Origin of the sequence: Micromonospora sp. DT53 (assembly GCF_049841535.1) — a bacterium.
Lineage (GTDB): Bacteria > Actinomycetota > Actinomycetes > Mycobacteriales > Micromonosporaceae > Micromonospora.
The window spans coordinates 345836-400650 of record NZ_JBNCKM010000007.1 but is presented as its reverse complement, the minus strand read 5'-3'; the positions used below and the strand labels follow the sequence as shown (position 1 = coordinate 400650).

General features: G+C 71.2%; 58 protein-coding genes, 1 pseudogene and 1 riboswitch (2 of these 60 running past the window's edge). Of the genes and pseudogenes, 28 read left to right on the top strand and 31 right to left on the bottom strand.

Going from position 1 to position 54815, the window contains the following annotated elements:
• Nucleotides 1-110, bottom strand: the beginning of a protein-coding gene (locus ACLQ3B_RS23675; protein ID WP_425782875.1) for a helix-turn-helix domain-containing protein. The gene continues 778 nt to the left of window position 1, outside the view; only the first 110 of its 888 coding nucleotides appear in the window; its start codon is at nt 108-110; its stop codon lies off the left edge, out of view.
• A gap of 143 nt (nt 111-253) precedes the next feature.
• Nucleotides 254-493, bottom strand: a complete 240-nt coding sequence (locus ACLQ3B_RS23670) for a DUF397 domain-containing protein (RefSeq protein ID WP_425782874.1) — start codon at nt 491-493, stop codon at nt 254-256.
• Nucleotides 494-756: 263 nt separating this feature from the next.
• Between ACLQ3B_RS23670 and ACLQ3B_RS23665 the strand changes: the two genes are divergently transcribed.
• Complete coding sequence (locus ACLQ3B_RS23665; RefSeq protein ID WP_425782873.1) at nt 757-1407, top strand: GGDEF domain-containing protein; 651 nt, start codon at nt 757-759, stop codon at nt 1405-1407.
• Nucleotides 1408-1412: 5 nt separating this feature from the next.
• Here ACLQ3B_RS23665 and rox read toward each other — a convergent pair whose 3' ends face one another.
• Nucleotides 1413-2840, bottom strand: coding sequence for a rifampin monooxygenase (gene rox / locus ACLQ3B_RS23660; protein WP_425782872.1), 1428 nt, complete (start codon nt 2838-2840; stop codon nt 1413-1415).
• 161 nt (nt 2841-3001) lie between these two features.
• Nucleotides 3002-4024 carry a phosphotransferase enzyme family protein gene (locus tag ACLQ3B_RS23655; RefSeq protein ID WP_425782871.1) on the bottom strand — a complete coding sequence of 341 codons (1023 nt, stop codon included), beginning with the start codon at nt 4022-4024 and terminating at the stop codon, nt 3002-3004.
• Nucleotides 4025-4124: 100 nt separating this feature from the next.
• On the opposite strand from ACLQ3B_RS23655, the gene ACLQ3B_RS23650 reads away from it, so the two are divergent.
• Entirely contained in the window at nt 4125-4610 is a 486-nt protein-coding gene (locus tag ACLQ3B_RS23650) for a flavodoxin family protein (protein WP_425782870.1), read from the top strand.
• A 60-nt stretch (nt 4611-4670) separates the two neighbouring features.
• Here ACLQ3B_RS23650 and ACLQ3B_RS23645 read toward each other — a convergent pair whose 3' ends face one another.
• Complete coding sequence (locus ACLQ3B_RS23645; protein WP_030336385.1) at nt 4671-5162, bottom strand: type II toxin-antitoxin system PemK/MazF family toxin; 492 nt, start codon at nt 5160-5162, stop codon at nt 4671-4673.
• A 50-nt stretch (nt 5163-5212) separates the two neighbouring features.
• Here ACLQ3B_RS23645 and ACLQ3B_RS23640 point away from each other — a divergent pair, with 50 nt between their 5' ends.
• A complete protein-coding gene (locus ACLQ3B_RS23640; protein ID WP_425782869.1) occupies nt 5213-5728 on the top strand; it encodes an NUDIX hydrolase in 516 nt (171 codons plus the stop codon).
• A 26-nt stretch (nt 5729-5754) separates the two neighbouring features.
• Nucleotides 5755-7026, top strand: a complete 1272-nt coding sequence (locus ACLQ3B_RS23635) for a hypothetical protein (RefSeq protein ID WP_425782868.1) — start codon at nt 5755-5757, stop codon at nt 7024-7026.
• A 38-nt stretch (nt 7027-7064) separates the two neighbouring features.
• Here the strand turns inward: ACLQ3B_RS23635 and ACLQ3B_RS23630 are convergent, their stop codons facing one another.
• The 5 genes from ACLQ3B_RS23630 to ACLQ3B_RS23610 are packed head-to-tail and all read right to left on the bottom strand — an operon-like array spanning nt 7065 to nt 11258.
• Nucleotides 7065-7538, bottom strand: coding sequence for a DUF2267 domain-containing protein (locus ACLQ3B_RS23630; RefSeq protein ID WP_425782867.1), 474 nt, complete (start codon nt 7536-7538; stop codon nt 7065-7067).
• Between the two features lie 40 nt (nt 7539-7578).
• Nucleotides 7579-7977 carry an NUDIX hydrolase gene (locus ACLQ3B_RS23625; protein ID WP_425782866.1) on the bottom strand — a complete coding sequence of 133 codons (399 nt, stop codon included), beginning with the start codon at nt 7975-7977 and terminating at the stop codon, nt 7579-7581.
• A 51-nt stretch (nt 7978-8028) separates the two neighbouring features.
• Nucleotides 8029-9369 carry an MGH1-like glycoside hydrolase domain-containing protein gene (locus ACLQ3B_RS23620; RefSeq protein ID WP_425782865.1) on the bottom strand — a complete coding sequence of 447 codons (1341 nt, stop codon included), beginning with the start codon at nt 9367-9369 and terminating at the stop codon, nt 8029-8031.
• A 29-nt stretch (nt 9370-9398) separates the two neighbouring features.
• On the bottom strand, nt 9399-10220 hold the full coding sequence (locus ACLQ3B_RS23615; RefSeq protein ID WP_425782864.1) for a TIM barrel protein: 822 nt from the start codon (nt 10218-10220) through the stop codon (nt 9399-9401).
• On the bottom strand, nt 10221-11258 hold the full coding sequence (locus ACLQ3B_RS23610; protein ID WP_425782863.1) for a zinc-dependent alcohol dehydrogenase: 1038 nt from the start codon (nt 11256-11258) through the stop codon (nt 10221-10223).
• A gap of 115 nt (nt 11259-11373) precedes the next feature.
• On the opposite strand from ACLQ3B_RS23610, the gene ACLQ3B_RS23605 reads away from it, so the two are divergent.
• Genes ACLQ3B_RS23605 through ACLQ3B_RS23590 form a run of 4 tightly spaced genes read left to right on the top strand, consistent with a single transcriptional unit; the run spans nt 11374 to nt 15247 of the window.
• Entirely contained in the window at nt 11374-12768 is a 1395-nt protein-coding gene (locus ACLQ3B_RS23605; RefSeq protein WP_425782862.1) for an ABC transporter substrate-binding protein, read from the top strand.
• Nucleotides 12765-13721: a carbohydrate ABC transporter permease gene (locus ACLQ3B_RS23600; RefSeq protein WP_124821995.1), complete on the top strand. Its 957-nt coding sequence runs from the start codon at nt 12765-12767 to the stop codon at nt 13719-13721. The genes ACLQ3B_RS23605 and ACLQ3B_RS23600 overlap by 4 nt, the downstream gene beginning before the upstream one ends.
• Entirely contained in the window at nt 13721-14587 is an 867-nt protein-coding gene (locus tag ACLQ3B_RS23595) for a carbohydrate ABC transporter permease (RefSeq protein ID WP_425782861.1), read from the top strand. Before ACLQ3B_RS23600 ends, ACLQ3B_RS23595 begins: the two co-directional genes overlap by 1 nt.
• Nucleotides 14588-14641: 54 nt before the next feature.
• Nucleotides 14642-15247, top strand: a complete 606-nt coding sequence (locus tag ACLQ3B_RS23590; RefSeq protein WP_425782860.1) for a class I SAM-dependent methyltransferase — start codon at nt 14642-14644, stop codon at nt 15245-15247.
• Between the two features lie 137 nt (nt 15248-15384).
• Here ACLQ3B_RS23590 and eccB read toward each other — a convergent pair whose 3' ends face one another.
• Complete coding sequence (gene eccB, locus ACLQ3B_RS23585; RefSeq protein WP_425782859.1) at nt 15385-16770, bottom strand: type VII secretion protein EccB; 1386 nt, start codon at nt 16768-16770, stop codon at nt 15385-15387.
• A gap of 129 nt (nt 16771-16899) precedes the next feature.
• Here eccB and ACLQ3B_RS23580 point away from each other — a divergent pair, with 129 nt between their 5' ends.
• Nucleotides 16900-17619, top strand: coding sequence for a spermidine synthase (locus ACLQ3B_RS23580; RefSeq protein ID WP_425782858.1), 720 nt, complete (start codon nt 16900-16902; stop codon nt 17617-17619).
• A gap of 97 nt (nt 17620-17716) precedes the next feature.
• Nucleotides 17717-17893, top strand: coding sequence for a hypothetical protein (locus tag ACLQ3B_RS23575; protein WP_425782857.1), 177 nt, complete (start codon nt 17717-17719; stop codon nt 17891-17893).
• 16 nt (nt 17894-17909) lie between these two features.
• Here the strand turns inward: ACLQ3B_RS23575 and ACLQ3B_RS23570 are convergent, their stop codons facing one another.
• The gene (locus ACLQ3B_RS23570) at nt 17910-19712 is read right to left on the bottom strand and encodes an acyl-CoA dehydrogenase (RefSeq protein WP_425782856.1); all 1803 of its coding nucleotides are present in this window, start codon (nt 19710-19712) and stop codon (nt 17910-17912) included.
• Nucleotides 19713-19867: 155 nt separating this feature from the next.
• On the opposite strand from ACLQ3B_RS23570, the gene ACLQ3B_RS23565 reads away from it, so the two are divergent.
• The 3 genes from ACLQ3B_RS23565 to ACLQ3B_RS23555 all read left to right on the top strand — a co-directional run bounded on the left by ACLQ3B_RS23565 (nt 19868) and on the right by ACLQ3B_RS23555 (nt 21478).
• Complete coding sequence (locus tag ACLQ3B_RS23565) at nt 19868-20290, top strand: MmcQ/YjbR family DNA-binding protein (RefSeq protein ID WP_425782855.1); 423 nt, start codon at nt 19868-19870, stop codon at nt 20288-20290.
• A gap of 72 nt (nt 20291-20362) precedes the next feature.
• A complete protein-coding gene (locus ACLQ3B_RS23560; RefSeq protein WP_425782854.1) occupies nt 20363-20743 on the top strand; it encodes a VOC family protein in 381 nt (126 codons plus the stop codon).
• Nucleotides 20744-20782: 39 nt separating this feature from the next.
• Nucleotides 20783-21478: an alpha/beta fold hydrolase gene (locus ACLQ3B_RS23555; protein ID WP_425782853.1), complete on the top strand. Its 696-nt coding sequence runs from the start codon at nt 20783-20785 to the stop codon at nt 21476-21478.
• Nucleotides 21479-21565: 87 nt separating this feature from the next.
• Here the strand turns inward: ACLQ3B_RS23555 and ACLQ3B_RS23550 are convergent, their stop codons facing one another.
• From ACLQ3B_RS23550 to ACLQ3B_RS23540, 3 genes are all read right to left on the bottom strand, one after another.
• Entirely contained in the window at nt 21566-22834 is a 1269-nt protein-coding gene (locus ACLQ3B_RS23550; RefSeq protein ID WP_425782852.1) for an MFS transporter, read from the bottom strand.
• Nucleotides 22831-23427: an ArsR/SmtB family transcription factor gene (locus ACLQ3B_RS23545; RefSeq protein ID WP_425782851.1), complete on the bottom strand. Its 597-nt coding sequence runs from the start codon at nt 23425-23427 to the stop codon at nt 22831-22833. The genes ACLQ3B_RS23550 and ACLQ3B_RS23545 overlap by 4 nt, the downstream gene beginning before the upstream one ends.
• Nucleotides 23428-23490: 63 nt before the next feature.
• Complete coding sequence (locus ACLQ3B_RS23540) at nt 23491-25119, bottom strand: LLM class flavin-dependent oxidoreductase (RefSeq protein ID WP_425782850.1); 1629 nt, start codon at nt 25117-25119, stop codon at nt 23491-23493.
• 114 nt (nt 25120-25233) lie between these two features.
• On the opposite strand from ACLQ3B_RS23540, the gene ACLQ3B_RS23535 reads away from it, so the two are divergent.
• A complete protein-coding gene (locus ACLQ3B_RS23535) occupies nt 25234-25830 on the top strand; it encodes a MarR family winged helix-turn-helix transcriptional regulator (RefSeq protein ID WP_425782849.1) in 597 nt (198 codons plus the stop codon).
• 72 nt (nt 25831-25902) lie between these two features.
• Here the strand turns inward: ACLQ3B_RS23535 and ACLQ3B_RS23530 are convergent, their stop codons facing one another.
• The 3 genes from ACLQ3B_RS23530 to ACLQ3B_RS23520 form a co-directional block, all read right to left on the bottom strand.
• Entirely contained in the window at nt 25903-27414 is a 1512-nt protein-coding gene (locus ACLQ3B_RS23530; protein ID WP_425782848.1) for a phosphoesterase, read from the bottom strand.
• Between the two features lie 192 nt (nt 27415-27606).
• Nucleotides 27607-29604, bottom strand: coding sequence for a Xaa-Pro dipeptidyl-peptidase (locus tag ACLQ3B_RS23525; protein WP_425782847.1), 1998 nt, complete (start codon nt 29602-29604; stop codon nt 27607-27609).
• Nucleotides 29605-29719: 115 nt separating this feature from the next.
• The gene (locus tag ACLQ3B_RS23520; RefSeq protein WP_425782846.1) at nt 29720-30382 is read right to left on the bottom strand and encodes a hypothetical protein; all 663 of its coding nucleotides are present in this window, start codon (nt 30380-30382) and stop codon (nt 29720-29722) included.
• Between the two features lie 422 nt (nt 30383-30804).
• Here ACLQ3B_RS23520 and ACLQ3B_RS23515 point away from each other — a divergent pair, with 422 nt between their 5' ends.
• Complete coding sequence (locus tag ACLQ3B_RS23515) at nt 30805-31767, top strand: helix-turn-helix transcriptional regulator (RefSeq protein WP_425782845.1); 963 nt, start codon at nt 30805-30807, stop codon at nt 31765-31767.
• A 73-nt stretch (nt 31768-31840) separates the two neighbouring features.
• On the opposite strand, the gene ACLQ3B_RS23510 is transcribed toward ACLQ3B_RS23515, so the two are convergent.
• Nucleotides 31841-32245: a winged helix-turn-helix transcriptional regulator gene (locus ACLQ3B_RS23510; RefSeq protein WP_425782844.1), complete on the bottom strand. Its 405-nt coding sequence runs from the start codon at nt 32243-32245 to the stop codon at nt 31841-31843.
• 86 nt (nt 32246-32331) lie between these two features.
• Between ACLQ3B_RS23510 and ACLQ3B_RS23505 the strand changes: the two genes are divergently transcribed.
• Entirely contained in the window at nt 32332-33189 is an 858-nt protein-coding gene (locus ACLQ3B_RS23505; RefSeq protein WP_425782843.1) for an SDR family oxidoreductase, read from the top strand.
• A gap of 160 nt (nt 33190-33349) precedes the next feature.
• Entirely contained in the window at nt 33350-33814 is a 465-nt protein-coding gene (locus ACLQ3B_RS23500; protein WP_425782842.1) for a GNAT family N-acetyltransferase, read from the top strand.
• Nucleotides 33815-33841: 27 nt separating this feature from the next.
• Here the strand turns inward: ACLQ3B_RS23500 and ACLQ3B_RS23495 are convergent, their stop codons facing one another.
• Together ACLQ3B_RS23495 and ACLQ3B_RS23490 are read right to left on the bottom strand one after the other, a co-directional pair.
• Nucleotides 33842-34201 (bottom strand): hypothetical protein, encoded by a 360-nt coding sequence (locus tag ACLQ3B_RS23495; protein WP_425782841.1) that lies wholly within the window; start codon nt 34199-34201, stop codon nt 33842-33844.
• 106 nt (nt 34202-34307) lie between these two features.
• A complete protein-coding gene (locus ACLQ3B_RS23490) occupies nt 34308-34997 on the bottom strand; it encodes a TetR/AcrR family transcriptional regulator (RefSeq protein ID WP_425782840.1) in 690 nt (229 codons plus the stop codon).
• A 65-nt stretch (nt 34998-35062) separates the two neighbouring features.
• Here ACLQ3B_RS23490 and ACLQ3B_RS23485 point away from each other — a divergent pair, with 65 nt between their 5' ends.
• From ACLQ3B_RS23485 to ACLQ3B_RS23465, 5 genes are all read left to right on the top strand, one after another.
• Entirely contained in the window at nt 35063-35890 is an 828-nt protein-coding gene (locus ACLQ3B_RS23485) for an alpha/beta fold hydrolase (protein ID WP_425782839.1), read from the top strand.
• A gap of 130 nt (nt 35891-36020) precedes the next feature.
• Nucleotides 36021-36968: an ion transporter gene (locus tag ACLQ3B_RS23480; RefSeq protein ID WP_425782838.1), complete on the top strand. Its 948-nt coding sequence runs from the start codon at nt 36021-36023 to the stop codon at nt 36966-36968.
• A 77-nt stretch (nt 36969-37045) separates the two neighbouring features.
• Nucleotides 37046-38215 (top strand): acyl-CoA dehydrogenase family protein, encoded by a 1170-nt coding sequence (locus tag ACLQ3B_RS23475; protein WP_425782837.1) that lies wholly within the window; start codon nt 37046-37048, stop codon nt 38213-38215.
• On the top strand, nt 38215-39060 hold the full coding sequence (locus ACLQ3B_RS23470) for a phosphate/phosphite/phosphonate ABC transporter substrate-binding protein (protein WP_425782836.1): 846 nt from the start codon (nt 38215-38217) through the stop codon (nt 39058-39060). The genes ACLQ3B_RS23475 and ACLQ3B_RS23470 overlap by 1 nt, the downstream gene beginning before the upstream one ends.
• Entirely contained in the window at nt 39057-40268 is a 1212-nt protein-coding gene (locus ACLQ3B_RS23465) for a ferritin-like domain-containing protein (RefSeq protein WP_425782835.1), read from the top strand. Before ACLQ3B_RS23470 ends, ACLQ3B_RS23465 begins: the two co-directional genes overlap by 4 nt.
• A 66-nt stretch (nt 40269-40334) precedes the next feature.
• Here ACLQ3B_RS23465 and ACLQ3B_RS23460 read toward each other — a convergent pair whose 3' ends face one another.
• Complete coding sequence (locus ACLQ3B_RS23460) at nt 40335-40685, bottom strand: DUF1330 domain-containing protein (RefSeq protein ID WP_425782834.1); 351 nt, start codon at nt 40683-40685, stop codon at nt 40335-40337.
• Between the two features lie 122 nt (nt 40686-40807).
• Complete coding sequence (locus tag ACLQ3B_RS23455; protein ID WP_425782833.1) at nt 40808-41398, bottom strand: TetR/AcrR family transcriptional regulator; 591 nt, start codon at nt 41396-41398, stop codon at nt 40808-40810.
• Nucleotides 41399-41515: 117 nt separating this feature from the next.
• On the opposite strand from ACLQ3B_RS23455, the gene ACLQ3B_RS23450 reads away from it, so the two are divergent.
• Nucleotides 41516-41869 (top strand): TraR/DksA family transcriptional regulator, encoded by a 354-nt coding sequence (locus ACLQ3B_RS23450; protein WP_425782832.1) that lies wholly within the window; start codon nt 41516-41518, stop codon nt 41867-41869.
• A 50-nt stretch (nt 41870-41919) separates the two neighbouring features.
• Here the strand turns inward: ACLQ3B_RS23450 and ACLQ3B_RS23445 are convergent.
• The 3 genes and pseudogenes from ACLQ3B_RS23445 to eno form a co-directional block, all read right to left on the bottom strand.
• Nucleotides 41920-42150, bottom strand: a pseudogene (locus ACLQ3B_RS23445) (NAD(P)-binding protein); the annotation flags it as partial.
• Nucleotides 42151-42156: 6 nt separating this feature from the next.
• Complete coding sequence (locus ACLQ3B_RS23440; RefSeq protein ID WP_425782831.1) at nt 42157-42654, bottom strand: GNAT family N-acetyltransferase; 498 nt, start codon at nt 42652-42654, stop codon at nt 42157-42159.
• Between the two features lie 186 nt (nt 42655-42840).
• Nucleotides 42841-44106 carry a phosphopyruvate hydratase gene (gene eno / locus ACLQ3B_RS23435; RefSeq protein ID WP_425782830.1) on the bottom strand — a complete coding sequence of 422 codons (1266 nt, stop codon included), beginning with the start codon at nt 44104-44106 and terminating at the stop codon, nt 42841-42843.
• A 118-nt stretch (nt 44107-44224) separates the two neighbouring features.
• Here eno and ACLQ3B_RS23430 point away from each other — a divergent pair, with 118 nt between their 5' ends.
• Nucleotides 44225-45139 carry a MerR family transcriptional regulator gene (locus tag ACLQ3B_RS23430; protein WP_425782829.1) on the top strand — a complete coding sequence of 305 codons (915 nt, stop codon included), beginning with the start codon at nt 44225-44227 and terminating at the stop codon, nt 45137-45139.
• A gap of 266 nt (nt 45140-45405) precedes the next feature.
• Nucleotides 45406-45633 carry a GntR family transcriptional regulator gene (locus ACLQ3B_RS23425; protein WP_425782828.1) on the top strand — a complete coding sequence of 76 codons (228 nt, stop codon included), beginning with the start codon at nt 45406-45408 and terminating at the stop codon, nt 45631-45633.
• Nucleotides 45634-45939: 306 nt separating this feature from the next.
• Here the strand turns inward: ACLQ3B_RS23425 and ACLQ3B_RS23420 are convergent, their stop codons facing one another.
• Together ACLQ3B_RS23420 and ACLQ3B_RS23415 are read right to left on the bottom strand one after the other, a co-directional pair.
• Complete coding sequence (locus tag ACLQ3B_RS23420; protein ID WP_425782827.1) at nt 45940-46935, bottom strand: ribonucleotide-diphosphate reductase subunit beta; 996 nt, start codon at nt 46933-46935, stop codon at nt 45940-45942.
• Between the two features lie 38 nt (nt 46936-46973).
• Nucleotides 46974-49301: a ribonucleoside-diphosphate reductase subunit alpha gene (locus tag ACLQ3B_RS23415; protein ID WP_425782896.1), complete on the bottom strand. Its 2328-nt coding sequence runs from the start codon at nt 49299-49301 to the stop codon at nt 46974-46976.
• A gap of 192 nt (nt 49302-49493) precedes the next feature.
• Nucleotides 49494-49710, bottom strand: a riboswitch (cobalamin riboswitch).
• A gap of 63 nt (nt 49711-49773) precedes the next feature.
• Here ACLQ3B_RS23415 and ACLQ3B_RS23410 point away from each other — a divergent pair.
• The 3 genes from ACLQ3B_RS23410 (at nt 49774) to ACLQ3B_RS23400 (ending at nt 52128) form a co-directional block, all read left to right on the top strand.
• Complete coding sequence (locus tag ACLQ3B_RS23410) at nt 49774-49935, top strand: hypothetical protein (protein WP_425782826.1); 162 nt, start codon at nt 49774-49776, stop codon at nt 49933-49935.
• A gap of 65 nt (nt 49936-50000) precedes the next feature.
• Nucleotides 50001-51398, top strand: a complete 1398-nt coding sequence (locus tag ACLQ3B_RS23405; RefSeq protein ID WP_425782825.1) for an enolase C-terminal domain-like protein — start codon at nt 50001-50003, stop codon at nt 51396-51398.
• Between the two features lie 7 nt (nt 51399-51405).
• Entirely contained in the window at nt 51406-52128 is a 723-nt protein-coding gene (locus tag ACLQ3B_RS23400; RefSeq protein ID WP_425782824.1) for a FadR/GntR family transcriptional regulator, read from the top strand.
• A gap of 10 nt (nt 52129-52138) precedes the next feature.
• Here ACLQ3B_RS23400 and ACLQ3B_RS23395 read toward each other — a convergent pair whose 3' ends face one another.
• The 3 genes in view from ACLQ3B_RS23395 to ACLQ3B_RS23385 are tightly spaced (each overlapping or abutting the next) and all read right to left on the bottom strand, a layout consistent with a single transcriptional unit that may run on beyond the window.
• On the bottom strand, nt 52139-53158 hold the full coding sequence (locus ACLQ3B_RS23395) for an aldo/keto reductase (protein WP_425782823.1): 1020 nt from the start codon (nt 53156-53158) through the stop codon (nt 52139-52141).
• A complete protein-coding gene (locus tag ACLQ3B_RS23390; protein WP_425782822.1) occupies nt 53155-53973 on the bottom strand; it encodes an ATP-binding cassette domain-containing protein in 819 nt (272 codons plus the stop codon). Before ACLQ3B_RS23390 ends, ACLQ3B_RS23395 begins: the two co-directional genes overlap by 4 nt.
• A protein-coding gene (locus ACLQ3B_RS23385) for an ABC transporter substrate-binding protein (protein ID WP_425782821.1) crosses the window boundary here: on the bottom strand, nt 53973-54815 show its 3' portion. It continues 210 nt past the right edge of the window; 843 of the gene's 1053 nt are visible here — the last part of the coding sequence; its start codon lies beyond the right edge, outside the window — the gene reads right to left on this strand; it ends in the stop codon at nt 53973-53975. The genes ACLQ3B_RS23390 and ACLQ3B_RS23385 overlap by 1 nt, the downstream gene beginning before the upstream one ends.

The window sequence follows — 54815 nt, the reverse complement described above, 5'->3', positions numbered from 1 at the left end:
TCCCGGGTCACCCCGCTGGACTCCCGGAGGCGGCGCAGTTGGGCGCCGAGCAGCATGCGCAGCACGGTCGGCCCGGTTGTCGGGCCGCCCTCGGCGGGAACCATCGTCACGTGCGGACCTCCGGACACCGACCCACGGCGGCCGGGCGCCCCGGCCCGGCCGACGTGTAAGCATGCCATGGACCGACAGTGAGGTGAACTCCTCCGCGCCGGTGAATAAGTCCCGTCGCCGGGACGACCCCGCCCCCGGACGGTCAGTTGATCAGATTGTCGAAATCTCCGTCCCGCGCACCGAGAACGAAGGCGGCGATCTCATCCACCGTGTAGATCAGCGCCGGCCCCTCCGGGTGACGTGAGTTACGGACCGCGATGCCCGCTCCCCCGGGCAGCTCGGCGAGTTCGACGCAGTTGCCGCTGGGGTTGCTGCGGCGGCTCTTCTGCCAGCTCAGCGGAGGCAACTGGTGGATCGGTACGCCATTGGGTGGCTGATGCATGGGGGCGTCTTTCTGTTACGAGCCCGCCGGTGGCCGTGGGAGGAGCGGTGACGGCGAGGGGGTGCGGTATCGACATTGGACGGTTCTGCACGTGCATCTGCTATTGCATCTGCATCCGACGGCGAGCATGATAACGCACATGATCGGTGCCCATCCGTTCACTTTGCGTTACCACCACACGGGCACGATCAGGCAAAACTAGGCCCGACGCGGCGCGCCGCGTCAACCGAAGGCTGGAGGCGGTCGCGGCGATGGGAGGGTTCGTGCCGGATCCGATGAGTGTCGCCTCCGGCGTGTGCGCGGCCGGCGCACTGCTCTCCTCTTGGCAACTACGCCGACGGGCGGTGCGCGCCGAGGCCGAGATCGGCCACCTCCAGGCCGAGTTGGCCGCCGAACGGCACGCGGCCAGTCACGACCCGCTCACCGGGCTGCCCAACCGACGCGCCTTCTACCGCCTGGCAGCCGCCCTGCTCACCGACGCCGCCGGCCAGCCGCTGATCGCCGTCGTGCTCGACCTGGACGACTTCAAGCAGATCAACGACCGGTACGGGCACGCCGCCGGCGACCAGGTGCTGATCAGTGTGGCCGAGCGCCTCGCCGGCTTCGCCGGGGACAACCTCGTGGCCCGCCTCGGCGGCGACGAGTTCGCCGGATTGCTCTCCAGCCCCACCGTCGACGGGCGCTGGATCGAGCACTCCACCCGCCGGCTCAGCGAGACCGTCGCGGCGCCGATCCGGCTCAACGGGTGCAGCGTCCGGGTCACCGCCTCCGTCGGGCTCGCCCCGGTGACCGGCCCCGCTCAGCTCACCGACGCGCTCAGCCGCGCCGACGCGGCCATGTACCAGGCGAAGAGCCTGGGCGGCGCCCGATCGCCCCGCCAACTTGTCGACAGCGCGTACCTCGCGGAGCGCTGACCGTTTCAGGCGACGGGCGCGCCGAACCACCTGGGCAACTGGCTGAACAGGTCGGTCTGATCGTCGCCGACCCACGCCACGTGCCCGTCCGGCCGTAGCAGCACGGCGGGCACGTCCAACTCCTCGCTGACGTCGATGACATGGTCGACCCGCCCCGCCCAGCCGGCGACCGAGAGCTGGCCGGTCTGGTCGAGCAGCAGTCCGCGGCCACCGTGCATCAGCTCGTAGAGGCGTCCCCGCGTCAGCCGTACGTCACGCATGTGGCGCCCGAGCATGTCGTGGCCCGTGCCGAAGTCGTAGCGGACCCCGATCGCGGTGATCTTCTCGATCAGGTACCGGTTGACGTCCTCGAAGTCCAACAGCTCCGACAACAGCCGACGCACCGACCGCGGCCCCGGCTCGGGTGAGAGCAACAGCATCTGTGCCCGGGTGTTGTTCAGCACGTCCTCGGCCACCGGATGCCGTTCGTTGTGGTAACTGTCCAGCAGTCCCTCCGGTGCCCATCCGTTGAGGTCGGCAGCCAGTTTCCAGCCGAGGTTGAACGCGTCCTGGATGCCGAGGTTGAGTCCCTGCCCGCCGGTCGGCGGGTGGATGTGCGCCGCGTCGCCGGCCAGCAGCACCCGACCGACCCGGTAACGCTCGGCCAACCGGGTGGCGTCGCCGAAGCGCGAGAGCCAGCGCGGTGAGTGGACGCCGAAGTCGGTGCCCGCGTACACCCGCAGTTGGTGTTTGAACTCCTCGATGGTCGGTGGGACCGTGCGGTCCTCGACCACCCCCTCGGCCGGGACGAGGACGCGGTACACCCCGTCGCCGAGGGGTCCGAGACCGAATCGGAGATGGGTCTTGCGGACCTCGGCCACCACGTCGGCCACCGTCTCCGGCGGCACTCCCACCTCCATCTCCCCCAGCAGGGTCTCGACGCTGCTCGGTTCGCCGGGAAAGTCGACACCGAGCAGCCCGCGTACGGTGCTGCGACCGCCGTCGCAGCCGACGAGGTAGCGGGTACGCAACTGGGTGCCATCGGCCAGCCGCACGGTCACCCCGTGGTCGTCCTGGCTCAGGCCGACCAGTTCGCTGCCGCGCCGGATCTCGACGCCCACCTCGCTGGCGTGCTCGCTGAGGAGACGGTCGGTGATGGTCTGTGGGATACCGAGGACGTACGCGTGTGCGGTGTCCAGCCCGCCCGGCGACGGCTTCGGAATCGCGGCGAAGAAGCCCCCCACCGGGTACTGCTGTCCGAGCGCGAGGAACCGCTCCAGCAGACCTCGCTGGTCCATCACCTCGATGCTGCGTGCGTGCAGGCCAAGTGCGCGGACGTAGCTGGTCGGCTCGGCCTCCTTCTCGAGCACGAGGGCATGCAGGCCGTGCAGCCGCAACTCGCTGGCCAGCATCAATCCGGTAGGTCCGCCGCCAGCAATGATCACATCGATCATGGAATCCCCCGATTTTCCCACGTTTGGGTGTCGGCTGGAGATTCTGCTGCACCACCCGGGTCTTGCCGCAAGGCCCCCGGTGCGCTATATGTTGGAAGTGGCAGAGAGCGGATCCGCTCTTTGCCTTACTTTTTGTCCACCGCAGACGACGTGGTCGCCGCTCAGCGCCGCCGGTCGAGGTCGCGCAACGCCGCGTCGGCGAGGGTGACCAGACCCGCCTGTGACACCAGCCCTCGCACGATCCGCGCCGCCTGGCTCCGATCGGCCGGCTCGGCGTCGAGGTCCAACGCCTGGCGGGTCCAGTCGCTGAGGTCGTCGAGCGCGCGGACCGCGAGGAACCAGGCCAGGCGCACCGGGTCGACATCGGTCCTGCCGTAGCCGGCGAGCACCGCTTGCTGCTGCTCGCCGGTGATCGGCGCGAAGGCGAGCACCCCGCCGAGGACGAACATGAGATCACACTCGGGTGGGGCGAGCACCGCGTCGTCCCAGTCGATCAACCAGACCTGCCCGTCCCCGCCGAGTAGCAGATTGCCCAGGTGCGGGTCGCCGTGACAGACGACGTTCGCACCGGGCCGGTCGCGCTGGTCGACGGCGCGGCGCTCGACCTCGCGGGTCAACACCCCCAGCCGGTCGGCCACCGCGGACCACACACCCGCCAACTCCGCGACAAGCGGGTTCGCGAGGTCGGCCGGGGCCGGGTCGCGCAGCCGTGCGGCCATCGCGCGGGTCGCGGTCACGATCGAGGGGTACGCGGCACCGCCCGCCGGTAGCAGCCGGCTCAGCTCGTCGGTCACCGGTGCCGCGTGCACGGCGGCCAGCAGTTCGCCGTACGCGCGCCAGTGCGCGCTGGTCATCGGGCCGCCGAGTGCCCGCTGGCCGGAAACCCACGGCACCACGGAGAGGCGGCGACCGTCGTGGTCGACGGACAGCCGTCCGTCGTCGGCCCGCAGCGGCGCGACGATGCCCGGCACCCCCTGCTCGGCCAGGAACGCCGTCACCACCAGGCCGGCCCGGGTGCCGCCACCGCTCAGCTTGACCGCGTACCGACCGCCGTCGGCGGCCTCGGCCAGCCAGAGGCGGGCGTATTGGTCCGCGCCGGAGGTGACCGACTCCATCGTGGACAACTCCAGGCCGAAGCTCGTCCGCACCTGGTCGACCACCTGCCGTGCGACGTCCTGCGCCATGCGGCCACCATGCCAGCGCTCCGGCCACCGACCCAGCGGTTTTGCCGGTCGCAGGGGCGTTCTGAGACGTCCTATCCGGGTATGGGAAGTGCGTTTCGGAGTGTCCACGGACGAGGGCGACGGCGACGCCTGGCCAATGATCCGCGCCAAGCTGACGGCAGCCCAGATTCTCATCATCGCCACGCCGATCTGGCTCGGTCAGCCCTCCAGCGTCTGCAAGATGGTCCTGGAACGCCTCGACGCCGAACTCTCCGAGACCGACGCCGAGGGTCGACTCCGCACCTACGGCAAGGTGGCCGGTGTCGCCGTGGTCGGCAACGAGGATGGCGCCCACCACACCATCGGCCAGGTGCAGCAGGCACTCAACGAGGTCGGGTTCACCATCGCCGCCGCCGCCGCGACCTACTGGGTCGGCGAGGCACTGCAGACCGTGGACTACCGCGACGCCGGGCCCAAGCCCGACACCACCGGTCGCACCACCAAGGCCCTGGCGCTCAACACCGCACACCTGGCCCGACTCCTTGCCGACCAGTCGTACCCGCCGCCGGACACGAAGAATGCCGCGGCGGGCCCGAGCCGCGAGTGAACCGGACTACCAGGCGCCTCGCTGTCGGGCTGCCCCACTTCCGGGGCAGCCCCGCGGCGGTCAGCGCCAGCCGTAGCCGGCGCGCAACGCCTGCCCGACCCGGTCGAACCGAGGCCGATCCAACACGGCGCCCTCCCGGCGGATGCTGTCCTCGCGCATGGTGAGCACCCGGTCCAGGCGGACCCAGCTCGGCCGGTTGTCGCGGTCCCACTCACCCGGCCCGAGCGCGAACCAGTGCCGCTGCCCGTCCCGCTCGCTCTGGCTGGACAGCATCAACCCGAACAGGGTCCGGCTGTGCCGCCCGACGACCAGCACCGGCCGGTCCTTGCCCTGGCGGGGGTCGTCCTCGTACGGCACCCACGTCCAGACGATCTCGCCCGGGTCGGCCTGACCGTCCCGCTCCGGAGCGTAGGTCAGCTCCCGACGCTGCAACGCGCTCACCTGACGGCGGCGGGCCACCTGCGCGGGCGCCGGCCCGGTGCGCCGGGGCGACGGGATCACCGCACCGACCCGAGAGATACGCGCCGCGACATTCCTCAACAGACCAGCCACGGCGGGCAGCCTACCCGCCGCCGAAGCGGGCGGTGCGACAGACTGGCCCGATGAACGAGCTGCCCCGCGACCTGCCGATCCTGGAGCGACGCGCGGTGCGGGTGGTGGTCACCGACGGCACCGACCGGGTGTTGTTGTTTCACACCCACGACCCGGACCACCCCCGGCTGGGCAGGTGGTGGGAGCTGCCGGGCGGCGGCATGGATCCCGGTGAGACCTACCGCGACACGGCGGTGCGGGAGCTACGCGAGGAGACCGGCATCGTGGTCACCGCCGACCAGGTGGGCCCGCCGACCTGGCGACGGCGGGCGAGCTTCCTGCACCGCCAGCTGCGACACGTCCAGGACGAGGTTGTCGTCGCCGTACGACTGGCGGGACCCGGACCGGACGTGGACGAGGCGCACCGGCTCGACTACGAGCGGGAGGACTACTTCGGCTTCCGCTGGTGGCCGTTGGCCGAGGTGGTGGCCAGTCGGGAGCGGTTCTACCCCGGGCAGCTCCCCCGACTGATCACCCCGTTTCTCGCCGGCACGGAGATCGACGAGCCGTTCGAGCTGTGGTCGTGAGCCAGGCCGGCGGGCAGAGTAGGGACATGAGGACCGATCTGCACGGGCCGCTCTCCGCGTACGCCGCGCGGCTGCACGCCACCGCCGGCGACCGGCACCACGTCGCCTCTCCGCTCGGCGCCTGGCTGCTGCTCGCGGTCGGCGCCACCACGGCGGCCGGCCCCGACCTGGCCGCCGAGGCAGGAGCCGCCGAGGCGGAAGCCGCCGCGAAGGGAGCAACCGCCGAGCTGGCGCGCGCCCTGGGCACCGACCTGCCGAGCGCGGCCGAAATCGCCCGAACGCTGTTGGACGCGCCGCACCCGCTGGTCGGGGCCGCCACCGCTCTCTGGCACCGACCGCGGCAGGGCGACGGCGGGCCGGTGGCGTGGCGGGCCGCGCTGCCCAGCACGACCGAGGTCGGCGTACTGCCGGATCAGGCCGGGTTGGACGCCTGGGCACGCGAGCATACCCTCGGCCTGATCGAGACGTTCCCCCTGCGGGTCCGGCCGGACGTGGTGCTGGCCCTGGCCAGCGCGTTGGCCACCCGGGTGTCCTGGGCGACCCCGTTCGACGTCGCCGACGCACGCGCGCTCGGCGCCAACAGCCCGTGGGCCGGCCAACTACGGCGGGCCCTGCGCAGCCCGAGCCAGGGCCACCGGTGCGCCATCGTGTCCACCGTGCGGGCCGGTGACGTGATCGTGCACGCCGCACCGGCACAGACGACCGACGGCGCGGGGCTCGTGGTCCTCTCGGTGGCCGCCGCGCCGCACGTGCCACCGGCCGAGGTGCTGGCCGTCGCGTACGACCTCGGCGCCGGCGCGGCCGACGGCACGCAACCGGCGGGCAGCCGCTCGCTGTTCGACCTGCCGCTCGGCGCGACTCCGCTGTGGACGCTGAGCGAGGAGCGGGTCCGCACCCGCGCTCGCGACGGCCGGGAGGAGCGGCACCACGCCGTCCTGCCCTGCTGGTCGGCGCGGAGCGAGCACGACCTGACCGCGCCGACGCTCGGCTTCCAGGCGGCGGCGGCAACGCTGGCCACGGCGATGGCGCTGCCGGTGGAGCGCTTCGAGGCACGGCAGACGGCGGTGGCCCGGTTCGACAGGTACGGGTTCGAGGCGGCGGCGGTGACCGGCATGTTCGGGCTGACCAGTCTGCCGCCGGAGGGCGTGGCCCGCACCGCCGAGCTGCGCTTCGGCCACCCGTACGCCGTGGTGGCCGTCGCCACCGACACCCGGACCGACGGTGTCACAGGCCCCTGGCACGGGTTGCCTGTCTTCTCCGCCTGGGTCACCGAGCCCGAGGAAGCGCCCGAGGCGTGAGCCACCTCGCGGCGGCCAGGCGGCCGGGCCGAGCCAGGTCAGAACCCGCCGTCGCGCGGCAGTCGCGCCACCATCTCCCGGAACTCCCGTACCGTCATCGCGGACCGCAACGTGGCGAAGACGGCGCCGGTTCCGGCCCGGGCGGTGGCCGGGTCCACCCCGGCACGCTGTTCCACCCGGCGAAGAAACTCCGTCGGGCCGGCGCCCGTCGGGATCGCGGCGGCGCCGCCGACCTCCAGGCCCACCCCGCTGGTCAACCCATCAGCGCCGGCATCAGGACCGGAGGCCACTTCCGGGGCGGGACCGGGGCCCTCGTCCCGGGCCGGACCTGTCAGGTAGCCGCCGACCTCGTTCGGGAGGTGCCCGACGAGGTCGCCCGGCGCGTCGCCGGTCACCCGCTCGGCCAACGTCTGGAGCACGGCGCGGGCGAGCACGGCGGCCTCCTCGGCCGGCAGGCCGGACCGTTGGGACACCGCGTCGATGAAGTACGGGAACCCGTCGCCGTCGGTCACGCTCGGCCGGTTACCCGTGGCCGGCCGCGACAAACTGCTGCTAGGCCAGCAGACCCTCGGCCAACAGGTGGTCAAAGATGATCTGGTCGACCGGCGACGTGCGGAGTCGGTCCGCGTACCCGAGCCAGGCCATCTCGGCGATCTCGCTGGCCGGCCGCAGCTGTCCCCGGTAGCCGGCCCGGTAGCAGGTCATCCGCACGGTGATGCCGGTCGTGTGGCCGTGCGCCTGGGCGGTGAAGGTGCCCAGGTGCACGGCACCAGGCACGTCCACCTCGACGCTCAACTCCTCGTCGATCTCCCGGCGCAGGGTCTCCAGGTCGCTCTCGCCCGGCTCGCGCTTTCCGCCAGGTAGGTACCAGACGTCCTTGCCCACCGACCGGGTGCTCAGCACCCGACAGTCCTCGACGAGGATCCAGGCCACCTTGTCGATCTCGCGCACGATGCTCCCTCCGGCCGCTGGGACCGGGGACGCTACCACCCGGCACCGCGCTCAGTCGGCCAGCAGGTCGAGCAGCAACGCGGCGGTCCAGCTGAACGCGGGCGAGCCCAGCCCGGCGCCGGTGTCCGGGTGGAAGTACTCGTGGCAGCCGGCCCCGGCGACCAGACCGATCATCGAGCGGCGCAGCCCGGCGGCCAGCTCCGGGTGCCCGTGCGCGAGCAGCCCACGCCGGACCAACCAGCCGATGTTGAGCCAGCTCGGTCCACGCCAGTAACGCAGCGGCTCGAAGTCGGGTGCGGTGCGGTCGTAGGTGGGAAGCGGCCGGCCCATCCGCCGAGCCACCCCGAAGCGCGCCGACCGGGCCTCGACGACCAGCGCGTCGGCCTGCCGGGTCGGCAGGTCGGGAAGGATCAGCGGGGTCAGCCCGAGCACGGTACGGGCGCTCACCAGGCTGTCGGTGCGCAGGTCACGAGGCTGGAACGTGCCGGTGTCGGGGTCGTACAGCCGCCGGAGGAGGGCTTCGGTGATCCGGACCGCGCGGGCCCGGTGCGGCCCGGGGTCGCCGCCGACGAGCGCGGCGATCTCGGCGAGGGCGTGTTCGGCGGCCCCGAACGCCGCGTTGAACAGCGGACACTCCACCAGGAACGGGTGACCGGTGGCCAGGTCGCGGTCGGAGTAACCGTGGTCGCGGTAGGCGGCGACGATCGCGAGGTAACGCGCGTAGTCCAGGTCCGTGGGGCGGTGCGCGGCGTCGGCGTGCGTGGTGTCGTGTCGACGGTACGCACGCATGACTGCCGCCTCGGCCGGCACCGCGGCCATCGGCTCGTCCCACGCCGGGCTGTTGTCCAACCCGGACTCCCACGGGTGCACGATGCAGACCAGCCCGTCACCGGCCACGTCCCGCCGGTCGGCCAGGTAGCGCTGTTGGGCGACCAGCGCGGGATAGAGCCGGCGCAACGCCGCCAGGCCGGTGGGGTCGGGCGCCCGCCGGTACGCCAGCAACGCGGCGAGCGCGTGCACCGGCGGCTGGACCAGGCCGGAGGTGGCCACCGTCGGTGCTCCCGGCACGTCGGCCGAGCCCCACATCTCCGGCCCCGGGAAGTACGCGCCGACGCGCAGCGCCGGGTTGAACACGATGTGCGGCACCCGCCCGTCGGCCCACTGCGCCCGGAACAGGCTCGTCAGCTCCCGCCAGGCGCGGTCCGGGCGGACCTGGGCCAGCCCGACCGCGATGAACGCGGAGTCCCAGCTCCACTGGTGCGGATAGAGCGTGCGCGAGGGCACCGTGTGGTCGTGCTCCCAGTTGGCGTCGAGCGTGTCGACCGCGAGTCGACGCAGCCCGGCCACATCGGTCGGCCCACCCGTGCGGGCGGCGTCGAGGTGAGCGGTCACGTCGACGCGCGTCGGCCCGGCACCCGCGCTCACGCGGCGGCCCGCCGGGGCATCGCGTGTCGCAGCACCGTGGCGGCCTGTTGCAGGGCCCGGACCGGGTCGCCGCGGAGGCGGCACTCCAGGGCCAACCAGCCCCGGTAGTCCAGCTCCAGCAGCGTACGCACAAGCGCCGGCCAGTCCAGGTGCCCGGCGCCGGGCTGGTACCGGTTGGAGTCGCTGACCTGCACGTGCCCGAGGTAGGGCGCGGCGGCGCGCAGCGCGCGGTGCACGTCGTCCTCCTCGATGTTCATGTGGAAGGTGTCGGCGACCACCCGGACCGACGGCAGCCCGAGCGCGGCGCAGAGCGCCACCGCCTCGTCGAGACGGTTGACCATGTGGTCCTCGTACCGGTTGAGGGGTTCCAGGAAGAGGGTGACCCCCTCGGCCCGGGCGTGCTCGCCCAGCTCGCCGAGGGCGTCGAGGAGCACCTGCCGGTCGCCGCCCGGCGGACGGGGCGGCTCGAACGGCGGCAGTCGCCGGGAGAACATCCCCCAGGCGGCCGGGGTCATCGCCCCGACGCCGCCCAGCTCGGCGATCACCGACAGCTGGGAGCGCAGGTTGCGGACGGCGTCGGCGGACCGGGCGGGGTCGAAGTCGCCGATGAAGTGGTCCATCTCGACGCAGACGGTGGGCATCACCACCCCGGCGGCGCGGGCCCGGCGCAGCTCGGGCAGCCGGCGGGCGAACGCGAGGTCGCCGCGGCCGCGTAGCTCGATGCCCTGGTAGCCGAGGGCTGCCGCGAGGGCGTACTTCTGGGTCAGGTTGGTGCCCGGCAGGAGTTGTTCCTGACAGGCCAGCGCGATGGTGGTCATCTAGAACCTCAGCACGACTTGGAGGACGTCACCGGCGCCGCGGTCGAGCAGCGCGAGGGCGTCGGCGACCGCGCTGGCGTCGACGATGTGGCTGACCAGCGGCAGCGGGTCGACGCTGCGGTCGGCCACCAGGTCCATGAAGGTCTGCGCGACCCGGTCTCCGGTCCACCGCCCGGCCATGCTCGGCGCGGGGGTGGGCCCGGAGACCTGGGCGGCAACCAACTGGATGCGGTTGTGGTGGAACTCCTCGCCGAGGCCGAGCGCGTCGGCCTGGCCCTGGTAGAAGCCGGCGGCCACGACCCGGCCGGCGTGGGTGGTGGAGCGGATCGCCTCGTGCAGCGCCGGGTACGTGCCGGACAACTCCAGGCAGACGTCGGCTCCCCGGCCGTCGGTGGCCTGGCGCAGCACGGCGGCGGCGGACGCGACGGTGGCGTCCACGATGGATCGAGCGCCGTATCGGGTGGCGTGCGCCAGCCGGTCGGGCACCGGGTCGACGGCCACCACCCTTGCCCCGGAGAGGACGGCGAGCCGAGTGGCGAGCAGCCCGATGACGCCCTGCCCGAAGACGCCGACCCAGTCGCCGAGGTGCAGGTCGCCGGCGAGCACGGCGGTCAGCGCGATGGCGCCCGGGCGGGCGAAGACCGCGACGAGCGGGTCCAGCCCGGTGGGGAGCGCGCGGACCGCGTCGGCGGCGAGCACGGCCTCGGCCCGGTGCCCCCAGATGCCCCAGACGAGCTGCCCCGGATGCCGGTCGGTGACCTCCGGCGCGACCTCGATGACCTCGCCGACCTCTTCGTAGCCGAAGCCGATCAACGGGTAGGGCACCGGTGCCTGTCGGGGGACGAACATCCGGGCGACGTCGTCCCAGTCCTTGCTGAGCCGGGGATTGCTGCCCCGGTAGAGGGTCAGCTCGGTGCCGGCGGAGATGCCCGAGTAGCAGGTGCGGACCCGGACCTGGCCGGGGCCGAGCGGATCCGGTGGGCAGGGCTCGAGGCTGATGCGTCGAGGCCCGGCGAGAGAGACCACCCAGTTGCCCATGTGTCACATCCCGGTAGCACTGGGCTCCAGGATAGCAAAAAATCGCGATATGTCTTGCTATTGATCAATCGAAGGTGTTGGATCCGTCATGTACCCTTCGAGAGGAGTGCCACCGATGTCAGCACCTCCGAGGCGGATACTCGCCACCACCCTGATCCTGGCACTGACCACGTCCACCCTGCTGGCCTGCGGCGACGACGGATCGGACAGCAACAGCAAAAAGATCACCGTCTGGAGTCTGGAAGACGTGGCCGACCGGGTCACCGCCACCAAGGCGATCATCGCCGACTTCACCGCCAAGACCGGAATCCAGGTCGACCTCGTGACCGTCAACGAGGACCAGTTCCCCTCCCTGATCGCCGCCAACGCCGCCGCCGGCGACCTACCCGACGTGGTCGGGTCGGTCTCCCTCGCCGGCATCCGTACGCTCGCCGGCAACGAGCTGCTGCACGCCTCGGCGAACGCGGAGGTCGTCGACAAGCTCGGCAAGCAGACGTTCTCGCCCCGGGCACTGGAGCTCACCTCCGACGACGGCAAACAACTCTCCGTACCCAGTGACGGGTGGGGCCAGCTGCTCGTCTACCGCAAGGACCTGTTCGCCGCGGCCGGCCTGCCCGCCCCCGACACGTACGAGCGGATCACCACCGCCGCGGCGCGGCTGAACACCGGCGGCGTCGCCGGGATCACCGCGGCGACCGCCCCCAGCGACGTGTTCACCCAGCAGACCTTCGAGCACCTGGCTCTGGCCAACGGCTGCCAGCTCACCGACGACTCGGGCAAGGTCACCCTGGATTCGCCCGAGTGCGTCGAGGCGTTCCGCTTCTACGGTGACCTGATCCGCACCAGCTCCGTGAAGGGCGCGCAGGACGTGGACACCACCCGGGCCACCTACTTCGCGGGCAAGGCGGCCATGGTGGTCTGGTCGCCGTTCATCCTCGACGAGCTGGCCGGGCTGCGCAACGACGCCAAGCCGACCTGCCCCCAGTGCCAGGCGGACCCGGCGTTCCTCGCCAAGAACAGCGGGTTCGTCACCGCGATCAAGGGCCCGAACGGCACCGAACCGGCCCAGTACGGTGAGATCAGCTCCTGGGCCGTGCTGGACGGCGCGGCGGCCGACCCGGCGAAGTCCTTCGTGGAGTACATGCTCGGTGACGGCTACCCGAGCTGGTTCGGCATGTCCCCCGAGGGCCGCTTCCCGGTACGCAAGGGCACCCCGGCCGAGCCGGAGGCGTACCTGACCCGGTGGAACACCAGCCAGGCCGGCGTGGACGCCAAGAAGCCCCTCGCCGACGTGTACGGCGACGAGGTGCTGGCCACGCTGCGCCGCAGCCCGGACACCTTCGGGCGGTGGGGTCTCAGCCAGGGGCAGGGCAAGCTCGTCGGCGCCATGCTCGGCGAGTTGCCGGTGCCCAAGGTGTTGGGTGACCTCGTCTCCGGCAAGTCCGACGCGACGGCCACCGCCAACCGCGCCAAGAAAGACGTCGACGCCATCAAGGCGGGCGTCAATTGACCACCACCGCGCCCGGCCCTGGCCGCTCCCCCACCCGGGAGCGGCCGGCGCCACCCCGGCGCCGACCACTGACCCTGCGCCGCCGCGAGTCCCGGGCCGGGCTCGCGCTCGTCGCACCGACCCTGCTCGTCACCATCGCGGTCATCGGCATCCCGATCGTGTGGACCGTGGTGCTCGCCTTCCAGCGGGTCCGGCTCGCCACGCTGCGCAAGACCGGGCTGTTCGGCGAGTTCACCATGGACAACATCGACCGGGTGCTGCACACCCCCGGCTTCGCCGAGACGCTGTGGGTCACGCTGATCTACAGCATCGGTGGCACCGTCGGGTCGATCCTGCTCGGTCTGGTGGCCGCACTGGTCGTCCGCCGGCCGTTCCGGGGCCGCACCCTGGTCCGGGCGTCCATGCTGCTGCCGTACGTGGCGCCGGTGGTCGCGGTGACGTTCGTCTGGCAGGTGATGCTCGACCCGCAGCTCGGCATCGTCAACTCGTGGGGCCAACGCCTGCTCGGCTGGGACGCCCCGGTGCCGTTCCTCACCCAGGAGTCGACCGCGCTGGCCACGGTGATCGTCTTCGAGGCGTGGCGGTACTTCCCGTTCGCGTTCCTGTTCCTGCTGGCCCGGCTCCAGGCGGTGCCCGGTGAGTTGGAGGAGGCCGCCCGGGTCGACGGCGCCACCCCCACCCAGCGGTTCCGGCACATCCTGCTGCCGCAACTGCTTCCGGTGATCGCCCTGCTGGGCGTGCTGCGCTTCATCATGACGTTCAACAAGTTCGACGACGTCTATCTGCTCACCGGCGGTGCGGCCGGCACCGAGGTGGTCAGCGTGCGGGTGTACGAGTTCCTCACCGCCCGTACCGACATCGGGGCCGCGGCCGCGCAGGCGGTCGTGTTGGCCGTGGTGCTCATCGTGTTCGTGCTGATCTACCTGCGCTTCTTCGGACGGAGGGTGAGCTGATGGACCGGGACGTGGTCGAGACGGTGAGCCTGCGTTGGCTGCGCCGCCTGGTGATCGCCGTGTTCCTGGTGATCACCGTCTTCCCCTTCTACTACATGCTGGTGCTCTCGGTGCGTCCCATCGAGCGGTTGCTGCTCGACCCCGGCGCGCTTGTGGTCGGCTTCGGTGAGCTGACCGTGGCCACGTACGCCGAGGTGCTGAAGGCCACCGACGACGGCGGGCAGGGTTTCCTCACCTTCATCCGCAACAGCGGGCTGGTCGCCGTCGCGGCGACCGTGCTCACCCTTCTGGTCGCGATCCCCGGCGCGTACGCGGTGGCCCGGCTGCGGTTCTTCGGCCGGCGGCAGGTGGACTTCCTGTTCCTGGCGGTCTACCTGTTCCCGTCGATCGTCATCGCGATTCCGCTGTTCGTGGTCTTCACCCGGGCCGGGCTGCGTGGCTCACTGTTCGGTCTGATGCTGGTCTACATCTCGCAGACGTTGCCGGTGTCGGTCTACATGCTGAAGAACTACTTCGAGACCATCCCGGTCAGTCTGGAGGAGTCCGCCGCCATCGACGGCGCCGGCCGACTCGGCATCATCCGGCGCGTCAGCCTGCCCCTCGCCATGCCGTCGATCATGGCGGTCGCGCTCTACGACTTCATGATCGCCTGGAACGAGTTCCTCTTCGCCCTGCTGTTCCTGGTCGACAAACCCGACCGATGGACGGTGTCGCTGGGGTTGTCCCTGCTCGCCGACGGGGTGGAGGTGCCCAAGACGGTGCTGATGGCCGGGTCGGTGGTCCTCACCCTGCCCATCGTGATCCTCTTCTTCGCCAGTGAGCGACTGCTCACCGAAGGGCTGACCAGCGGCGCGGAGAAGGGATGATGGTCTCGTCCGGGTCGCCCGCCCGGCCCCCACCGGCCCGGTTACGGTGGCCTCATGGCCAACCCGACCCGCTGGGCGACCGACACCGGTCCCGAGCACTCACAGTGGTATATCGACCGGTTCCGCAAGCTCGTGGCAGAGGGTGCGGACCTGGCCGGCGAGGCCCGACTGGTGGACGCCCTGGTCGCGCCCGGCTCCCGGATCCTCGACGCCGGCAGCGGCACCGGTCGCGTCGGTGCCGCCCTGGCCGAGCGGGGGCACACGGTGGTCGGGGTGGACGCCGACCCCGCGCTGGTGGATGCCGCCCGCGCCGACTACCCCGGCCCGACGTGGCTGGTCGCCGACCTCGCCGAACTGGATCTGCCGGCGTTGGGTGAGGCGGAACCGTTCGACGCGGCGGTGCTGGCCGGCAACGTGCTCGCCTTCGTCGCCGTCGGCACCGAACCGGAGGTGCTGCGCCGGGTGGCCGCCCACCTGCGACCCGATGGCGTGCTGACGGTGGGGTTCGGCACCGAGCGCGGCTACCCGCTGACCGCGTTCGACGCCGACGCGGTGGCCGCCGGGCTGCGCGTGCAGCAGCGCTTCGCCACCTGGGACCTGCGCCCGTGGCGCGACGACGCCCCGTTCGCGGTAAGCGTCCTGCGCCGCCCGGCCGACTGAGCACCGTCTGCCGCGCGGTGCTTCCCGGTGATCAAGAGGTTTGCGTCAAAACGTGGCGCGAGCCTGACGCAAACCTCTTGATCACCGCCGCCATGCCGTACGACACCGTCGGCAGGCCGTCGGCCGGGTTTGGGTGATTAGTCTGGGGCGGCTACGGCGCGGGCGGCGGCCGGGTCGAGGGTGGCGCCGGCGGGCACCAGGCTGACCAGCCCGGCCGGCAGCCGCACCGGTCGCACGTCGCGGTAGCCGAGCATCGGGAGCACCTCCCGGTCGGCCAGCACGTACCGTCGGCCCAGGTCGGTGACCACGGAGACCGCGCCGCCGGTCGCGCCGGGCGCCGCGGCGGCCTCGACCACCGCACCGCGGCCCGGCTCGACCACCACGTGGTCGGCCAGCACCGCGCCGCCGGTGGGCGCGGTGCGGGGCACGGCCGTCAGGTCCCGCAGCGGTACGCCGAAGCGCACCGCACCCACACCGCCGTCGTCGCCGATACGGGTGCAGAGCGCGCCGCCCTCGCCGGCCGCGAGCCGGGGTGGCGCCGGTGGCGGGGCGTTCGGGCCGGTCGGGGCGAGATCGGGCACCGTGGGCAGCGCGGCGAACCGGCCCAACGTCATCGACGCCGGCCCGACCTGCCCAGTGCGGGCCAGCAACAACCCCGCCTGCAACTCGGTGATGCCGGCCAGGCCGCCGTCGAGCGCCACCGCGTACTGCCGGCCGCCACCGGAGTTGCTCACCAGGTAGACCGTGCCGATCGTGGCACCCGGCACGCGGGTGGCGGGCCGACCCAGCGTGGGCAGGTCGAGCGGGGCGAGGTCGGCGCCGGCGGGCAGCGAGTTGAGCAGTGCCGGCGCCACCGGGACCGCCTGGGCCCGGGTGGTGGCGAGCGCCGCCAGCACCCGGCTGGGATCACGGACGAGGTAGCGCCGCTGGTGCCAGACCAGGTGCAGCCCTCCGTCGGGATGGCGCAGCAGCAGCGCGTCGTCTCCCAACGGCCGGCCGCCGTCGGGCTCGGTGCCGATCAGCAGCGCGGAGCGGGGAGCCTCGACGCGCGCGCCGGCCGGGCCCGTCGAGCAGACCGTCCACGCCGTGGCGGCCAGCCGGCCCGGGGCGGGCAACGAGTCGGGTGCGTCGGCGATGCCCAGCGGCAGCCCGCGCGGCACCCCGTCGATCGTGCGCCGGGACACCAGCACGGTCTTCGAGCGGTCCGCGCCGACGATGAGCAGCGCGGATGCGTAGTTGAGCACCGGATGCAGCTTCTGCTCGCGATAGACGAACCGGGCGCCGGACTCCTTCTCCACGATCACCGCGCCCGGGTCGCGCCACCCCTTGCCGCCGCCGGCGAACAGGCCGTAGAGGGCGAAACCACCGAGCCCGATCGCCGCGACCAGGACGCTGGCCAGGCCGGCGCCCGCCAGCCGCCGAAACGGCGACTGCGCGGGGTCGGTCTCCCGCATGACCAGGGCGGCGACTGCCCGCTGGACGCTGAACTGGTAGGAGTGCAGCTGGTCCTGCCGCGACGGCATGAGTCTCCTCCGGTGGATCGGCCGGGCACAGGATATGCGCTGCGTCGACGTCCCGTGGACCCTGCGTGGCCGCCCGTCGCGGGGCAACCGCTACCATCCGTGGACGAATCCGGCGGCGAGAGGGCACCCGTGGGCGCGCGTTTCGAAGAGCTGGCCTGGCGGGAGACTCCGATCGGTGCGATCAGTCTGCGCCGACGCCGGGACCCGGCTCTCCAGGTCGAGGTGTACGAGGTCAAGCTCGACGACGAGTACCTGATGTCCAGCCTCTTCCCGGTCGCGGAGATCGAGCTGGCCCGACTGGGTCTCGCCGAGGTGGCCGGTGACTCGCTCGACGTGGTGGTGGGTGGTCTCGGGCTGGGCTACACCGCCTGCGCGGCGCTGGGCGACCCCCGGGTGCGCTCACTGTTCGTGGTGGAGGCGATCGAAGACGTGATCGACTGGCACCAACGAGGGTTGCTGCCGTTCGCGGCGGGGCTCGCCGAGGACCCCCGGACCCGCTTCGTGCAGGCCGACTTCTTCGCGGCGGTGGCCGGTGACACCGGTTTCGACACCGAGGTGCCCGGACGGCGGTTCGACGCCGTGCTGCTCGACGTCGACCACTCCCCGCGCAACGTCCTGCACCCGAGCCACGCGGCGTTCTATCCGCCGGCCGGGTTGCGCCGCCTGGCCGCCCTGCTACGCCCCGAGGGTGTCTTCGCGCTCTGGTCGGACGACCCGCCGGACGCCGAGTTCACCGACGCGCTCACCGAGGTGTTCGCGAGCGCACGCGCGCACGTCGTGCCGTTCGCCAATCCGCTGACCGGCGGGGAGTCGGCCAACACCGTCTATGTGGCGCGCACCGGCCCCTGATCGACTCCGGTACGCCGCCAGCGCATGGTGTCGACCGGACGGGGAACGAGAAGCCGGGGCCGGCCGCACCAGGCGCGGCCGGTTACGGGAGGTCGACATGCGTGCACTGCTCTGGGTCGTCGGCGTGGTCGCCGGTGTGCTGATCCTGCTCGGGTTGATCCTCGAGGCGGTCCGCTGGCTGATCATCATCGGTGTGATCGCGCTGGTGATCGTGATCGTCTGGGGCGTCGTCAAGGGGCGGCGGGCCGTGAGCCACCCGTCCCGCCGACGGTGACGGGCGGCGGGACCGGTCAGAACCAGTTCGGGCGCATGTCGAGGCTCGTCCGATCCCGGCTGTCCAGCAGGTCGAACTGCGGGCCGGTCCGGGGCAACTCGACGGCGAAGAAGTAGCGGGCGGCCTGCCGCTTGCCGGCGTGGAACGCGTCGCCGGCCCCCTCCGGCGGCAGCGCCAGCACCTGCTCCAACCACATCCAGGCGATCACCACGTGCCCGACGGCCTCCAGGTAGGCGCTGGCGTTGGCCAGCGCGAGCACCGGGTCACCGTCGGCCCACAGTCGACGGGTGACCGCGGTGACCCGGTCCACCGCGGCGGCCAGCCGGCCCGCCAGCTCGGCCACCTCACCCTCGGCCTTGCGGGCCCGCTCGACCGTGTCGCCGATCGTCGTGGTGAGCAGGGCGAGACCGGCACCGCCCTGCATGGTCATCTTGCGCCCCAGCAGGTCCAGTGCCTGGATGCCGTGGGTGCCCTCGTGGATCGGGTTGAGCCGGTTGTCCCGGTAGTGCTGCTCCACGTCGTGGTCGCGGGTGTAGCCGGCGCCTCCGAGCACCTGGATCGCCAGGTCGTTGGCGGCGAGGCACCACTGCGACGGCCAACTCTTGGTGATCGGGGTGAGCACGTCCAGCAGCAGGTGCGCGCGCTCGCGGTCGGCCTCGGTCGGGGCGGTCTTCTGCTCGTCGAGCAGCCGCGCGCAGTAGAGCACCAGCGCCAGCGCGCCCTCCACGTAGCTCTTCTGCGCCAGCAGCATCCGTCGTACGTCCGGGTGGTCGATGATCGGCACCTGCGCGGCGGCCGGGTCCTTCGCGCCGACCGGTCGGCCCTGCGGCCTCTCCTTCGCGTACGCCAGGCTCTTGAGGTAGCCGGTGTAGCCCAGCGCGGTGGCACCCGCCCCGACCCCGATGCGGGCCTCGTTCATCATGTGGAACATCTGCGCCAGGCCCTGGTGCGGTGCGCCGACCAGGTGTCCGACCGCTCCGGCGCGACCGGCGGGGGTGTGCGCCCCGTCGCCGAAGCTGAGCAGGGTGTTGGTGGTGCCCCGGAACCCCATCTTGTGGTTGAGCCCGGCCAACACCACGTCGTTGCGCTCGCCGAGTGACCCGTCCGGGCCGACCAGCACCTTGGGCACGATGAACAGCGAGATGCCCTTGACGCCGGGCGGCGCCCCGGGGATGCGGGCCAGCACCAGGTGGACGATGTTCTCGGCCAACTCGTGGTCGCCGCCGGAGATCCACATCTTCGTGCCGAAGAGCCGGTACGTGCCGTCCGCCTGGGGTTCGGCGCGCGTGGTGATGTCGGCCAGTGAGCTGCCGGCGTGCGGCTCGGACAGGCACATGGTGCCGAAGAACCGACCGTCCAGCATGGGCCGGACGTACGTGTCCACCTGTTCGGGGCTGCCGTGCGCCAGCAGCAGGTTGGCGTTGCCCAGGGTGAGGAACGGGTACGCCGAGGTGGCCACGTTGGCAGCCTGGAACCAGGTGAAGCAGGCCGCCGCGACCGCGTGTGGCAGTTGCAGGCCACCGATCGTGGCGTCCAGCCCAGCGGTGAGCAGGCCCGTCTCGGCGAAGCTGTCCAACGCCGCGCGGACCTGCGGGATCAGCCGCACCCGCTGCCCGTCGAAGGTGGGCTCGGCGAGGTCGGCGGCGCGGTTGTGCGGGGCGAACTGCTCGGTGGCCACCCGCTCGGCGAGGTCCAGGGCGTCGTCGAAGGTCTCCCGGGAGTGCTCCGCGTAGCGGGGACGCTCGACGAGTTCGGACACCCGCAGCCACTCGTGCAGCAGGAAGTCGAGGTCACGGCGGGAGAGCAGGGTGGACGGCACGGCACTCCTCAGCGGGCACGGGGGGCGGGTCGGGCCGGGGCGACGGCCCACGGTCGCCCCGGCCCATCCTGGCCGATCTACCGGGCGTACACCACCGGCCCGGGTGGGGTTCGACGAGCGGAACTTGTCACACCGACCGGTTAGCGTCGTTGCCCGTGACCGCACCCGGAGACGTCCCGCCCGAGGTCCTCGACCGGCTACGGCCGATCTGTCTCGGGCTGCCGGAGACCTACGAGGAGCCCGCCTGGGTGGGCATCCGCTGGCGGATCCGCAAGCGGACCATCGCCCACGTGCTCACCGTCGATCCCGATCGCCAGCCGGTCCACGCCCGGGCCGCCGCACTCGACCGGCCCGCCTGCCTGCTGACCTTCAGGTCGCCGCTCGACGAGATCGCCGGGCTCCTCGGCACGGGACACCCCTTCTACAAACCGGACTGGGCCCCGAACGTGCTGGGCATGGTCCTGGACGGGACCACCGACTGGGACGAGGTGGGTGAGTTGCTCACCGAGAGCTACTGCGTTCTGGCCCCGAAGCGGCTCGCCGCCCGGGTCGGCCCCCCGGCGCCGCCGACCGGGTGAGCGCCGGCGGCCCTCTGCCGCCGACGGTTCCGGCCGGCACGCCACGTCCGCATCCTCGATATCCTGTCCGGCATGCACCGAAGCCGTGTGTACGCGCTGCTGATCGACGCTCCCGAGGCGGAGGCCGCCCGAGCGGCGGAGTTCTGGTCGGCGGCGCTGGGCGTCGGCACCCGGTCCGATCCGGCCGAGCCGCAGTTCGTGGGCCTGCACGAGGCACTGCCGGGGCTGGTCACCGCGGTCCAGTCGGTCGACGACGCGCCGCGCTTCCACCTGGACATCGAGACCGACGACGTGCCAGCCGAGACCGCGCGGTTGACGGCCCTGGGCGCCACCGAGGTGTCGCAGTGGCTGGAGTGCCGGGTCCTGCGGGCCCCCGGTGGCCACCTGCTCTGTGTGCTTCCGGTGGCGAGTCCGCCGGAGCTGTTCGCCGCCGAGGCCCGCACCTGGTCGTGACCCGCCGACCTGTCGCAGGTCGGCGTTAGGCTCCCGGCCATGGCTGAATTCGTGTTGGTGGCAGGGGCGTGGCTGGGGTCGTCGGCATGGGACGAGGTGCTGCCGCCGCTGCGGGCGGCCGGCCACGGCACGCACCCGCTGACCCTCTCCGGCCTCGCCGACAAGCGGGATGTGCCCGCCGGGCAGCAGACCCACGTGCAGGACATCGTCGACGAGATCGAGGGCCGCGACCTGCGCGACGTGGTGCTGGTCGGGCACAGCTACGCGGGCATTCCGGTGGGTCAGGCCGCCGAGCGGATCGGCGACCGGTTGACCCGGGTGGTCTTCGTCGACTCCGAGGTGCCGGTCGATGGTGGGTCGTTCGCGTCCGGATGGTGGCAGGGCCAGGCGACGTTCGAGGCGCAGATCGCCGCCAACGGCGGCTACTGGGCTCCGCTCGACGTTGCCGACTTCGAGGGTCAGGATCTCACCGATGAGCAGATCGCGCGCCTGGTCGCCGCTTCCACTCCGCACCCGGGCGCCACGCTGACCGAGCCGGCCGTGCTGAGCCGGCCACTGGGTGAGCTGCCGACCACGTACGTCAAGTGCCTGCTCGACGGGCCTGAGCCCAACGACACGGTGGCCAAGCTGCTGACCAGCGAGCACTGGCGACTGGTCACGATGGCCACCGGCCACTGGCCGATGTTCTCCCAGCCCGCCGAGCTGGCCCGGGTTCTGTTGGCCGAGGCCGCCTGAGCGACGGTGGCCTCGGCCACCGGCCCAGGCCACCGCGGACCGAGGCCGTCGCGACCGAGCCACCGCGGACCGAGGCCGCCGCGGCCTTCAGGCCGCGTCGAGGGTTCTGATGTGGCGCACCGGCGACGCGGCCAACCACAGCACGGCGAGCACGCCACCCAGGCCGGCGATGGCCAGGGTGGGCCGCAGCCCGATGGTGGTGCCCAACGCACCGCCGACCAGCGCGCCGAGCGGCCGGATGCCGTAGTTGACGGCACTGTAGGCACCGGCCCGGCGCCCCAACGCGTCGTCGGGTGTCACGGCGGTGAGAAGGGCGTTGAGGTTCACGTCCATCAGCATCACCCCGACGCTGGAGACCAGCTCGATGGCCGCCAGCATGGCCACCTTCGTCCAGGTGGGTCCGGACACCAACGCGGTCAGCGCCAGCGGCGCGGGGAAGAGCACCACGCCGATCATTGCGGTACGGCCCAGACCGATGGCGCGCGAGATCCGTGGAGCGAGGGCCGCACCCGCGAACCCGCCGAGCGCTCCGAACCCGAAGGCGACGCCGATCGCGCCGGCCGACAGGTCGAGTTCGCGGCTGGCGTAGAGCACCAACAAGGCGGTGGCGATGAAGGTGAAGAAGTTGACAGTGCTGGTGCAGCCGAGGGCGGCCCGCAGAACGGGGTGCCGCAGCACCAGCACGAGCCCTTCGCGGACCAGGCCGAGAGTGGACGTTTGACGCGGCGGGGGTGGCGACTCGGTCACCGGGATGCGGCGGAGCAGCAGCGCGGAGCCGACGAAGGACACCGCGTCGACGACGATCGCGACCGGCGCGCTGAGCGCCTGGACCAGCCCGCCACCGACGGCCGGGCCGGCGATGAAGGACAGTGACCGGCTCATGCTCATCTTGCTGTTCGCGTCCACGTACGCCGATCGCGGCACCAGGGCGACGAAGAACGCCTGACGCGCCATGGCGAAGAGCACCGCTCCGACGCCGGTGAGCAGTGCCACCAGGTAGAGCTGGGTGAGGGTGATCGCGTCGAACAGGTAGGCCACCGGCAGGCTGAGCAGCACCGCGGCGCGGATCAGATCCGCGATGATCAGCAGCCGCCGCTTGTGGGTGCGCTGGTCCACCCAGGCGCCCAGGAACAGGCCCAGCAGGTTGGGCAGCCAGATCAACGCGGTGAGGACGCTGACCTGCACCGGTGTGGCGGTGAGCAGGGTGACGGCGATCAGCGGCAGGGCCAGTTCGCTGATCCGATCGCCGAACTGGGAGATCGTCTCGCTGACCCAGAAGGTGCGGAAGCGCCGGTCGCGGTGCAGGGCCGGCGGGGGCCCGGTGTCGGTCTCGGTGGGGGCGTCGGTGGCGGTCATGACGCGGCCGGGTCGTCGTCGCCGGGTTCGGGCAGCAGGTACCGCAGCATCCGGATGATCCGCGCGTCGGCCGGGGCCGACTCCTCCTTGCGCCGCACGTACGGGGCGATCAGCTCTTCGATCGACTCTTCCAGTTGCCGCAGCTCGTCGGCGGTGGCCACGAACCGGGTGTCGGCGATGCCGGCCAGCGCCCGCCACTCGTCGGTCAGTCGGGGCTCGTCATGCAGCAGCCACTGCTGGGGTGCGTCGGCGTTGCGGGCGAACATCTCGCCGCGTAGCTGCTGGCTGGCGGACTTTCCCTCGGTGCCCTCGGGCACCGTGAAGCGGAAGCCTCGGGCTGCCGCCTGCCACCAGCGTTCCCGCTTGCTGGTGGCGCCATCCCAGTCGGTGACCAGGCCGAACGTCGCGAGGTGCCGCAGGTGCCAGCTGACCACCGACGGTGTGGCGCCGACGTGCGGTGAGAGCCCGGTGGCCGTGGCCGGGCCGTGCCGCTGAAGGTGCTCCAGGATCGCCAGCCGGACCGGGTGGGCCAATGCCCGCAGCGCCTGCGGCTCGGTGATCTCGAAATCCCCATACGGATTCTTGAGAGACATGTTTCGAGAGTAGTCTCTCAGATCAGATGAGGGAACCCCCGAGCCGCTGCGGCCGCGCGTTGATCAGGCGATGCCCAACCGTGCCAACGGCTCGACCAGTTCCCGCTCCTCATAGCTGAGGTGCGACAACAGGGCGTCGGTGAGCAGGTCCACCGCGGCCCGCAACTCGGCGAGACCGTCCGGAGACCCGACGTACGCGACCAGGGCCCGGTCGACGCCCTCCAGCACGTCGTGGATGACGTGGTGCTCCTGCTCCAGCCGGTCGACCACCGGGCCGAGTCGGGGGTCCCGTGCCCGCAACCGGGGGAAGAACGACTGGTCCTCGATCGTGTGGTGGGTGGTGACGATGCGGCAGTACGACTCGCAGTAGACGCCGAGCGTCCACCGGTTCTGCCGCATGGTCATCGTGTTGATGTGCGACCGGGCCGCACCGGCGTCGATCTCGCCGGCAGCCACCTGCTCGATCAGCTCGTGAATCTGGGCCAACTCGGCGCGCAGACCGTCGTGGATCTGCACGAGGTGCGCGCCGGTGGCCTGCTCCTGCGGGGTGTACGTGCGCTCCGGGTCGGGCACGGGCCCGGTCGGCCGGGTCGACTCGTCCCACACCTGCTGCTCGCTTCGTCGTACACCGTCGTCGGGGGTCGGCACCACGGCGAACGCGCCGCCGGTCGCCGTGGCGCGGCTCACCCGAACCTGCGGCGCAACGGCCGGCTCCGGCTGTGCCGGCGTACGCTCCGGCTCCGGCTGTGCCGGCGTACGCTCCGGCTCCGGCTGTGCCGGCGTACGCTCCGCAGCCGCGCCCCGGTCGCGTTCGGCCGCGACCAGCTCGCGGACGGACGGGGCCACCTCGCCGGCGAACCGACGCAGGTCGTCGGGGTCGTCGCTGCCGAGGATGAAGGTGCCGACGCCCTCCCCCAGCGCCAGCTCGGCCAGCTCCTCGGCCCACTGCTCGGCGGGCCCGTCCAGCGGCCCGCGTCCGACGGGCGAGAACTGTCCGCTGATGTTGAGCAGCCGACGCACGTCCTGCGGGGACCGGCCGGCCTGTTGCGCGGCGTCGTCGATGATCGCATTGCCCCTGGCCAGGTCACCTGGCTGGAGGTAGCCCAGCGAGGGCAGCCAGCCGTCGGCCCGCCGACCGGTGAGCTGGAGCATCCGGGGTTTGTACGCACCCAGCCAGATCGGCGCCGCGTGGGCTGGAGCGGGGCCCCGCTTGGCGCCCACCACCCGGTAGAACTCGCCGTCGACCCGCACTCCGCCGCGCGTCTCGACGTCCCAGAGCTGGCGGATGACCTCGATGGCCTCCTCCAGCGCCCGCACGCCCTGGCCGGGGGTCAGCCGCCGGCCGCCCATCGCCTCGATGGCATCCCAGAACGCCCCCGCGCCGAGGCCGAGGCCGACCCGGCCACCGCTGAGCAGGTCCAGGCTGGCCACGCTACGGGCGAGCACCGCGGGCGGGCGCAGCGGCAGGTTCGTCACGTTCGCCGCCAGGTGCACACGGCTGGTGCGGGCCGCCACGAAGCTCAGCAGCGTCCAGGTGTCGAGGAACGCCGGCTGATACGGGTGATCCTGGAAGGTGACCAGGTCCAGCCCGACCTGCTCGGTCAGGACGGCGAGGCCGACCGTACGGTCCGGATTGCCAGCGCCTGGCGTGACGAAGGATCCGAAGACCAGGTCGTGGCCGTAGTCGCTCATCTGCGAGCCTCCCGTTTCCCCCGACGCGTCGGACGATGCGCCGTGAGCTTAACCTTATGTCACACAGAACATCTTCTGCCAACAAGGTCTCGCTCACTGCGGTATTGTCGGGGCATGACGGGTGCCACTCACCGGCCGGACCGGCCCGATCCGCTCGACGACGACCTGGGCTGGATGCTGGGGATCGTCTTCCGTGGCTACGTCCGGGCGGCCGAGCACGCGCTCACCGACTTCCCCGGTGGCCCACGCGGCTACCAGCTGCTCACCGCGGCGGCCAACGGGCCGGCCCGGAACCAGGGCGCGATCGCCGAGGAGATCGGCATCGATCGCACCGTCCTCACGTACCTGATCGATGACCTGGAGCGACCCGGGTTCGTCGCCCGTCGCGCCGACCCGGCCGACCGGCGCAACCGGCTGGTCGAGGTCACCGACGCGGGCCGTGCCGCCTGGGAGCAGCGGCGGTTGGCGCTGCGGCAGGTCGAGTCACATCTGCTGGGGGCGCTGACGCCTACCGAGTCGGCGACGTTGCGGTCACTGCTCCAGAAGGTCGCCTGCTCGGCCCAGGCGGTGGACCCGCTGCGCGACCTCTGCGAGGTGGTGACGCAGGCGCAGGCCGACCCGGCGGCACCCGTTGCGCGCCGGACCGGCGCCGCGGCGGCGCGAAGCGGTCGAACCGCCACCCCCCGAGCCCGCCGCCGCAGCGCCGACTGACCGCAGGGCGGGCCGGCCCCGCACCGCCCGACGTCGTCCGCCGAGCGGGTGCCGGACCGGCCCGCGACATCCCTACCGCACGTGCACGAACACCGGGTTCGAGTAGAACCACAGGTCGTCCCACGGGCTCTCCAGCCCGTCGGCGAGCGGCTCGGCCTCGTCGGTGCTGGTGCCCCGCACCCGCGCGTAGGTGTCCGCCTCGACGTTGCGCAGGGTGTGCCGGATGACGTAGCTGTCGCCGTGCCGCCGCCAGTCCCGCGGGCCGAACCGGGCCGCCACCTTGGTGGTGGGGTTGGTGTCGGCGTCCAGGTTGGCGTTCGGGCCGGTGATCTGGCCGACGATCAGGTCGACTCGGCGGACCTCGGGCCGGTCGCCGTTCGCGTTCACCCCACCGAGCGGGCGGAACGTGATCTCGATATCGACATCGGTACGGCTCCGACGGCTCACCGTGATCGTCTCGCCCACCTCGGCGGTCCGACCCTGGGAGGTGGCGGTGACGTCGAGGCCGCGGATCAGGTCGCCGGTGGTGACCCAGATCCGGCCGTTGCGCAGACCGTCCATGATGTCGCCGTAGTCCTGGCGGGCGTGCACGTACGTCTTGCTGTACTCGCCCGGCCAGAAGTCGGAGCCACCGCGGGTCCAGTGCACGTGCGAGTCCGAGGTCGCGGTGATCCACCAGCGCCGACCCTCGCCGAGCAGCGAGTCCCACAGGCCGCCGACCCGGGCGGTCATCTGGTCGAATCCGCCGTAGGTGGGGTGGTTGCCGTAGCCGCCCCGCTTGCCACCGTTGAGCGGGCCGGCCTGGTGGCCGGGCGCGCCCTCGAAGCCGATGTAGACGTCCGGCGCGGCGTTGTTGCCGTTGCGGAACTCGCGCGGGGTGTCCTGACCGTAGACGCCGAGACCGGGCGCCGAACGGGACGCGTGGTGGGCGATCACCAGCGGCTTGTGCGGCATGCCCCGGGCGACCTTGAGGAACTCCACCATCCTGGCCTCGGTGTCGCGGGCCGGATCGGTGGGGAACGCGTCGTACTTGGCGAACCGGCTCTCCAGCTCGAAGAGCTGCTTCGCCTCGTCGTCGTGGCGCGGGATCATCAGCGTGTGGTGGTCCAGCGAGGGCGCGTCGAACTCCATGCCCCAGAACTGGAGCACCTCGGGGACCAGCTTGCGCGACCGCAGCAGGTCGGGGTACGCCTGCTCGATGTTCACCTTCGAGTGGGTCGGCCCACCGTGGTCGGTGCACATCGCCCAGGTCAGGCCGAAGTTCTTCGCCATGATGGCGTTGGTGACGATCGGGTAGACCGCGTCCGCGCCCTTGTGGAAGACGATCGGGGACTTCGTGGTGTCGAACTCGCCGCTGTACTCGGAGTGGATGTGGTGGTCGCCCGCGCGCCACACCCGGTTCTTGGAGTTACCCCGGTCGGTCCTGTCGTCGTCACCCGGGCGGCGGTCCTCGTCGGCCCACGCCGCTCCGGCGCCGACGAGCGGGCTGGCGGCGGCCAGCGTCGCGCCGACGCCCGCGTACTTGACCAGCTTGCGCCGGGACAACTGCGCGTGCTCGGTCTCTTCGGGATGCTTGTCTCTCACGTGAGAGCCTTTCCTCGATCAAGCGAATGCTCTTTCGATCAAGGAGCCTCGAAGAGGGCGGTGAACAGCCGCCGTACGCAGCGGGTGCTCCCGATGAACACCCTGCCCCAACCCGTGGGAAGCGCGGCCGGGGCAGCAACGGGTCACCCCGCGACCGCGCGGAGTGCCCGATCAGGACCGAGGCCGGCCGGGTCAGGGCACCTGCCGGGTGTCCCGGGCCGTGCGGGCGGCCGACGGGTCGGCCGGCGCGGTGACCACCGACGGTGCGACATCGACGGCGGGCAGCACGCCGTGGCCGGCGATCGGAAGGATCAGCTCGCTGCGGCCGAGATCGACCCGCACGGTGGCGTCCCGGTCGTCGGTGTCGGTGAACTCCGGGTCGCTCTGGCCGAGGACCAGACCGAGGACGTGCCCGGCGGGCACCACCGCGTCGTACGCGTTCAGCGGCACCGTCACCGTGTACCACAGGTCCGGTCGTAGCGGGGTGCTGAACCGCAACGAGCGGTGGTGCGCGGCGTCGAGCCACCCCCGGGCCAACACCGCGTGGTCGGAGACCGCGGTGACCTCCTCGGTGTCCCGATAGCACGCGTCGTCGACGCTGGTGGAGGCTCCCCAGCAGGACTCGGTGTCCAACGTCCGCACGCCCCCCGCGCCGCTGAGCAGCAGTCGCTCGGCGGTGCCGTAGTCGACCAGCCGGGCGGTCAGCTGGGTGGTCGGCCGGTCCACCCGGACCCGGAGCCGCACCGACGGGCTGCCGGAGATCCGCAGTGGAGCGCTCAGGGTGCCGGAGAGGAAGACCAACCGGCCGGCGGTAGCGGTGTTCGGCTCGGCGACCACCTCGTCCTCGAACAGTGACCCGTCGACGTACGCCTGCTCCCGGCCCGGCCGTGCGCCGCGCCCGCCGAGGGTGCCGGTCACCCCGTCGCCGGCGCCGAGGGCCACCCGGATGTCCCGGGTGCCGGGGGCGGGCCAGTCGCGCTGCGTCGTCCAGGTGCCCGGCGCGGTCTCCAGGTCGACCCGAGGCTCGTCCATCACCCCGTTGCGCAGCCCCTGCAACCAGTAGTCGAACCAGCGGTGCAGGGCGGCCACCCATTCGGCGCGTCGGACGTCGAACGGGTCCTGGTGGCCGGCCTGGTGGAGCCAGAGCTTGCGGGGCACGCCCTGCTCGGCCAACGCCTGCCACCAGCGGGCGAACTGGTTGGTCGTGACGTTCAGGTCGTTGAGGCCGTGCGCCACGAAGACGCTGGCCCGGACCCGGCCGGCCGAGGGCCGGTAGTCGCGTTGCGCCCAGAAGCCGTTGTAGTCAGCGGTCTCGTCGGCGCTGTCGGCGCGCAGCCGGGCCAGCACCTCCGCGCAGGCCGCCTCGGGGCGGCCGCTGACATCCGAGTGCAGGTAGCCGGGATAGTCGGTGGCGACCAGTGACCCCTGGTAGCGCATGTAGTCGTACCAGCTGGAGATCGCCGAGATCGGCACGATGGTCGCCAGCCCCGGCACGCCGGTCGCGGCGACCCCGTTGGCGACCGAGCCGTCCCACGACTTGCCGATCATGCCGACCTGGCCGGTGCTCCAGGCCGCGTTCACCGGTCGGCCGTCGGCGGTGAACGCGCGGGCCCGTCCGTTGAGCCAGTCGACGACGGCCCTGGCGCTGCCCACCTCGGCCGGGCCGCCGACGTCCTCGCAGCCGGTGGAGCGGGCGGTGCCGGCCAGGTCCACGGCGGCGAAGGCGTACCCGCGCGGAACGAAGTAGTTGTCGTAGAAGAGCGGCGCCTTGGCGATCACACCGGCCGCGTCGTACGTCTTGAGCTCGCCCTCGTTGCCCCGACCACAGCAGAGGTAGTAGGGCGAGGCATCCATGATGACCGGTACGCGGACCCCGGCGGTGGCGGCTTCCCGGGGCCGGACGAGGTCCACCGCCACCCGGTCGCGCACGCCGTCGCCATCGGTGTCGGCGCGGGTCTCCACCCAGACGCTCTCCCGGATCGCGTCGGCGTAGGAGTAGGCGGGGACCGTCTGGTCGCCCACCACGTGCGCGGGCGGCGGAAGGTGCCCTGCCGCCGGTTGCGCCGCGCCCGGGGAGGCTGCCCCGGGAGCGGCGGTCACCGGGGCCGCGGGCAGTGCCGCGACCAGCAGACCGACCAGGACGACGGCGACCCGTGCGCGGGTGCCGACGGGCCGCGGAGCAGGCGTCATCGATGTCCTCCCGGAGCGCCACACGTGGATCACATTCCACCGCATCGATGCGCCTGCTGCCTAGTGTCCACACCGATCCGGGTTCCGGACGTTGGGTGGGCCGCCGACGGACCTGTCAGATCCGGGCGCGCGGCAGCCAGCCCAGGAATCGCAGCCGGACCCGCGGCAGCGGCAGGGTGGGCAGATCCTGGGCGGCGGCGACGAGGCAGGAGCCGAGATAGACCGCGAGGGAGGCGCGCGCTCCACCGAACTCGGCGAGCAGTTGGCTCTGCTTGGTGGCGCAGGGCCACTCGCGGCCGCAGCCGGTGCAGGTCCAGCTCGGCGGGTTGGGGAGGTGCTCCGGCAGCTTGGCGCGGCGGTACCGACCGACGACGCTGTTGTCCGAGCGGACGTCGCGCCGCCGTGGCGCGGGGCCCTCGTTGCGGTGGACCACCGGACGGGCACCGGGCAGGTAGCGTCCGACGGTGCCGAAGAGCACCCCGACGCGGATCAGGGCGTCCGGTCCGACGTGCTGGGTCAGCAACGCGGTCATCAGGTAGTGCCCCAGCAGGTCGAAGGCGTCACGGTGCAGACCCAGGTCGCGGCAGAGGTCGACGAAGTCCGGCGTGGTCAGTGGGACCCGGTCGTCGAGGGCGCGGCGCAGCACCTCACGCAGCCCACCCCCGAGCCTCGCCAGCGCGTCACCCTCGCCCAGACCCAGGCTGTCCTCGTCCGCCACCCGGGCCAGTGCCTCCCCCACGGCCAGCCGAACGACGCGGTCAGGATCGGTACTGTCCAACGTTTCCCCCCTCCGTGGGCCGGTCTCCCGGCAGTGACCCGGTCGTCCCCCGACGAATCATGAACAAGATTTCGCTGTCGGCCACGCGGGTGGCTAGGACAGCAGACGTAGAACCATTCGGCGCGCTAGCCAAAAAACGAAGTCGAGCTGCCGACACACCGCACCGATTCGCGGGACGACGCGCCGGCGACTGTCGTATGGTGAGATTCCCATCTACAGATATTGCGCCTCAGCACCACTGAATGGTCAGACCAGATCCGACGCCCGCAACCGGTCGCTGCCGTCCCGCTCGCGACGTTCCACTTCACCGCACCGCCGGCAACGACGTGCCGGGTCACCGCCGAGCACCCCGGCACGTCCCGATCCTGCCGTCGGCACCCGTTCCACGACCCGGCGGCACCTCCACCGGACGGAGACAGCGGATGACGTCATCGCCAGTGCAGACCCACCAGTTCGACAGCCGTGACCCGGCGGCCATCGAGGAATTCCTGTCCGCCACGTACGACCCGAAGCTGCGCATTCAGAGCAGGAACGGCTACCGGCTCACCCATCGGCGCGTCGACACCGGTCCCTTCGCCATCGCGACCACCCGCCAGACCGGACACCTGGAGATCGACGCCAACAACCTCGGCGGGCTGGTCATCGGCAGCACCCGCACCGCCCGCGTCGATCGCTCCTGCGCCGGACCGGCCCACCGGTTCGGCCCCGGCGAGGTCTTCCTCGTCACCAGGCCGGAGGAGCCGTGCGCGGTCCGCTGGCATCCCGGCGAGGTGGAGCTCTGCGTCCTGGACCTGTCGGTGTTGGCGCAGGTGGCCACCACCGCGCCGGCCCGCCGGCCCGGTCGCATCCAGTTCACCGAGCTGGGTGCCACCAGCCCGGCCCTCGCCCGGCAGTGGCGCAACACCACAAGCTTCGTCCGCGACGTCGTGTTGAACAGCCCATCCGCCGGGGCGCAGTCGCTGGTGATCGGCAACGCCGCCCGGATGCTGGCCGCGGCGGCGCTCGCGGTCTTTCCCAACACCGCGTTCACCGAACCGACCGCCGCGGACCGAAACGACGCCACCACCACCACGCTGCGCCGGGCGATAGCGTTTCTGGAGGAGCACGCCGACCGGGACATCAGCGCGGTCGACATCGCCAACGCGGCCGGCGTCTCCCTCCGCGCGGTGCAACTCGCCTTCCGCCGTCATCTCGGGACCACCCCCATGGCCCACCTACGTCGGATCCGGCTCGTTCGGGCACACCACGACCTGGTACGCGCCGACCCACGCCAGGAGACGGTCTCGGCGATCGCCAGTCGGTGGGGGTTCGCCAGCCACAGCAGGTTCACGGCGCGATACCACGCCAGCTACGGTGTGCCGCCGCGCGAGACGCTGAACACCTGAGAGACGGTCCACGCCTTCGTCGACGAGGCTGGTGCGGGACGCCGACCAGCGCGGCGTCGCCCGACGTTCGGGGCTAGCCCTGGTCGCGTTCGCGGCTGTCGCGGGCGGTCCGCAGCTCGGGCACCGAGGCCTCCAGCAGATCGGCGAGGCCCCGCAGTTGCTCGGCGACCCGGGCGCCGAGGGGGGTCAGCGAGTATTCGACGCGCGGTGGGATCGCGGTGAGCACCTCGCGGGTGAGCATTCCGTCGCGTTCGAGGGTCTGCAGGGTCTGGGAGAGCATCCGCTCGCTGACCCCGTCGATGCGGCGACGCAGCGCGTTGAACCGGTAGCGACCCTCGCCGAGCGCCAACAGGGCCAGCGAGGCCCACTTCGAGGTGACATCCTCGAAGGCCGCGCGGGAGGTGCACCCCCGCGCGAAGACATCGCTGACGAATTCCTGGGTAGGCCCCGCCGGGTCCTGGGCCGGCCTGTCGTTCACCTCACCAGCCTAACTCATGCTGACTAAAGGTAAGTGCTATAGATTCGTAAGTGCTTGCAGATATGCCACTAGCCCCGGAGGTTCCCATGCCCACCTACGCCGTGACCGGCGCCACCGGCCGACTGGGCCGCCTGGTGATCGAGCAGTTGCTCGACAGCGGCGTACCCGCCGCCGAGATCGCCGCCATCGTCCGCAGCCCGGAGAAGGCCGCCGACCTGGCCGCGCGCGGGGTCGAGATCCGCAAGGCCACCTACGACGATCCGTCGACGCTGCCCGGCGCCGTGGCCGGCGTACGGCGCCTGCTGCTCATCTCCGGCGACACTCCCGGTCAGCGCGTCGCGCAGCACACCGCGGTCATCGACGCCGCCAAGCTCGCCGGGGTCGAGCGTCTCGTCTACACCAGCATCCTGAAGGCCGACACCACCGCGAACCCACTCGCCCCGGAGCACAAGGCCACCGAGGAGGTCCTCGCCGCGTCCGGTCTGACCTACACCGTGCTGCGCAACAGCTGGTACACCGAGAACTACACCGACCAGCTGCCGCAGTACCTGGGGTCGGGCACGATCCTCGGCGCCACCGGCGGCAGCAAGATCTCCGCCGCGACCCGGGCCGACTACGCGGGGGCCGCCGTGGCGGCGCTGACCCGCGCGGAGGACGGCAACGCCGTCTACGAACTGGGCGGCACCGCGTTCACCTTCGACGAGCTGGCCGAGGCGGTCACGGAGGTGACCGGCACCACAGTCGTCCACCAGGACATGTCCGCCGCCGAGCTGGCCTCAGCCCTGCAGAACGTCGGCCTCGACGCCGGCACCGCCGGCTTCGTCGCCGCGCTCGACCGCTCGATCGCCAACGGCGAGCTGGCGACCGACAGCGACGACCTCAGCCGGCTGCTCGGCCGGCCGAGCACCGCGCTGCGCGACGCCATCCGGGCCGCGCGGGCCTGACCCGGGGTCATCGCCGGAGCGGGCGACGGGGGCCCCGGTCGCCGTCGCCCGCCACGCGGTGCAGCCGGGCACGTATCCTCGACGGCATGCTCAGGCACGTCGATGAACAGCTCTGCCGGCACCCCGCGCGGTCCGACCTGGACCCTCCGGCGTCGGCCCGGTGAGCGACGGCGACTTCGTCGTCCGCGCCGCCGTGCCGGAGGACGACCCCGAGCGGGTCTTCGACGTGCTGTGGCAGCTCGCTCCCGACGACGCACGGCCGGACGCCACCCGGCTGGCCACCGCCTGGCCCGCCCTGCACGCGCAGGCTGGCCGGCGCCTCCTGCTGGCCGTCGCCGGGGACACCTTCGTGGGCACCGTGGACACCCTCGTCGCCCCGAACCTCACCCACGGCGCGCGACCGTACATGTTGGTGGAGAACGTGGTGGTCGCACCCGGATGGCGCCGTCGTGGGGTCGCCCGGGCTCTCATGCTCGCGGCGCTCGACGACGCGGTGGCGGCCGGCTGCTACAAGATCCAAGTGGTGTCGAACGCCGCGCGCACCGAGGCCCATCGGTTCTACGCGTCAATCGGCTTCGCGCAGTCCGCCGTCGGTTACCGCCGATACCTCACCGCAGCGCCGTGACACCGGACGTTCCCGCGTCCGGGCCGACTACTCCGCCTCGTCCCGCTCGTCGGTGAGCTCGGCCAGGACGTCGGCCGCATCGCGGTTCCCGCCGTCGGCGAGCCGGCGAAGTTCGCTGACGTCCGCCCGCTCCGCGGCCAACTCGACGAGCTGGTCAGCGGCGCCCCGGTCACCCCGGTCGGCGAGACGCCGCAGCTCGGCCAGGTCGCCGAGTTCGGTGGCAAGCTCGACCAGTTGGGCCGCCGCGTCGGTGTTACCGTCCTCGGCGAGCTGACGCAGCTCGGCCAGGTCACCCCGCTCCCCCGCGAGCTCGACGAGCTGGTCGATAGCGTCCCGGTCACCGTCCTTGGCCCGTTGGCGCAGGTCAACAAGATCAGGGTCGGACATCGCGCACCTCTCCGGAGCTGGCGCGGGGTCACCTGGCCCCGCTCATCATCGAGAACCTAGTCGAGGCGCGCGCAGGAACGGCCAAACCGTCGGTCCGCCGAGGCGGTCAGCCCGCGTCGGTCGAATCGACGAGCAGCAGACCGGACAGCAGACTGCGCAGGGTCCGTCCGACGAGGTCCGCCCGGGGCGCCGGCCCGGCGGGCTGACTGAACGCCGCGACCAGGTACGGGTACGCCGTGAGATCCACCCCGGCGAGACTGAACGCCCCGGCGGCGGACTCGCGGCGGGCGAAGAGGCTCACCACGCCGGTCATCATCGCGATGGCCTCGAACTTGGCGGCCACTGGGCAGCGCACGGGTTCCAGGATCCGGAGGCAGTGGTCGAACCAGGCCAGGCTCTCCGGACCGACGCCGGAGGGCCGGTGGATCACGTCGAGCAGCCACGGGTGAGCGCCGAACAGCACCAACTGGCGCTGCCCCAGCAGCACCATCGTCTCTAACCAGTCGTCTTCCACCTGGGGGTACGGGCGCAGCTCCCCCACGGCCCGGTCGGTCATCAGGTCCAGCAGGTCGTCGCGGGACGAGAGATAGCGGTAGAGGGATCCCGCGCCGGCGCCGAGCGCGGCGGCCACGGCACGCATCGACACCGCGGCCAGCCCTTCGGTGTCGGCCAGGGCGATGGCAGCTACGACGATGCTGTCACGACTATGCCCCGGGGCGGGCCCGCGGCTGCCGCGTTCGGGTCTGCTCCAGATCGGCTGCCGGTCGGGGCCGCCACTCGCGGCTATGTCACTCATCTGATCTACTGTAAACTGCAAACGTCGTTCGCAGTTGATGTCAGCGTCGAAAGGGTGGGCCGAGCATGGAGCGGGTCAGGGCACGGGACGGCGCGACCATCGCGTTGCATTCGACGGGCGCGGGGCCCGGGATCGTCGTGGTGCACGGCGGCGGCGTGACCATCGACATCTACCGGCGGCTGGCCACCGCGCTCGCCGACCGGTTCACCGTGCACCTGTACAACCGACGGGGGCGGGCCGACGCACCACCGAGGTCCATGCCCTACACCGTGGACCAGGAGGTCGACGACCTCGCCGCGGTACTGGAGCACACCGGTTCCGGCAACGTCATCGGCCACAGCGCAGGAGGTTTCATGGCCCTCGAAGCCGCGCTCCGACTGCCGATCAACCGACTCGCCCTCTACGACGCTGCAGTCTCGATCAACGGCAGCTTTCCGATGACATGGCTCGCGGCCGCCCAGGCGGCAGCACGGGCCGGCGACACCGCCCGGAGCCTCGCCATCACGACCGCGGGAATCAATTCACACACGGCAGCGGGGAGGCTCCCGCTCGGCGTCCGCATCGCGATCATCCGCGCGTTCATGCGTACGCCGATCGGCCGGACGATGGGCGAGCTACTGCCGACAGCGTTGGATGAGTCGGCCCTGATCCTGGCGCACGACGGCCCGGCCACCCAGTGGGCCGGGGTGAGCGCCGAGGTGCTGCTGGCCTGCGGCGCCGACGGCCCGCCGTACTACGTCGAGCAGAACACGGCACTGGCCCGCGCCCTGCCGCGCGCCCGGACGCTGACGATTCCGCGCAGTGGCCACGACGCCGTCAGCCGCGCGCACCCGAGAATCGTCGGCCCACTCGCCGACTTCTTCGCGGCGCTGGGGCAGGCGAGTCGACGCTGAACGGGCACGGTCGCCCAGCAACGTTGATCTTGGCTAGGCTGGTGGGCATGCCCACACACCATCCGCACCGCCACGACGACGGCCGGAGGTGGGCCCCCGCCGCGGCGCGCCCGATCGAGCCGGCCGACTGGTGAGTGACGCACCCGTGCCCGCTCCGCGGGGTGGGCAGTCCACACCACCGCGGCACCGCTCGGGTTGGACCGACAGTTGCGACCGGCTCGCCCGGTCCCGCCCCTTCGAGATCGCCATCGTCGTGGTCATCCTCGCCAACGGCATCGTTCTCGGCCTGGAGACGTACGACGACCTGAGCCCGGCGGGCACCGCGCTGCACGGGCTGGAGCTGTCCTTCCGGGCCGTCTTCGTCGTGGAGATCGCCGTCCGGCTGGCCGCCTACGGCAGGCGCCCACAGGACTTCTTCCGACACGGTTGGAACGTCTTCGACTTCGTGGTGATCGCGGCGATCTTCATCCCGGGCCTGCACGGCGACCCGGCGCTGCTGCGGGTCGTGCGGGTCGCCCGGATGGTCCGCCTGGTGCGGTTCTCGCCGGGTCTGCGGACCATCGTCTCCGCGCTGTGGCGCAGCCTGCCGGGCGTCACCGGGTTCCTCGCCCTGGCCGTGGTGACGCTCTACGTGTACGGCATGGCCGGCTGGCTGATCTTCGGCAACAGGTATCCGGAGGAGTACGGCGACATCGGCCGATCGCTGCTGACGTTGTTCGTGCTGTTGTCGCTGGAGACGCTGCCGGACCTCATCGAGCAGGGCATGGCGATCTCACCGTGGACGCTGCTCTACTACGTCAGCTACGTGGTCATCACCGTCAACCTGCTGCTCAACATCCTCATCGCGGTCATCGTGAACTCCATGGAGGAGGCCCGCCGGTTGGAGATGACCGAGCGCCTGGCGCCCGGGTACGACGAGGACGGCGACGGCGTACCGGACGAGGTGGACCGCATCGCGCTCACCCAACGGCTGGACGACCTGCGGGCGGTCATCACCGAGTTGGAACGGGAACTGCGCATCGACCGGGACGACGGGCACGGCCGACCCCTCCGGGACAACGCCCGCGTCAGACGGTGATCCGACGCTCGCGCTGAGTCTTCGGATTCGGATAGTGTCGGCGGCGGTCCCATCGGCACGTCGGAAGAGGTACCGGCATGACGACGAGTGTCGACAGTGCCCAGACCGCCACCGATCCCACGGACACGCTCGGCACGGTGATCGACGACGTGATCCGCCCGCAAGCGCCGCTCGTCGACCAGGATGGGGCCTTCCCCCGTCCGGGTGTCGACGCTCTCGCCGCAGCCGGCCTGCTCGGCCTGGCCTCCTCGACCGAGGTCGGTGGCGGCGGCCATGGCATGCGGGCGGTTGCCGGGGTCGTCGAGCGGCTGGCCGCCGAGTGCGGGTCCACCGCGATGGTGGTGCTCATGCACTACGCGGCGACGGCCGTCATCGAGGCGCACGGCCCGCGCGACGTCCGGGCTGCCATCGCCGCCGGCGATCACCTCACCACCGTGGCATTCTCGGAGTACGGCTCGCGCAGCCACTTCTGGTCGCCGACCGGCACCGCGACAGCCGCCGACGACGACACGGTCCGCCTCGATGCCCGTAAGAGCTGGGTCACCTCGGCCGGCGAGGCCAACAGCTACGTCTGGTCGAGCCTTCCGCTGAACCCCGATGCCGGCCCGATGACGCTGTGGCTCGTGCCGGCCGACGGCGCCGGCCTGAGCGTGACAGGCGACTTCGACGGTCTGGGCCTGCGCGGCAACGGCTCTCGCCCGATGACCGCGGACGGGCTCCGGGTGCCATCGGCGGCGAGGATGGCGGCTGACGGCGCCGGCCTCGACACCGCGCTCGGCGCGGTCCTGCCCTGGTTCCTGGTGCTCAACGCCGCCTTCTGCCTCGGTCTCGCCGACAGCGCGGTGGCCGAGGCCGGCCGACATCTCACCGGGACCACGCTCACGCACACCGGCGCCGCCCTGCGCGACGCGCCCGTCACCCGACGCGACCTCGCCCGACTGATGATCCGCACCGACGCACTGCGCGCCTTCCTGGGCGACACGCTCACCGCTCTGGAGACCGGCCGCGACGACGCGATACTGCGGGTGTTGCAGGTCAAGGCGCTCGCCGGCGAGACCGTCGCCGACGTGACCGATGGCGCGATGCAGCTGTGCGGCGGCAGCGCGTTCCGTAAGGAGTTGGGCCTCGAGCGCCGTTTCCGGGACGCACGGGCGGCCCGGGTGATGGCACCGACCACCGACGCCCTGCACGATTTCGTCGGTCGGGTCGCCACCGGGCTGCCGCTGTTCGACGGGGCCAACCGCTGATGCCCACGCCAACTGTCCTGCTGGGCGCGGTCGCGTATGACCCGAAGGTGGTGACCATCTGGGAGGGCTTCCGGGCCTGGCTGCGCGGGCGGGGCCTGGATTTCGACTTCGTCCTCTACTCGCACTACGAGCGACAGGTCGAGGACCTCCTCGCCGGGCGGATCGACGCCGCCTGGAACTCTCCCCTGGCCTGGCTGCGGGCCGAGCGGCTGGCTGCCGCCAACGGCACGGCCGTACGCGCGCTCACCATGCGCGACACCGACCAGGACCTCACCTCGGTCGTGGTGGTTCGCGCGGACTCGCCGGTGCGCCAGATCGCGGACCTCACCGGACGGGTGGTCGCCGTCGGGGCGGTCGACAGTCCACAGGCGACGCTGATCCCCCTGGACCACCTCGCGGCGCGCGGGGTCACCGTCGACGTACGTCGCTTCGACGTGGGCGTCGGCCTGCACGGCGACCACATCGGCGGCGAGCGCGACGCGGCTCGCGCCCTGGTGGCCGGGGAGGTCGACGCCGCCTGCATGATCGACGCCAACCATCTGACGTTCGTTCAGGAGGGCACGTTACCGCCCGACGGGACCCGGATCGTGGCGCAGACCGCACCCTACGACCACTGCAACATGACGGTCCGCGTGCCGGAATCCGAGGGGGTCCGGCTCCTCGGCGCGCTGTTGCTCGGCATGTCGTACACCGATCCCCAGGTGCGTCCGCTGCTGGACCTGGAGGGGCTCACGGCCTGGCGGGAGGGCCGCAGCACGGGGTATGCCGTCCTCGCCGACGCGGTCGACACCAGCGGTTTCTACTCCCCCGACGGGCGGGTGACGGCCACGGACTACCGGCCGTGAGCGCGGCGCCGGTCGCCGAGGTCGACCTGGGTGACCTGGGTTTCGGCCGGGGCGCGCACCTGCTCGTGCAACGCGCCCTGGCCGGGTTGCCGCCCGGCGCACGGTTGGCGGTGTCCGGCCGCGACCCGGCGCTGCGCGTACACCTGCCCGCCTGGTGTCGTGGTCGGGGCCATCGGGTCGAGTGGCCGGACCGGGGTGACCGGAGCGACCTCGTCGCGGTGGTGGTCCGCGGGTCGGCGGATGACGACCGCTGGTTCGGCGCGGAGCGGGCCGGGCCGGCTCTGCCGTCGGCGCTCAGCAGCCGTCCACCGGCGCGGTGGGGGCTCGGCGCCCGGGGCGCGCTCCTCGAAGCCGGTGGTCCGGAGGCCCGGTTCGACTTGGACGACCGGGACCTGGTCTGGGCCGACATCGCCCCCCACCTGTACGCGCAGGCGGCCGCGCGGCAGTGGGACCCGCAGACCGCGGTGCCGTGGGACGACGCGTTCGCGCTGCCGGCCGACGTCGAGGCCGCTGTGGTCCAGGTGATGACCTACCTGGTCGAGAACGAGCAGGCCGCCCTCGTCGTACCGGCCCGGTTCGTGGGGCGCATCCATCCGCACTTCCGGGAGGTGGTGCAGCTCCTGGCCGTGCAGATGGCCGACGAGGCCCGGCACATGGAGGTCTTCAGCCGGCGGGCACTGTTGCGGGGCGCCGAGATGGGAACGTCATCCGCTGGCGGTCGGCAGTCGCTGTTCACGCTTGTCGCGGAGTCGGACTTCGCGTTGGCGTCGTTCCTGCTCTCCGTGCTCGGCGAGGGCAGCTTCGTCGATCTGCTCTCGTTTCTGCACGAGAACGCGCCGGACCCGGTGACGCGGCGGATCTGTTGGCTAGCCATGCAGGACGAGCGCCGGCACGTGGTGTTCGGCATGGCACACCTGGAGCATCAGGCGCAGCTGGATCCGCTGCTACGGGACCGGCTGCGGGCGGCCATCCACCGCCGCCACGACGCGCTCGTCGACACAGCGGGGCTCAACGCGGACGTCTTCGACGCGCTTGTGGTGCTGGCGGCGGGTGGTTGGCATCCGAACGACGTGTCCGCCGGCTTCGACCGCGTGCAGGCTCTGCAACACGCGATGGATCAGGGCCGTCAGCGCCGGCTCGTCCGCCTCGGTTTCCGGGCCGACGAGGCGGCGGCGCTCTCCGCCCTGCACACCCGCAACTTCATGTAGCCGCCCGACCCCGCGCACGGCATGGCGTGCGCGGGGATCGCGGTACGGCAGGTCAGTGAGCGCGGGTCACTGGCCGAGCAGGGTTCGGATCTGACGCGCGTAGCCGGCCACCGTGAAGTCCGGGCCGACGGAGTCCACCAGGACCAGGTCGTTGATGGTGTGATCGACGCGTAGCGCCAGGATCGCCTGGTACTCGGGCGAGTTGTACCAGGTCTTGGCGGTTTCCGCGTTCGGGAACTCGATCAGCACGACGGAACCGGGCCAGCTGCCCTCGAGGACCTCGACCGCGGCATCCAGGACGAGCCACTTGGCGCCGTACGCCTCGGTGGTGGCCTGCACCTGCTCCAGGTAACGCAGGGACTCCTCGGTCGGCACTCCGCCCGGGATACGCAGGTGATTGATCAGGTACGTGCTCATGTCTCACTCCTCAGTGTGGGTACTGCTTCCCGGTCGAAGGCGTACGACCGGTCGTCTTGGATTGGGTACACGCCGCGTCAGATGGGACGACGCGGACTGTTACCGCTGGGATCGGACGCGGATCAGGTGAGGATCCGGGCCGTGGTGATCGTGAAGAACTCGTGGAGAGCGGCCGGGTCGCCGGATGCCTTCGCCCGCGCTGCCGCGCCCTCGTAGCTTGAGACGATGAAGCCGGCGAGGTCAGCGGCGGGTTCGTCGCCGTGCAGGTCACCAGCAGCCCGCGCTTGTTCGATTGCGGTGGCAAGCGCGGCGACCCAGCGGCCGAAGCCGGCATCGACGGCGTTGCGCAGAACGTCGCTGTGTGCCGGGATTTCGGTGGCGAAGTTGCCGAGCAGGCACCCACGGTCACCCATGGTGTCGCCGAGGCCGGAGATGCGACGGAGATGACCGGTGATCCGCTCGAGCGCCGTGCCACCCTGCTTCTCGTCGAGCATCTCCAGCCCCATCGCCGCGGAGTATCTCGCCACCGAGTCGAGGGCGAGGTCCTCCTTGCTGGCGAAGTGGTTGTAGAAGGTGCCCTTGGGCGCCCCGGCTGCGGCGACGATGTCCTGGACGCTCGTCCCGTTGTAGCCGCGCAGGTGGAACAGGTCCAACGCGGCGTCGGACAACCGCTGCCTGGTCCCGGTGGAGGCCGGTGACTTCGGTCGTGGCATCTCGTGGCACTCCTCTCGCCCGGGATTCCGACTGGCTGACAGCAATTACGATATGACCGGTCGTCTCAAAACGCAACTGATGTGACCGCAGTCATCCCGCAGTACTGTGGAACGGCCATGAACGGGGATTCCAGCGCGGTCCGCGAGGAGTTGCTCCGGCTGCGCGAGCAGACCGAAATCCAGGCGACCGCCCTGGACGGTGACCTCCGGAGCCTTTTCGAGGCGTCGCGGTCGTCCAACGCCGATGACGAACATGATCCCGAGGGCAGCACGATCGCCTTCGAACGCGCGCAGCTCAGCGCCGTGCTGGACGCCACCCGCCGACGCCTGGCCGAGCTGGACGTCGCGCTGCGACGGGTCGACGACGGCAGCTACGGCGTATGCGAACAGTGCGCCCGGCCCATTCCCGCCGAGCGCCTCGTGGCCCGCCCGTCAGCACGTACGTGTGTGGCCTGTGCCAACAAACGGTGACGGCACCGTCGTACCGGTGATCAGCTGGCGCAACAACCTCCTGCGGGCGCGGCGGCCGGGTCGATGTTGTAACGCCACGGCGAGAAGACCCGCACGTGCCCCCACTGGCGTACCGCGGCACCGGGGGTGTCGCCGGCTTCGAGGACGGTGAAGGGCAGCCCGCGTTCGTGCAGGTGCGCGGCGGCGGCGAGACCGGTCGGGCCGGCGACGACGACGACGGGAAGGTCGTGCAGAGCGTTCGACCGTGGCTGCTCGGTGTGGTGGCCCGTTTTGAGGGCCACGGCTCGTCAGGTGATGGTGGGGCTGCGACGTTCCAGCAGGACGACGTCGCGCCAGCGGTCGTGGTGGCGACCGACCCGCTCGCGTACGCCGATGACCCGGAAGCCGGCCCGCTGGTGCAGGGTGAGACTGGCGGTGTTCTCCGGGAAGACCCCGGACTGGATGGTCCAGATGCCGGCGGCCTCGGTGGAGGCGATGAGCGCGGTCAGCAGCAGCCGGGCGATGCCACGGCCCTGGGCGGCCGGGTCCACGTAGACGGAGTGTTCGACCACACCGGCGTAGACCGCGCGGGTCGAGGTCGGCGAGACGGCGATCCAGCCGAGGACCGCCCCGTCGCGGTCGACGGCCACCAAGCGGTGCGCGTTCAGCCGCGCGGCGTCGAACGCCGCCCAGGTCGGGGCGGTGATCTCGAAGCTGGCGTTGCCGGCGTCCAGACCGGCCTGGTAGATCGCCAGGACCCGCCCGGCGTCGGCATCGGTCATGGAACGCACGGTGATGTCGGCCATCAGCGGCTGCCTCCCCCGAAAGAGATCAACGACCGTCTCACCGTAGACCCCCGCCCCGTCGATCATGGAGTTGTGGTGCCCGGATGGGTGTGATACGAGCACTTTGTCACCCACCACAACGTCATGATCGACGAGGCGAGGTTGGGCGGCGGTGGGCACCGGGGGCACCCGACCGGAGCACTGCCCTCAGCGGCTGCCGGCGTAGCTGGCGCGGTCCCCGAGCTCCTCTTCGATGCGGATGAGCTGGTTGTACTTGGCCGTACGGTCCGAGCGCGACAACGAGCCGGTCTTGATCTGCCCGCAGCCGACGCCCACGGCCAGGTCGGCGATCGTGGTGTCCTCGGTCTCCCCGGATCGGTGCGACATCACCACCCGGTACCCCGCCTTGTGGGCGGCGTCCACCGTCGCCAGGGTCTCGGTGAGCGTGCCGATCTGGTTGACCTTGACCAGGATCGCGTTGGCGTAACCACCGTCGATCCCGTCGCGCAGCCGTTCGACGTCGGTGCAGAAGACGTCGTCGCCGACCAACTGCACCCGCTCCCCCGCCACCGCCGTCAGCCGCTTCCAGCCTTCGATGTCGTCCTCGGCCATCGGGTCCTCGATCGAGCTGATCGGGTACCGGGCGACCAGGTCCAACAGGTAGTCGATGTGCTCCTCGACGGTGCGCTGACGCCCCTCGCCGACGTAGTCGTAGACGCCGTCACGGAAGAACTCCGAGCTGGCCGGGTCGAGGCAGATCAGCACGTCGACACCGGGCTGGTAACCGGTGTCCTCGATGGCGCGCAGCACGAACCGCAGCGCCTCGTCGGCGCCCGTGAAGTTCGGCGCGAAGCCACCCTCGTCGCCGACGCTGGTGCTGTGCCCGGCGGCGGCCAGGGACGCCTTGAGGGTGTGGAAGACCTCCGAGCCCATCCGGACCGCCTCGGCGAACGTCTGCGCCCCGACCGGGGCGATCATGAATTCCTGGAAGTCGAGCGGATTGTCGGCGTGCGCGCCGCCGTTGATGATGTTCATCATCGGCACCGGGAGCAGGCGGGCGCCGACACCACCGACGTAGCGGTAGAGCGGCTGGCGGTGGGCCAACGCCGCCGCCTTCGCCGTCGCCAGGGACACCGCCAGGATCGCGTTGGCACCCAGTCGACCCTTGTCCTTGGAACCGTCGAGGTCGATCATCGTCTCGTCGATCAGGGCCTGGTCCTCCGCGTCGAACCCGAGCACCGCGTCGGCGATCTCGCCGTTGACCGCGGCGACGGCCGTGCTGACGCCCTTGCCGTGAAAACGCGTCAGGTCCCCGTCGCGCAGCTCGACCGCCTCGTTCGCCCCCGTCGACGCGCCGGACGGCACGGCCGCCCGGCCGGTCGACCCGTCGGCGAGGACCACGTCGGCCTCCACCGTCGGGTTGCCCCTGCTGTCGAGGATCTGCCGAGCCCGCACCCGACTGATTGCCGTCATCACACACTCCCTGTTCAAGCTGCCTTTTCACAGCCAGACTGGCAGGAAACGGCGGCCCTGACACCGCGACGATGGACACGTTGACCCGTACCCCGGGGTGCGGGTTTAGGGTCGCGGGATGCGGGTGGGTGAGTTGGCACGACGGACCGGGACCACAATCCGGGCCCTGCGGTACTACGAGTCGGCCGGGCTGGTCGTGCCCCGACGGCTGAGCAACGGCTACCGCGAGTACGACGCGATCGCGGTGCGGCTGGTGGCCCAGATCCGCGAACTGATGGCGCTCGGCCTCACCGTCGAGGAGACCCGCCCGTTCGTCGAGTCGATCGCCGGTGGCTCCGACGACACCGACGTGTGCGCGGCGGCGGTGGCCACGTACCGCAGCACCATCACCAACCTGCAGGAACGGATCGGCACGTTGACGGCCCAGCGGGACGCGCTGGACGCCCGCCTCGACGCGGCCGCGGCCCAGGTCGTACCCCGCAGTCCCGCCGAAGGCGCCGACCCCGCCGCGCTGGTCGGCGTCAGGTTGCCGTCCCTGTCCTTCTACGGCACCGACGGCCGTCCGGTCGATCTCGGCGCGCTCGGCGCCGGGCGCAGCGTCATCTTCGTCTACCCACTGACCGGCCGGCCGGGCGTCGACCTGCCCAACGGGCTGCTGGAGATCCACGGTGCCCGCGGCAGCACCGAGCAGGCCGCCTGGTTCCGCGACCACCACGCGGAACTCCGCGCGGCCGGCGCGGCACGGGTGTACGGGCTGTCCGCGCAGTCGACCGGGTACCAGCGGGAACTCGCCCACCGACTGCGGTTGCCCTACCCGCTGATCCCCGACCCACGGCTGACGCTTGCCGACGCGCTGCGGCTGCCCACCCGCACCGCCGGAGACATGACGCTCTACGAGCGGTTGACGCTGATCATCACCGACGGCGCTGTCGAACACGTCTTCCATCCGATTCCGGACCCGGCGTCGCACCCCCTGCACGTGATGCGGTGGCTCACCAAACGACGCCAGGCCCCCGGATCGGTCGCCGCCTAGAAGTCGTGCCGCACTGCTCACCGTGTCGGCGGCGACATGACGACGACCTTCCAGAACACCTGGGGGCAGCGACCATCTGCCGTGCTCCCCCAGGTGGGTGTGCGGTCGAGAACCCAGGAGTTTGCCGAAACCAGGGAACCCGACCAAGCTGCAACTTACTCCAACTTGTAGGAGTAGGTCAAGGTGCCTCGTGGAACTTGTTGGATCAGGTCTCCTCGTGATCAGATTGGGCTGCCGAGACCAGGGAACCCTACGGAGATCGACCCATGCCGACCGAGCGAGTGGACTACCGGCGGATCGCCAACGAGATCGCGGGAAAAATCAAGTCGGGTGAGCTTGCTCCGGGCGAGAAGCTGCCGTCCACCCGTGAGCTGGCCGAGCAGCACGGTGTGCACATCTCCACCATCAACCGGGTCATGACGATCCTCAAAGACCGCGAGTTGGTCGAGGGCCAGCCGGGCAAAGGTGTCTACGTCACAGAAGCCCAGAGCTGATCGCCCCGCTTCCTTCGATCACTTGATGGGAAGTAGCAAGGCACCGTCGCTTTCAGACCGAGTGGCTGTTCGCCAACCCCGCACCGCCTCGTCGATCATGGAGTTGTGGTGGGTGACAAAGTGCCTGCGCAATACCAATTCAGGCACCACAACTCCATGATCGACGAGACTGGACCGTCCCCTTCTCCGCGATCTTGCACTTCCTGTCGCGACATAAAAGGGCAATGCGCGCTTATCGGCGACGGAAAGTGCAAGATCGGCGGAGGCGGGCGTTCCTCATGGGCAACCCGTGGCCGAGGTCGCCGCCTAGAAGTCGTCGTCGAAGGCGACGGTGCCGCTCACCCCGACCTGGTACGCCGACACCCGCCGCTCGAAGAAGTTGGACAGCTCCTGCACGTCCTGCAACTCCATGAAGCCGAACGGGTTGCTCGACCCGTAGTGCGGCGCGATGTCGAGCTGGGCGAGGCGGCGGTCGGCGACGTGCTGGAGGTACTCCCGCATGTCGGCCAACGTCAGACCAGGCACGCCGTGGCCCACCAGGTCCTCGGCGAACTGCACCTCACACTCGACAGCCTCGGCGAGCATTCGGCGGACCTGGTCGGCGAGGTCGTCGTCGAACAGGTCCGGCTCCTCGGCGCGGACGGTGTCGACGACGTCGAACGCGAACGCCATGTGCATGGACTCGTCGCGGAACACCCAGTTGGTGCCCGAGGCGAGGCCGTGCAGCAGACCGCGGGAGCGCAGGAAGTAGACGTACGCGAACGCGCCGTAGAAGAACAACCCCTCGATGCAGGCGGCGAAGCAGATCAGGTTGAGCAGGAACGTCCGCCGGTCCTCCCGGGACCGCAGCTCCCGCAGGTCGTTCAGGGAGTCGATCCAGCGGAAGCAGAACTCGGCCTTGCGACGGATCGAGGGAATGTTCTCGATGGCCGCGAATGCCTCGAAGCGCTCGGTCTCGTCGGGCACGTACGTGTCGAGCAGGTTGAGATAGAACTGGACGTGCACGGCCTCCTCGAACAGCTGCCGGGACAGGTAGAGGCGGCCCTCAGGGCTGTTGACGTGCTGGTAGAGGTTGAGCACCAGGTTGTTCGCGACGATCGTGTCACCGGTGGCGAAGAACGCCACCAGTCGGCTGACCAGGTGCCGTTCGGCCGGTGACAGCTTGTCCAGGTCGGCGAGGTCGGCATGCAGGTCGACCTCCTCGACGGTCCAGGTGTTGCGGATGGCGTCGCGGAACCTGTCGAAGAAGTGCGGGTAGCGCATCGGACGGAGAGTGAGGTCCATCCCGGGGTCGAGCAGCATGTGTGTGGTCCTCGTGTCGGTGGTGGCGTCGGCGGGCGTCACTGGCAGGCCTCGCACGACTCGGGGTTCTCCAGCGAGCAGGCCAGCGCCTCCGCGTCGACGGCGACGGGTGCGAGGGGCGCGACGGCGCTGACGGTGGCCTGCTGGATCCGCGTGGCGGGGCGCGAGCGCAGGTAGTAGGTGGTCTTCAGCCCGGCCTTCCAGGCGTACAGGTACATCGAGGAGAGCTTGCCGATGGTCGGCGCGGCCAGGAACAGGTTCAGCGACTGGGACTGGTCGATGAACGGGGCGCGGGCGGCGGCCAGGTCGATCAGCGCCCGCTGCGGCAGCTCCCACGCGGTGCGGAACAACTCCCGTACGCCGGCCGGCAGCTCGTCGACGTCCTGCACCGACCCCTCCGCCCGCTTGATCGCCGAACGGATCCGCTCGGTCCACAGACCGCGGGCCTTCAGCTCGCGTACCAGAGCGGTGTTGACCTGGAGGAACTCCCCCGACAGGGTCTCGCGCTTGAACAGGTTGGACACCTGCGGCTCGATGCACTCGTAGCACCCGGCGATCGAGGCGATGGTCGCGGTCGGCGCGACCGCCACGAGCAGCGAGTTGCGCAGCCCGTACGCCTCGACCCGCTCCCGCAACGCGTCCCACCGCGCGGCCTGCGTGCCCTGGACACCCCACAGGTCGGGCTGCAGCTGACCCCTCGCGGCCCGGGTCTGCGGGTACGCCGGGTGCGCGCCGAAGTCGCGCGCCAGGTCGGCGGAGGTCTCCAGCGCCGTCAGGTACAACTCCTCGCTGATCCGGGTGGACAGCTCCCGCGCGGCCGGCGAGTCGAACGGCAGCCGCAGCGCGAAGAAGACGTCCTGCAGGCCCATCAGCCCGAGCCCGACCGGCCGCCAGCGGGGGTTGCTCGCCGCCGCCTGCGCGGTCGGGTAGTAGTTGATGTCGATGACCCGGTCGAGGAAGGTCACCGCGGTCCGCACCGTGGCGCGCAGCCGCTCCCAGTCGATGCCGCCGTCGGTGAGGTGGGCGGCGAGGTTCACCGAGCCGAGGTTGCACACGGCGGTCTCGGCGTCACTGGACACCTCGACGATCTCGGTGCAGAGGTTGGACAGGTGCACCACGTTGCCGGGCTCGGCGGTCTGGTTGCAGAGTCGGTTGGCGGCGTCCTTGAAGGTCATCCACCCGTTGCCGGTCTGGGCGAGGGTGCGCATCATCTTCCCGTACAGCTCCCGCGCCGGGATCTGCCGCACGTAGCGGCCCTGCGCCTCGGCCTGCCGGTACGCGGCGTCGAACCGCTCCCCCCACAGGTCGGGCAGCTCGGGCACCTCGTGCGGGTCGAACAGCGACCACGGCTCGTCGGCCTCGACCCGGCGCATGAACTCGTCCGGGATCCAGTTGGCCAGGTTGAGGTTGTGGGTGCGGCGGGCGTCCTCGCCGGTGTTGTCCCGCAGTTGCAGGAACTCCTCGATGTCCGGGTGCCACGGCTCCAGGTAGACGCAGGCCGCGCCCTTGCGCCGGCCGCCCTGGTTGACCGCGGCGACGCTCGCGTCCAGCGTGCGCAGCCACGGCACGATCCCGTTGGACTGCCCGTTCGTGCCCCGGATCAGCGCGCCGCGGGAGCGGACCCGGGAGTACGCGATGCCGATGCCACCGGCGAACTTGGACAGGTTGGCGACCTGGGCGTACCGCTGGTAGATCGAGTCCAGCTCGTCGAGCGGCGAGTCGACCAGGTAGCAGGAGGACATCTGGGTGTGCCGGGTACCGGAGTTGAACAAGGTCGGTGAGCTGGGCAGGTAGGCCAGGCTGGACATCAGCCGGTAGAAGTCGACCGCCTCGTCCGCCGTCCGGGACAGGCCACAGGCCACCCGCAGCAGCCAGTACTGCGGGGTCTCCAGCACCAGTCGGCTGGTGGGGTGGCGCAACAGATAGCGGTCGTACACGGTGCGCAGGCCGAAGTACTCGAACCGGCGGTCGCCGTCGGGGTCGATGGCGTGGTCGAGCGTCGCGGCGTGTGCGGCGACGAACGCGGCGGTGTCGTCACCGATCAGGCCCTCGGCGTGGCCGACCCGGATCGCCGCGCTGAACGAGGTGATGCCCTGTCGACGCACCTCCTTGTCGACGTAGCCGGCCAGCAGCCGCGCGGCGAGGCGCGAGTACTGCGGCTCCTCCCCGATCATCTCGGCCGCGGTCTGGATGGACAGCCGGTCCAGTTCGGCAGTGGTCGCGCCGTCGTAGAGGCCGCTGATGGTGCGGGTGGCCACCCGCATCGGGTCGACGTCGGTCAGGTCGTCGGCCCACCGCTCGACCGCCCGGACGATCTTGTTCACGTCCACGGGTTCGGTGGCGCCGTCGCGCTTGCGAACCTGCATCGGCGACCGCCGCAGGGTCGCGTCGCCGCTGGCCGGGACTACCTCGGTGACTGTCACCACTCGCTCCTCGGAGTTCGAGACCTGGTGGCCCGGACGCGAGGAGACAGACACCGACGGACGCCACGCCAGCGCGGCGTGGGTCAGGTGGCGTCAGCCGTCCCACGCGGCCTCGGACCGCCGCCCACCCGGGTGCGGGTACGCGGCGCGCTGGCAGGTCTTCGGACTCGCGGGCACGACCGGTCTCGCCGGTCTCCTACTGGCCGTCGCTTCCCAGGCCCATTGGTGACCCAGTGCTGATGACGGCTGTCGTTCCCACTCACCGCTGCGGGACAGTCCCGGATTTCCACCGGGTTCCCTGTTGCCTCGACCGCCCCGGATGAGCGGCCGAACCAGCTGCGCTCGACACCATATATAGGGACGCAGCCGTTGTCACACCCCACATGTCGGTCTCGGGCGTGTCGGGACCGGGGCGGTGACCACCGTCACCAACGCGGCCGACCACGCCACGCCGGCCGACGCCAGGCGACGGGGACGGGGCCCCGCGCGCGTGTCGACAATCGACAAAGATGTGATCTATCAAGGCGGCAAACATCATACGTATGCGGGGCCCACGATGATCAACATCGTTGACTAGCCGGAGCAGTCCTTCGTATACTCCCAGTGATCATCTGATCTTTAGCCTAGCTGGGCGAGGAGCGCATGCCGCAGATCACCGCCGTCACCGTCGAAGACGTCCGCTTCCCCACCTCCCTGACCGCTGACGGGTCAGACGCCATGAACAAGGACGGCGACTACTCGGCGGCCTACGTCGTCCTGCACACCGACGGCGTCGACGGCGTGGGTGCGCCACTCGCGGGGCACGGCCTGACCTTCACCATCGGTCGAGGCAACGACATCGTCGCGGCGGCGGCGGTCCACCAGGCACAGCTCCTCGTGGGCCTGGACGTGGCGACGATGGCAGCGGACATGGGCGCGGTCTACCGCCTCCTGACCTCCGACTCCCAGCTGCGGTGGCTCGGCCCGGAAAAGGGTGTCGTCCACCTGTCGCTGGCGGCCGTGCTGAACGCGTCGTGGGACCTGGTCGCCCGGGTCGCCGACAAGCCGCTGTGGCGGCTGCTCGTCGACATGTCCCCCGAGCAACTCGTCGACATCGCGGACCTGCGCTACCTGTCCGACGCGCTGACCCGGGACGAGGCACTGGCCATCCTGCGGGCCAAGGAGGCCACGAAGGCCGCCCGCCTCGCCGAGCTCGACCGAACCGGCTACCCCGCCTACACCACCTCGGCGGGCTGGCTCGGCTACGGCGACGACAAGCTGCGCCGACTGTGCCAGGAGGCGGTGGACACCGGCTACGGCTACGTCAAGCTCAAGGTGGGCGCCAACCTCGACGACGACATCCGCCGATGCGCGATCGCGCGGGAGATCCTCGGGCCGGACCGCAACCTGATGATCGACGCCAACCAGGTGTGGGACGTCGGTCAGGCCATCGAGTGGGTCACCGCCCTCGCCCGGTTCACGCCACTGTGGATCGAGGAGCCGACCAGCCCCGACGACATCCTGGGCCACGCGGCCGTCCGCCGTGCCGTCGCGCCGATCGGCGTCGCCACCGGCGAGCACTGCCACAACCGGGTGATGTTCAAGCAGTTGTTCCAAGCCGAGGCCATCGACTTCTGCCAGTTGGACACCGGCCGGTTGGCCAGCATCAACGAGATCGTCGCCGTGTTGCTGCTCGCCGCGAAGTTCGACGTGCCGGTGTGCCCACACGCCGGGGGCGTCGGCCTGTGCGAGATGGTCCAACACGTGTCGGTGCTCGACTACGTCGCGATCTCGGGGGATCTCACCAACCGGGTCACCGAGTTCGTCGACCACCTGCACGAGCACTTCACCGACCCGTGCATCATCCAGGACACCGGCTCGGGCAGCGGTTACGTCCTACCCAGCCAGCCCGGCTACTCCACCCGGATGCATCAGGAGTCGGTCGCGCTCTACCGCTTTCCGGACGGCCGCTACTGGGCGGCGACAGACCCGACTACCGTGTCATCTCCGGAGCCGGCGTACGTGATCGCGGGTGGGAAGGCCACCCCCGCCGGCCGCTAGGGGAAGCATGTCTCGTACAGACGAAGTGGTCAACGGCATCAAGCGGATGATCCTCGAAGGGCAGTTCCGGCCCGGGGACCGGTTGCCCATCGAGAAGGACCTCGCCGAGTCGCTCGGCGTCTCGCGGGGCTCGCTGCGCGAGGGGATGTCGGCCCTGTCGATCCTCGGCATCGTCAACATCCGCCAGGGCGACGGCACCTACGTCACCAACCTCGACGCGCCACAACTGCTGGCCCCGATGGGTTTCGTCGTGGACTTCCAGGGTCAGGGCGACCCACGGCACATCCACACCGTTCGGCGCCTGCTGGAGTGCGAGGCGGCCTGTCTGGCGGCGACCAGGATCACCGACGAGGCCCTGGCCCAGGCAGGTGACCTGCTCGCCGAGGCGGCCCGGCTGGTCGGCCAGTCACCGCCGGATCACGAGCGGATCATGGAGATCGACATCGCCTTCCACCGGATCATCGCCGTGCACGCCGGGAATCCGGTGCTCGTCGGCCTGATCGAAGCCTTCGCCGGGCGGACCATCCGCGGCCGGCTCTGGCGGAGTCTGCACGAGGAGGGCGCGGACCTGCGTACCCATGACGAACACGTGGCGATCCTGAAGGCCCTCGTGGCGCGCGACCCGGAGCGGGCCCGCACCCGGATGGCCAACCACCTGATCGGTGTGGAGGAGTCGTTGCAGGGGTTGCCCGACGACGCCGACGCGGGCGTCGAGACGACCCGGCCGTGACCGCCGGCCCTCACGACTGCACGTCGAGCAGCCCCCCGTCGTACAACGCCGCCCACAGCTGATCCGGGACGTCGACGGCGGCTCGGCGCAGGGTCTCGGTCACCTGGGCCTCGTCCCGCATGCCGACCACCGTCGAGACCACGGCCGGATGACGACGGACGAACGCCAATGCCGCCTGGGGCAGCGTCACGCCGTACGTCTCGCAGACCCGCGCCATCCGGCGGGCGTGGTCGATCACCTCGGCCGGTGCCTGCTGATAGTCGTAGACGGCGTCGGTCGCCGGCATGTCCCGGGCCAGCAGCCCGGAGTTGTAGACCCCGGCGACCACCACACCGACGCGGCGGGCCTGCGCGACGGGCAGCAGGTCGGTCAACGCGCCCTGCTCCAGCAGGGTGTACCGGCCGGCGCACATCACCACGTCCACATCGGTCTCCGCCACGAAGCGGGCCAGCATCGCGGACTGGTTCATCCCGGCCCCGACCGCACCGATCACGCCCTGCTCCCGCAGCTCCACCAACGCGGGGATCGCCTCGCGCGTGGCCTGCTCCCAGTGCTCGTCCGGATCATGCAGATACACCACGTCGATCCGGTCCAGGCCGGTGCGCCGTAGGCTCGCCTCCAACGAGCGACGCACGCCGTCGCGGCTGAAGTCCCAGACCCGGTGATGATCGGCGGGTACGTCGAACCCCTCCGGATCCCGCAGGTGCGCCGTCTCCGGTGACGGCACGAGCAGCCGGCCGACCTTCGTCGACACCACGTACTCCTCGCGCGGGCGCGAGCGCAGGGCCGCTCCCAGGCGCGTTTCGGACAGGCCCAGCCCGTAGTGCGGCGCCGTGTCGAAGTATCGGATGCCACCCGCCCACGCGGTGTCCACCGCGGCGGCGAACTGCTCATCCGACGTCGCCCGGTAGAGATTGCCACCCTGTGAGGCACCGAAGCCCAGTGGGCCCAGCCGCAGCGGCGACCCGGCAGCGCTCCGGGTCGCCGGACGGGCGAGATCGTGCGCGACCCGGCGAGCGGCCACCGTCACCTCTCGTCCCGATCCACGCTGGTGCTGCCGGTCATCGCCGCGACCAGGTCGTCGGTGGTGACCTCGTCGGCACGTAGTTGGGCCGCTCGCCGGCCGAGGCGCAGCACCTCGACCCGGTCGGCGATCTCGAGCACCTGCGGCATGTTGTGGCTCACCAACACCACCGACATGCCGGCGTCGCGGGCACGCCGGACGACGTCGAGCACCCGTCCGGTCTGGACCACGCCCAGCGCCGCGGTGGGCTCGTCGAGGATGACCACGTTTGTCGCCCAGATGATGGCGCGGGCCACCGCGACGCACTGCCGCTGCCCACCGGACAGCATCGCGATCGGAGTGGTGACCCGGGGGATGCGTACGCCCAGTTCGTCGAGGGCGGTGGCGGCGCCCTGCCGCATGGCGCGCTTGTCCAACAGCCCGAGCCGGCCGAGTGGTCCGGAGCGGAGGATCTCCCGGCCGAGATACAGGTTGGCGGCCACGCTGAGGTCGTCGGCGACGGCGAGATCCTGGTAGACGGTCTCCACCCCCGCGCGCCGGGCATCGACCGGGGTGGAGAACTGGACCGGACGGCCGCCGATCCGGATCTCGCCCTCGTCCGGCGGATGCACACCGGACAGGGTCTTGATCAGCGTGCTCTTTCCGGCGCCGTTGTCACCGATCAGCGCGACGACCTCACCCCGGCGGACCATGAAGTCGGCGCCACGCAACGCCTCGACGTGCCCGAACCGTTTGACGATGCCGCGGGCTTCGAGGGCCGGCGGTTCCGCGTCGGTCGGTTGCTGATCGCTCTCGGCGGCGGCCGTGGGGATGCCGCCCATCACTGCACCGGCGGGTTGGCGCAGCTGGGCTCGAGCACCGCCTTGATCTCCGCCGAGTCGATGTTCTCCTTGGTGACGAACGTGACGCCGGTGTCGGCCGACGCCAGCGGTGCCTTGTCCCGAAGGTGCTTGACCATCTTGTCGACGCCGAAGTAGCCCATCTTGAAGGGGTTCTGCACGACCAGCGCCGAGATCTGGCCGTTGCGCACCCCGGCGATCTCGTCCGGGGCCGCGTCCCAGCCGATGATGACCACCTTGCCGGACTTGCCGGCCGCCTGGATGGCCTGCGCGGCACCGAGCACGCTCGGCTCGTTGGCCGCGAAGACGCCGGCGAGGTTGGGGTTTGCGGTGAGGATGTTCTCGGTGACCCGCCGGGCCTCGTTGACGTCACTGCGGCTCGGCTGCTGGCCGACCAGCTTCAGGTTGGGATACTGGGCGAGGCCGGCCTTGAAGCCGTCGACCCGCTCGGTGTTGGTCTGCGATCCGGGTTGGAACTCGACGAGTGCCACCTGGTGGTTTCCGGGGCCGAGTTCGGTGGCGAGCAGCTTCGCCGCCTCGGTTGCCGACGCGCGGTTGTCGGTGGCGAAGAGGGGCACGGCCGCCGGCTGCGGGCTGGTGCCAGAGTCGATCATGGCGACCGGGATGTTGGCGGCGAGCGCCTGGTCGGTCGCCGGCGCCAGCGCGCTGGAGTCGGTCGCCGCGTAGACGATGCCGTCGACCTTCTTGGTGACGAAGTTCTGGATCAGGTTGACCTGTCCCTCGACGTCGGTCTCGGTGGTCACCCCGTCCCACTGGACGGTGACGTTCCCCGCGCGCTGCGCGGCGCACTCCGCGCCCGCCTT

Excerpts from the sequence above, each read along its gene's own strand:
- ACLQ3B_RS23555 (WP_425782853.1), top strand. The coding sequence starts at position 20,783 with ATGGCTGAATTCGTGTTGGTGGCAGGGGCGTGGCTGGGGTCGTCGGCA.
- ACLQ3B_RS23400 (WP_425782824.1), top strand. The coding sequence starts at position 51,406 with ATGTCTCGTACAGACGAAGTGGTCAACGGCATCAAGCGGATGATCCTC.
- ACLQ3B_RS23535 (WP_425782849.1), top strand. The coding sequence starts at position 25,234 with ATGACGGGTGCCACTCACCGGCCGGACCGGCCCGATCCGCTCGACGAC.
- ACLQ3B_RS23485 (WP_425782839.1), top strand. The coding sequence starts at position 35,063 with ATGGAGCGGGTCAGGGCACGGGACGGCGCGACCATCGCGTTGCATTCG.
- ACLQ3B_RS23590 (WP_425782860.1), top strand. The coding sequence starts at position 14,642 with ATGGCCAACCCGACCCGCTGGGCGACCGACACCGGTCCCGAGCACTCA.
- ACLQ3B_RS23440 (WP_425782831.1), bottom strand. The coding sequence starts at position 42,654 with ATGGCCGACATCACCGTGCGTTCCATGACCGATGCCGACGCCGGGCGG.
- ACLQ3B_RS23430 (WP_425782829.1), top strand. The coding sequence starts at position 44,225 with ATGCGGGTGGGTGAGTTGGCACGACGGACCGGGACCACAATCCGGGCC.
- rox (WP_425782872.1), bottom strand. The coding sequence starts at position 2,840 with ATGATCGATGTGATCATTGCTGGCGGCGGACCTACCGGATTGATGCTG.
- eccB (WP_425782859.1), bottom strand. The coding sequence starts at position 16,770 with ATGCCGTCGCGGCAGGACCAGCTGCACTCCTACCAGTTCAGCGTCCAG.
- ACLQ3B_RS23560 (WP_425782854.1), top strand. The coding sequence starts at position 20,363 with ATGCACCGAAGCCGTGTGTACGCGCTGCTGATCGACGCTCCCGAGGCG.
- ACLQ3B_RS23615 (WP_425782864.1), bottom strand. The coding sequence starts at position 10,220 with ATGACCACCATCGCGCTGGCCTGTCAGGAACAACTCCTGCCGGGCACC.
- ACLQ3B_RS23605 (WP_425782862.1), top strand. The coding sequence starts at position 11,374 with ATGTCAGCACCTCCGAGGCGGATACTCGCCACCACCCTGATCCTGGCA.
- ACLQ3B_RS23525 (WP_425782847.1), bottom strand. The coding sequence starts at position 29,604 with ATGACGCCTGCTCCGCGGCCCGTCGGCACCCGCGCACGGGTCGCCGTC.
- ACLQ3B_RS23455 (WP_425782833.1), bottom strand. The coding sequence starts at position 41,398 with ATGCCACGACCGAAGTCACCGGCCTCCACCGGGACCAGGCAGCGGTTG.
- ACLQ3B_RS23545 (WP_425782851.1), bottom strand. The coding sequence starts at position 23,427 with ATGTCTCTCAAGAATCCGTATGGGGATTTCGAGATCACCGAGCCGCAG.
- ACLQ3B_RS23515 (WP_425782845.1), top strand. The coding sequence starts at position 30,805 with ATGACGTCATCGCCAGTGCAGACCCACCAGTTCGACAGCCGTGACCCG.
- eno (WP_425782830.1), bottom strand. The coding sequence starts at position 44,106 with ATGACGGCAATCAGTCGGGTGCGGGCTCGGCAGATCCTCGACAGCAGG.
- ACLQ3B_RS23540 (WP_425782850.1), bottom strand. The coding sequence starts at position 25,119 with ATGAGCGACTACGGCCACGACCTGGTCTTCGGATCCTTCGTCACGCCA.
- ACLQ3B_RS23655 (WP_425782871.1), bottom strand. The coding sequence starts at position 4,024 with ATGGCGCAGGACGTCGCACGGCAGGTGGTCGACCAGGTGCGGACGAGC.
- ACLQ3B_RS23475 (WP_425782837.1), top strand. The coding sequence starts at position 37,046 with ATGACGACGAGTGTCGACAGTGCCCAGACCGCCACCGATCCCACGGAC.
- ACLQ3B_RS23490 (WP_425782840.1), bottom strand. The coding sequence starts at position 34,997 with ATGAGTGACATAGCCGCGAGTGGCGGCCCCGACCGGCAGCCGATCTGG.
- ACLQ3B_RS23640 (WP_425782869.1), top strand. The coding sequence starts at position 5,213 with ATGAACGAGCTGCCCCGCGACCTGCCGATCCTGGAGCGACGCGCGGTG.
- ACLQ3B_RS23470 (WP_425782836.1), top strand. The coding sequence starts at position 38,215 with ATGCCCACGCCAACTGTCCTGCTGGGCGCGGTCGCGTATGACCCGAAG.
- ACLQ3B_RS23670 (WP_425782874.1), bottom strand. The coding sequence starts at position 493 with ATGCATCAGCCACCCAATGGCGTACCGATCCACCAGTTGCCTCCGCTG.
- ACLQ3B_RS23420 (WP_425782827.1), bottom strand. The coding sequence starts at position 46,935 with ATGCTGCTCGACCCCGGGATGGACCTCACTCTCCGTCCGATGCGCTAC.
- ACLQ3B_RS23390 (WP_425782822.1), bottom strand. The coding sequence starts at position 53,973 with ATGGGCGGCATCCCCACGGCCGCCGCCGAGAGCGATCAGCAACCGACC.
- ACLQ3B_RS23595 (WP_425782861.1), top strand. The coding sequence starts at position 13,721 with ATGGACCGGGACGTGGTCGAGACGGTGAGCCTGCGTTGGCTGCGCCGC.
- ACLQ3B_RS23425 (WP_425782828.1), top strand. The coding sequence starts at position 45,406 with ATGCCGACCGAGCGAGTGGACTACCGGCGGATCGCCAACGAGATCGCG.
- ACLQ3B_RS23415 (WP_425782896.1), bottom strand. The coding sequence starts at position 49,301 with ATGCAGGTTCGCAAGCGCGACGGCGCCACCGAACCCGTGGACGTGAAC.
- ACLQ3B_RS23505 (WP_425782843.1), top strand. The coding sequence starts at position 32,332 with ATGCCCACCTACGCCGTGACCGGCGCCACCGGCCGACTGGGCCGCCTG.
- ACLQ3B_RS23550 (WP_425782852.1), bottom strand. The coding sequence starts at position 22,834 with ATGACCGCCACCGACGCCCCCACCGAGACCGACACCGGGCCCCCGCCG.
- ACLQ3B_RS23460 (WP_425782834.1), bottom strand. The coding sequence starts at position 40,685 with ATGAGCACGTACCTGATCAATCACCTGCGTATCCCGGGCGGAGTGCCG.
- ACLQ3B_RS23495 (WP_425782841.1), bottom strand. The coding sequence starts at position 34,201 with ATGTCCGACCCTGATCTTGTTGACCTGCGCCAACGGGCCAAGGACGGT.
- ACLQ3B_RS23575 (WP_425782857.1), top strand. The coding sequence starts at position 17,717 with ATGCGTGCACTGCTCTGGGTCGTCGGCGTGGTCGCCGGTGTGCTGATC.
- ACLQ3B_RS23610 (WP_425782863.1), bottom strand. The coding sequence starts at position 11,258 with ATGGGCAACTGGGTGGTCTCTCTCGCCGGGCCTCGACGCATCAGCCTC.
- ACLQ3B_RS23450 (WP_425782832.1), top strand. The coding sequence starts at position 41,516 with ATGAACGGGGATTCCAGCGCGGTCCGCGAGGAGTTGCTCCGGCTGCGC.
- ACLQ3B_RS23635 (WP_425782868.1), top strand. The coding sequence starts at position 5,755 with ATGAGGACCGATCTGCACGGGCCGCTCTCCGCGTACGCCGCGCGGCTG.
- ACLQ3B_RS23405 (WP_425782825.1), top strand. The coding sequence starts at position 50,001 with ATGCCGCAGATCACCGCCGTCACCGTCGAAGACGTCCGCTTCCCCACC.